This is a genomic window from Kitasatospora sp. GAS1066B (genome assembly GCF_041262605.1).
Taxonomy (GTDB): Bacteria; Actinomycetota; Actinomycetes; order Streptomycetales; family Streptomycetaceae; genus Kitasatospora.
On sequence record NZ_JBGCCO010000050.1, the window covers coordinates 1 to 42,945 of the forward strand.

A 42,945-nucleotide genomic window follows, 5' to 3' on the forward strand; every position below is an offset into this window, starting at 1 on the left:
GGTCGTGACCGTGATGACCGTGGTGGTCGTTCGTTCGGTGGGGACCGTCCGGCGCGTTCGTTCGGTGACCGGGACAACCGTGGCGGCTTCGGCGGTGGCGGTCGTGACCGTGATGACCGTGGTGGTCGTTCGTTCGGTGGGGACCGTCCGGCGCGTTCGTTCGGTGACCGGGACAACCGTGGTGACCGTGGCGGTTTCAGCGGTGGCGGTCGTGACCGTGATGACCGTGGTGGTCGTTCGTTCGGCGGGGAGCGTCCGGCCCGTCCGTTCGGTGACCGCGACAACCGTGGCGCCGGCACCAGCCGTCCGTTCGCCCGTCGTGACGACCACCGCTCGGGCGGCCGTCCGCAGGGTGGCTCCTCCTTCGGTGGCGACCGGGACAACCGCGGTGACCGTGGCGGTTTCAGCGGCGGTGGTCGTGACCGTGACAACCGTGGCGGCAGCAGCTTCAACGGCGGCGACCGCAAGCCGCGTTGGAAGAGCTGACGCAGCCTGATCGCTCGGCGGGCCCGCTCCACTTCGGTGGGGCGGGCCCGCCGCTTTTTCGGTGGCGTGATGGGCCGCTCGTCCCTACCGTGTGCGGGGATGAGCAACAGACTGAGCCAACTGGCCAAGGAGAACGAAGAGATCGCGGAGCGCGGTGCCTACCTGGGGCCGCACGGTGCGATGGTGGCGATCGGGCCGGCGCTGGCGGTGGCCCGGGCCGGCACCGTCTCGTACCCGCCCGAAGGGCCCGGCGAGCCGCCGGCCGGTGCCGGTGCGTTGTCGACAGGCGCTGGTGCGCCGGTGATCGAGGTCACCGCCGAGGGCAGCCTGGAGGCTGCCGCCCGGCTGGCCCGGGAGAGCGGTGCGGAGCCGGCCGGACGGGTCGGCGTGCTCAACTTCGCCTCCGCGCGCAACCCCGGCGGCGGTTACCTGCGCGGGGCCCGGGCGCAGGAGGAGGACCTGTGCCGGACGGCGCTGCTCTACCAGTGCCTGCTGGCGGCGCCCGACTACTACGCGGCGCACCGGGACTCGACCGACCTGCGGTACAGCCACCGGGTGATCTTCTCGCCCGACGTGCCGGTGATCCGCGATGAGCGCGGCCAATTCCTCGCGCACCCCTATCCCGTCTCCTTCCTGACCTCGGCCGCGCCCAACGCCGGCCAGCTCGCGCTGCGCGGCCAGGGCGGCGACCTGCGGGAGCTGCTGGCGCAGCGGGCCGCCCGGGTGCTGGCGGTGGCGGCGCGGCACGGGGTGCGGCAACTGGTGCTGGGCGCCTGGGGGTGCGGGGTGTTCCGCAACGATCCGGCGCAGGTCGCGGACGGCTTCGCGGTGGCGCTGGCCTCGTACGGCGCGGCCTTCGAGCGGGTGGTCTTCGCGGTCTGGGACCGCTCGCGGGTCTCGGCCAACCGGGCGGCCTTCGAGGCCCGCTTCAGCGACCGCTGAGGTTGCTGCCCACCGTCACCAGCACCCCGCTGCAGACGAGGGCCGTGAGCAGGCCGACGCCGAGGATGCTCACCGCCCGCCCCTGGTCGGCGAAGGTCTGCCGCACCGAGGCGTCGAGCCCGAAGACCAGCGGGTTCTCCGGCAGATGACGGATCGGCAGCAGCGCGCCGTCCAGCGGGTACGGCTCGCGGCTGTGGGTGTGCAGGTCGACCCCGGTCACCTGCTCGCCGTCGGCCGCGGTGAAGCTGAGCACCGGATGGCAGCGCAGCGCGCTGTCGCCGCCGCCGTCCACCACCAGGGTGCCGACGATCCGGCCGTGGCCGACAACTCCCTTCGCACGCAGCAGGGTCGACCGCTGGGAGCGGCCGGCCCGCCGGGTCAGCACGGTGGCCGTGGCCAGCGCCAGGGCGGAGGCGGCGAGCACCGCGCTGGTCGCGATCGCGTCCGGATCGGTCCAGCGGGTCAGCACCAGCGCGACCGAGCCCAGCGTCATCACCAGCAGGCTGGTCAGCGCCACGTCGAACACGCAGGTCTGCGGCCCGATCTGGAACCGGTCCGGCGCGTGCGGCAGATACCGCACCGCGATCGGCTGGCCCGGCCAACCGGCCAGCGGCACCCGCCCGCTCGACGGTGACCCGATCACCTCGCGCTCCGAGGCGGGATCGGTGAACCGCACCACCGGCAGCAGCGAGGCCGCCCCGCGCCGCACCTGGACCAGCATCTCGGTGACCGTGCCCTGGACCTCGGTACCGCGCCGGGCGAATCTGGTCAGCCCCAACGCGATCGCCGGCACGCCCAGCACGACCAGCGCCAGGCCGGTCCACCAACAGCCCATCAGAACCTCGTGCCCGCCCCGGCCCATCGCCGCCCCCTGTCCACCGACGCCCAGCCCCGACGCCCGACCCCGGCCACCCGCCCCCTGTCGCGACTACGCGTGACGCCGCGTGGGCCGCGTAGCTCGCTGGGTAGCCACTCTGATCCTGCCCCGTTCCCGCCCCGCTGTCACCAAGGCCTCTCGCCCCGTCATCGCCCGCCGGCCGCACCCCGCTCCGCGACCGCCGACGCCACGGCCACCACCCCGGTCACCGCGAACACCGCCGGCCAGGCCCCGATCCGCTTCGCCAGCGGATGGGATCCGCCGAACGCGCCCACGTACAGCCCCGCCAGGGCCGCCGCGCCCCCCGTCCCCACCGTCCGCCGCCACCGGTACGCCGCCCCCGCCCCGGCCAGCGCGAGCACCGCCCCACCGAGCCGGCGGTTGCCCGTCCAGCGGGCGGTGCCGTAGCCGCCGATGAGGCCGGCGGTGGCGATCAGGGAGGTGGTGGGGTTCGCCATGGTGCTCGTCTCCTGGGGTCGGTTTCAGGCGGTCGGGTTCGGGTGGTCGGGTTCATCCGCTCTCCGTCCGACCCTACGACCCGACCCTACGATCCGGCTCGGAAACCAGGTGCGCCGTTCCGTGGTCCGGCGGGAGACTGCCGGGCAGTGGAGAGAGGGGCGACGTGATGCGGGTGTTGCTGTCCGGAGTGGTGGGGTCGACGGCGTACGGGCTGGCGCGGCCCTGCTCGGACGTGGACCGGCTCGGGGTGTTCGCCGTGGCCACGGCGGAGTTGCACGGGTTGCGGCGGCCGGTGGAGTCGGTGGTGAGTACGGCGCCGGACCAGACCTGGCACGAGGCCGCGAAGTGGTGCCGGCTGGCGCTGGTGTGCAATCCGACGGCGTCCGAACTCGTCTGGCTGCCGGAGGAGTTGTACGAGGAGCGGACGCCGCTGGGGGAGGAGCTGATCGGGCTGCGGCGACGGTTCCTCAGCGCGCGGGCGGTGCGGTCGGCGTATCTCGGGTACGCGGCACAGCAGTTGCGCAAGCTGCGGACCAGGGAGGCGGGACCGCGGGCCGCCAAGCACGCGCGGCACCTGGTGCGGCTGGTGGAGCAGGCGGTGGAACTGCACGAGACCGGCGAGCTGCGGGTCCGGCTCGCCGCCCCGGAGCGGGTGCGCGAGTTGGGCGAGCGGATCGCCGAGCACCCCGAGATCGCCGAGCCGCTGCTGGCCGAGGCCGAGCGCCGCCTCGACCGCCCCGGCGTGCTGCCCGAGGCCCCGGACGAGGCGCCGGTGGAGGACTGGCTGCGCCGGGTCCGGCTGGCGAACCTCGACGCGGCCGGCTGAGCGGGGCGGGACGCGCGGGCTGGTAATGCGCTGGCCGAGCCGTGGGGATCACCCGGTAGGATCGTCACGGCAGGCTTGCAGTCGGCCGCGGGGCGCTAGCTCAATCGGCAGAGCTGCGGACTTTTAATCCGTAGGTTCAGGGTTCGAGCCCCTGGCGCCCCACCAGACAGACAAGTGCCCCACCTGCGGCGATGGTCGCAGGTGGGGCACTTCTGCGTCTCCGGCCGTGCTGTCAAAGGTCGCCGGCTGTGGCGCGCAACGCCGGCGGGCGCCGCTGCGAGGGCGTGTGCTCCCGGTGCGGCGCCCGCCAACTCGCGGCGTGCGGGGGTTACTTCTTCCCGTGGTGGGCCGCCGGGATGAAGACCAGGCCCTTGGGGTTGGCGAGGGTGACGCCGACCGAGAGGTGGGTCACGACGCCCGTGCGCTGGTCGACCACGGCGAGGGCCGGGTCGTTGGGGAGGTCGCCGGACTTGGGGGCGGGCTGGGAGGCGAAGAGGGTGCCGTGCGGCAGGTGGGTCAGCTCGGCCCGGTAGATCGCGCCGGTGCCCTGGTCGGCCACGTAGAGGTCGCCCGAGGTGGAGCCGGGCTGGATGATGTCGTCGAGCTGCGGGGTGGCCGCGCCGCCGCTGGGGGTGACGGCGTTGGTGAGGTTCAGCTGGCGGACCGTCGGCTTCTTGGCGTCCAGGTCGCTGACGTAGACCAGCTTGCTGTCGGCCTGGGCGTCCTGGATCAGCGTGCCGCCGTCCTTGCCGGGGACCCAGCGGTTGGAGTCGGGGTCGGTCAGGCCGAGCGGGGCCGTGGCGGGCGCGCCGGCGGCCGGGTTGATCACGGCGGCGGTGTCGTTGACGCCGAAGACCGGGGTCAGCTTCGCGGTCGAGCCGCTGAGCTTGACGGTGTAGACGGCGGCCGTGTTGTTCGCGCCCGGCTGCGAGACGTCCGGGTTGGAGTGCGCGACGTAGATGGTCCCGTTGGAGCTGATCGAGATGGCGTCGGTGCCGCCGTTGGTGCCGTCCGAGCCGGTCTCGGCCGGGCTCGGGCTGTAGCTGAACTGCTTGACGGCCTCGGCCCCGTCCTCGGACGGGGTGATCGTGTAGAAGCCCGAGTTGAGGTCCTCGTTGACCGTGACGAGCACCCGGTGGTGCCGGCCGTCGGCGGTGAGCCCGTCGACCTTGCCGGGCAGCACGTAGCTGTACTTGATCTTGCCGGTCTCGAGGTCGAAGCCCACGACGTTGCTCTTGACGCCGGCCGGGGAGCCGTCGGACTGGGCGCCGTTCTGGTACGCGACGAAGAGCACGTCACCGAGGCGGGTGATGTCATCGGGGTTCGTGTAGCCGGCCGGTGCGGCCGCGAAGAGCTTCAGGTGCACCGAGGGAAGCGCTGCGGTGCTGGCGGAGGCGGCGGGCACGGCCACGGCCGACAGAGCGGTGGCGGCGGCCACGAGGCCGAGACCGATTCGCGCGATCTTGCGCATGCGCATGGGGAGACTCCTGAGGATGTCCAGGGCACCCCCGTCCGGAGCGCCCGCCGTCACCCTCGGTGAGCACTCCTGCTACGTGCAAGATCGAAGTCCCTTTCGGAGCCACTGTTCACCCTCGCGCCGCCACCACGTCTCCGACCACGAAGCGAACTCCCAGGAACGGCCACTCCGCCACCGGCCACCCCGCCACCGGCGGCCCGCGCCGCTCAGGCCAGCCCGAGTTCCTCGTCCGTCCCGAGCGGCGCGAAGTGCCGCGCCACCTCGGCCGGCGTCACCTCGGCCAGGGTGGCCGGGGACCAGTGCGGGTCGCGGTCCTTGTCGATCACCTGGGCCCGGATGCCCTCGACGAAGTCCGGCGAGCTCAGCCCGGCCAGTGAGACCCGGTACTCCTGGTCGAGCGCGGCCGCCAGCGAGGGCAGTTCGCGGGCCCGGCGGAGCGCGGCCAGGGTCACCGTGAGCGCGGTCGGCGACTTGGCGCCGATCAGCTCGGCGGCCTCCTTGGCCTCGGGCACCGAGACGGCGAGCAGTCGCGCCACGATCTGTTCCACCGAGTCGGCGGCGTAGCACTCGTCGATCCACTCCCGCTGCTCGGCCAGCGGCGCCGGCCCGGCGTCGGTGGCGAACCGCCGTACCGCCTCGGCCGGTTCGAGCACCGCCAGGGCCTCGGTGAACTCCGCGAGCCGTTCGGTGCGCACGAAGTGGTCGGCGAAGCCGCAGTACAGCGCGTCGGCGGCGGTCAGTTGCCCGGCGGTCAGCGCCAGATGGGTGCCCAACTCGCCGGGGGCGCGCGCGAGCAGCCAGCTGCCGCCGACGTCCGGCACGAAGCCGATCGTGGTCTCCGGCATGCCGACGGCCGAGCGCTCGGTGACCACGCGCACCGAGCCGTGCGCCGATATCCCGACCCCGCCGCCCAGCACCAGGCCGTCCATCACGGCCACGTACGGCTTCGGGTAGCGGGCGACGAGGTGGTTGAGCCGGTACTCGGCGCGGAAGAAGGCCCGGGCGGCCGCGCCGCCGAGCTTGGCGTCGTCGTGGAAGAAGCGGATGTCCCCGCCCGCGCACAGGCCGCGCTCGCCGGCGCCGGTGATCACCACGGCGGCCACCGCCGGGTCGTCGGCCCAGCTGGTGAGCTGCTCGTGCAGCGCGCTGACCATGGCGTGGTTGAGCGCGTTGATCGCGCGGGGGCGGTTGAGGGTGAGCCGGCCGATCCGGCCGTCCGTCCGGGCCAGCACCAGCGGCTCGGCGGGTGCGACGGCTTGCGTGGTCATCGGGGGTGAGCTCCTTGCGGGTTCGGGCCGGCTGCTGCCCACCGTACGCGCCGGGCGGGGTGGCCCGGCCACCGGACCTGCGGTGCGGCCGCCGCTGCGCACAGCGGTGCGCCACACGCATTCGGGGGGCTACCTCGAAAGAGGTATCCGGGAGTGCCGCCGCGCGGGAATCGGGCGAACGCGCGGCCGCGTTGATGACGAACGAATGATTCGTCAGCTGCCCTGCGGCCCTTCGTCGGTGACCGAGCGCGGCAGGTCAGGGCGGGCGCTGCCGGAATGGCACGGGTGCCGCCGAGCGATATCCCGGGCGATGTCCCGAGCAGCCGGGAACTGATCGAGAAACTGACCGGGAACTGACCGGGAAACTGATCGAAAAAAGATCGAGAAGGGGGTCGGCATCGTGACCAGCGGTATCGGTGAATCGGCGACGGAATCGCTCTGGCCCGCACCCGCCCGGGCGACTGCGACGGAACTGCAGGCGGTGCCGGACGGCGGCCGCCTCCCGCTGGCCGCGGTGCGCCCCGGGGACTCCCCACGCTTCACACCGCTGGACGAGGCGCACGCCGCCCGCCTCGCGGCGCTGGACGTCGAACTGCCGCCGATCCTGGTGCACCGCCCCACCATGCGGGTGGTCGACGGGGCGCACCGGCTGCACGCCGCCGCCCTGCGCGGCGAGCTGACGATCGCCGTCGAGTACGTCGACGGGCCGGCGGAGGCCGCCTTCATCCGCGCGGTGGCGGCCAACCTGACCGGCGGCCTGCCGCTCTCGGCCGCCGAGCGCAAGGCGGCGGCCGAACGGATCGTCAGGAGCCGGCCCGAGCGCTCGGACCGCTCGATCGCGCAGCACGTCGGGCTCTCCGCGAAGACGGTCGGACAGATCCGCCGCCGCTCCGCCGGGGCGCAGTCCGGCGCCCGGGTCGGCCGGGACGGGCGGCTGCGCCCGGTCAATCCGGACGAGGGGCGGCGCCGGGTGCTCAAGGTGATCAGCGAGCGCCCGGGGGCCTCGCTGCGGGAGATCGCCCAGGCGGCCGGCGTCTCGCTGGGGACGGCACACGGGGTGCGCAGCCGGGTGGACCGGGGCGACCCGGCGCTGCCCGCGCGCGCCGAGGCGCCGGCTGGGCCGCCCGCGCCCGCCCGCACTGCCGCCCCGGCGCGGATGCCGGCCCGGATCCCGGCCCCGGTGCCCGCCGCCGTCCGCCCGCAGCCGCGCCCCGCCACGGCGCCCACGCCCCCGGCGCAGCCGGAGCCGATCCGCCGGCTCGCCCAGCGCCGCCTGCCGGGCGGCTACCCGGTCCCCGCCGTCGCCCCCGCCGGCACAGCCACGGCCTTCGCCCGCCTCGCCGTGCTGCGCCGCGACCCCTCGCTGCGCTTCACCGACCACGGCCGGGCCCTGCTGCTCTGGCTGCAGCGCCGGCTGTTCGCGGTCAGCGCGGCCGAGCGCGAACTCCAGGACATCCCGCCGCACCTGCTCCCGGTGGTGGCCGACCTGGCTCTGGAATGCGCCGAGGGCTGGCGCGAGTTGGCCGACCAGCTGCGCGGCCGAGCCCGCCAGATCGGCTGAACAGCAGCCGGGCGAAGCCCGAGCCGAGCGAGATCCGGACAACCCCGACCCGCCGATTGAACGCTGTACGACGCGCCGCCCGAATTCGACCCGCAGTCGAGCGTTCTGGTCCAGACTGCAACCATGCTGGGGCTACCCGACCACATCCGTGCCTACCTCTTCGACCTCGACGGCGTGCTGACGCAGACCGCCAAAGTGCACGCCGCCGCCTGGAAGGCGATGTTCGACGACTTCCTGCGCGAGGAAGCCCGCCGCACCGGCGACGAGTTCGTGCCGTTCGACCCGGTCGAGGACTACGACCGCTATGTGGACGGCCGACCGCGCCTGGACGGCACCAGGACCTTCCTGGAATCGCGCTCGATCGAGCTGCCGGAAGGCGGCGAAGCCGACCCGCCCGGCACCCGCAGCCTGTACGGTCTCAGCACCACCAAGAACGATCTGGTGCTGCGCCTGATCCGGGAGCAGGGCGTCCAGCCGTACGCGGGCTCGGTGGAGTACCTGCACCGGCTGCGGGTGCTCGGCCTGCCCAGGGCGGTGGTCTCCTCCTCCGCCAACTGCCGTGACGTGCTCAAGGCAGCGGGCATCGACGGCCTCTTCGACGTCGTGATCGACGGCCAGACGGCCAAGCGCGAGGGCCTGCCCGGCAAGCCGGCTCCCGACACCTACCTGGCCGCCGCCACGGCCCTGGGCGTGGAACCCAAGGACGCGGCGGTCTTCGAGGACGCGCTCGCCGGAGTGGCCTCCGGTCGGGCGGGGGGCTTCGGGGCGGTGGTCGGGGTCAACCGGACCGGCCAGCGCGCGGCCCTGCTGGCGAACGGCGCGGATCTCGTGGTGGACGACCTGTCCGAACTGATCGAGGGGGCGGCGCAGTGACCGCACAGGAGGGCTTCGCGGTCGATCCGTGGAGCGTCACCGAACACCGACTTGACCTGGCGGGCCTGGCCCGCACGGAATCCGTCTTCGCGCTCTCCAACGGCCACATCGGCCTGCGCGGCAACCTGGACGAGGGCGAGCCGCACGGCCTGCCCGGCACCTATCTCAACGGTGTCTTCGAGCTGCGCCCGCTGCCCTACCCGGAGGGCGGCTACGGCTATCCGGAGTCCGGACAGAGCGTCATCAACGTCACCAACGGCAAGCTGATCCGGCTGCTGGTCGACGACGAGCCGTTCGACCTGCGGTACGGCGAACTGCGCGGCCACCGCCGCTCGCTGGACTTCCGCGAGGGCGTGCTGCGGCGCGAGGCCGAGTGGACCTCGCCGGCGGGGCGGACCGTCAAGATCCATTCGGCCCGGCTGGTCTCGCTCACCCAGCGGGCGATCGCCGCGGTGCAGTACGAGGTCGAGGCGGTCGACGGTCCGGTCCGGATCGTGGTCCAGTCCGAGCTGGTCGCCAACGAGCAACTGCCGCTGGGCGGTGAGGGCGACCCGCGGGCCGCGGCCGTGCTGGAGGCGCCGCTGGTCACCGAGGCGCACCACGCGCACGGCACCAAGGCCACCTTGGTGCACCGCACCCGGTACAGCGGGCTGCGGATCGCGGCCGGCATGGACCACGTGATCGAGGGGCCCGACGGCATCAGCGTCACCTCGGAGGACCAGCACGACCAGGCCCGGGTCAGCGCCACCACCGTGCTGCAGCCCGGCGAGCGGCTGCGGGTCACCAAGTTCATCGGCTACGGCTGGTCGGCCACCCGCTCGCTGCCGGCCGTGCGCGACCAGGTGGAGGCGGCGATCACCGCCGCCCGCTACTCCGGCTGGGACGGCCTGGTGGCCGAGCAGAAGGAGTTCCTGGGCGACTTCTGGGACTCCAGCGACATCGAGATCGACGGTGACGTCGAACTCCAGCAGGCGGTCCGGTTCGCGCTCTTCCACGTGCTGCAGGCCTCCGCGCGCAGCGAGGAACGGGCCATCCCGGCCAAGGGGTTGACCGGTCCCGGGTACGACGGGCACAGCTTCTGGGACACCGAGACCTTCGTGCTCCCGGTGCTCACCTACAGCGTGCCGGGCGCGGTCGCCCAGGCGCTGCGCTGGCGGCACAGCACGCTGCCGCTGGCCCGCGAGCGGGCCGGCCAACTGGGCCTGGCCGGCGCGGTGTTCCCGTGGCGGACGATCCGCGGCGAGGAGTGCTCGGGCTACTGGCCGGCCGGCACCGCGGCCTTCCACATAGGAGCGGACATCGCGGTCGCCGTGGTCCGTTACGTCCGGGCCACCGGGGACCTCGACTTCGAGCGCGGCTACGGCCTGGAGCTGCTGGTCGAGACCGCTCGGATGTGGCGCTCGCTCGGCCACCACGACGCGCAGGGGCGGTTCCGGATCGAGGGCGTCACCGGACCCGACGAGTACAGCGCGGTCGCCGACAACAACGTCTTCACCAACCTGATGGCGCAGAGCAACCTGAAGGCGGCCGCCGAGGCGGTGGGCCGCCACCAGTTGGAGGCCGCCGCGCTCGGGGTGGACACCGAGGAGACCGCCGCCTGGCGCGACGCGGCCAAGGCGATGTACATCCCGTACGACGAGAAGCTCGGCGTCCACCCGCAGGCGGACGGCTTCACCGACCACCAGGTCTGGGACTTCGAGAACACCCCGCAGGAGAAGTACCCGCTGCTGCTGCACTTCCCGTACTTCGACCTGTACCGCAAGCAGGTGGTCAAGCAGGCCGACCTGGTGCTCGCGATGCAGATAAGGGGCGATGCCTTCACGCCCGAGCAGAAGGCCCGCAACTTCACCTACTACGAGCGCCTGACGGTGCGCGACTCCTCGCTCTCGGCCTGCACCCAGGCCGTGATGGCGGCCGAGGTGGGCCAGCTCGACCTGGCCTACGACTACACCGCCGAGGCCGCCCTGATGGACCTGCACGACCTGGGCGGCAACACCCGCGACGGACTGCACATGGCCTCGCTGGCCGGTGCCTGCATCGCGCTGGTGGCGGGTTTCGGCGGGATGCGCGACCACGGCGAGTCGCTCGCCTTCCGCCCCAGGCTGCCCGCGGGCCTGTCCCGGCTGGGCTTCTCGATGCGGGTGCGCCACCACCTGCTGAAGGTGGAGATCACCCACGAGGAGACCACCTACACCCTGCGCGAGGGCGACAAGCTGCGGGTGGCGCACGACGGCGAGGAGCTCTGGGTGGAGGTCGGCGCTCCGCTGCGGCGCCCGACCCTCAACCCGCCGGCCGGCGAGCGCCCGACCCAGCCGCCCGGGCGCGAGCCGGCCCGCCGGGCACCGCAGGCCGGCCCGATCATCGCCTCGGCGCTGGCGGGGGAGCACCTGGCCGCGGAGTAGCGGGCGCGGTTCAAGTAGCCAGATGGCGCGGCCGGGCTGACACTTGATCAGCCCGGCGGCGCGCGCCGCCCGGGATCACCGGAGAGGGGCAGCGCGTGGTGGCGAGCAGTGTGGCCGAGCAGATGGTCGAGGTGCTCCGGCAGGCCGGGGTGGAGCGGGTCTACGGGGTGGTGGGCGACAGCCTGAATCCGGTGGTGGACGCGATCCGCCGGGCCGAGGGGATCTCCTGGGTGCACGTGCGCAACGAGGAGGCGGGCGCCTTCGCGGCTGCCGCCGAGGCCGAGCTGACCGGGCGGCTCGCGGTCTGCGCCGGCTCCTGCGGCCCCGGCAACACCCACCTGATCCAGGGCCTCTACGACGCCCAGCGCAGCGGGCTGCCGGTGCTCGCGCTCGCCTCGCACATCCCGTCCGCGCAGATCGGCACCGGTTTCTTCCAGGAGACCCACCCCGAGCGGGTCTTCGCGGACTGCAGCGGCTTCTGCGAGATGGTCTCCACCCCGGCCCAACTGCCCCGGCTGATGCGGGTCGCGGTCCAGCACGCGCTGGGTGCGCGGGGTGTCTCGGTGCTGGTCTTCCCCGGCGACGTGGCCGCGCTGCCGGCCGCCCACCCCACCGGGAGCGGCGGCTTCCTCACCGAGCGCGGCGTGCTCACCCCGCCGCCCGGCCAGGTCGCCGAGCTGGCCCGGCTGTTGAACGAGGCCGGGACGGTCGCCGTCTTCGCCGGCGCCGGGGTGCGTGGCGCGCACGCCGAGGTGATGGAGCTGGCCGGCACGCTGCTCGCGCCGGTCGGGCACTCGCTGCGCGGCAAGGAGTGGATCCAGTACGACAATCCGTACGACGTCGGGATGAGCGGCCTGCTCGGCTACGGTGCCTGCCACGAGGCGCTGCACGAGGCGGACCTGGTGCTGCTGCTCGGCACCGACTTCCCCTACGACTCCTTCCTGCCACGGGCCCGCACCGTGCAGATCGACCACGACGCCACCAGGCTCGGCCGCCGCACCCCGCTGGAGCTCGCGGTGCACGGGGACGTGCGGGCCACCCTGCGGGCGCTGCGGCCCGAGCTCAAGCCCAAGACCGACCGGCGCTTCCTGGACGGGCTGCTGGCCAAGCACCTCAAGTCGCTGGAGTCGGTGGTCGGCGCCTACACCAGGGACATCGCCAAGCACCTGCCGATCCACCCCGAGTACGTGGCCGCGGTGCTGGACGAGGTGGCGGCCGAGGACGCCGTCTTCACCGTGGACACCGGCATGAACAACGTCTGGGCGGCCCGCTACCTGACCCCGAACGGGCGGCGCCGGGTGATCGGCTCCTTCCTGCACGGCTCGATGGCCAACGCGCTGCCGCACGCGATCGGCGCCCAACTCGCCGAGCCCGGACGGCAGGTGGTGTCGATGTCCGGCGACGGCGGGCTCGGGATGCTGCTGGGCGAGCTGCTGACGGTGGCCAAGTACCAGCTGCCGGTGAAGACGGTGGTCTTCAACAACGGCGCGCTCGGCATGATCAAGCTGGAGATGCTGGTCAGCGGCTACCCCGAGGCGGAGATCGACAACGGCGAGGTGGACTACGCGGCGATCGCCACGGCGGCCGGCGTGCCCGGGTGGCGGGTCACCGACCCGGGCCGGGTGCGCGAGGTGCTGGCCGAGGCGCTGGCGCACCCGGGGCCCGCGCTGGTGGACGTGGTGACCGACCCCAACGCGCTCTCCATCCCGCCGCACATCACGGCCGCCCAGCTCAAGGGCTTCGCGCTGGCGGCGGGCCGCACGGTGCTGTCGGGCGGGGTCGGGCGGATGATCGACCTGGCCCGTAGCAACCTGCGCAACATCCCGCGGCCGTGACCTCGGCGGGGGCTTTTTGCCTCTGAGGCACATTTCTTGCCTCGCAGGCACGGCGGGTGTGGACTGGTCCCATGACCAGTGAGAGTCGCGAGACCCGCGACACCGGCGAACCTGACGAGGGCGAAGTGCCCGGACTCGGCGCCCGGCTGCGCGAGCACCGGCTGGCCGCTCGCCTGACTCTGGAGGCCGCGGCCGCCCGGGCCGGGCTCTCACCAGCGTACCTGTCGCGCCTGGAGACCGGCCGCCGGCAGCCCTCGCTGCCGGTGCTGCTCTCGCTCGCCCGGCTCTACGGCGCCACGGTGGCCGGCCTGCTCGGTGAGCAGGCCGGCGCGCCCGACCCCGTGGTGCGCGGCGGCGAGATCGTCCCGGGCACCACCGGCGGCTGGGCCTACCGGCGGGCCGGGGTGGCGGGCCTGGCCATGCAGGCGTTGCGGGTGCGGATCCCGCCGGGCCTGCAGGACGCCGTGGTGCGGGTGCACGCCGGCGAGGAGTGGCTGCACGTCACGCGGGGCCGGCTGCGGCTGACCCTGGGACAGACCGGCTACCTGCTGGAGCCCGGCGACAGCGCCCAGTTCGACTCGCTCACCCCGCACCGGTTCGCCGCCGAGGGGGCCGAGGCCGTCGAACTGCTCTTCGTGCACACCCTGTTGCAGAGCCCGGCCGGCGACCTCTGCCTGCCGGTGCCGACCCGTACTCCCTGACCCCCCGAGGAGAAGGAGCTCGACCGATGGCCGTTCAGCACCCCCGACCGCACTACGCCCCCACCACCGACGGCGGCAAGCGCACCGACCACCGGGTGGCGATCCGGGTGGGCATCTACCTGGCCGCCGCCCACGGCTTCGCCGGCTTCCTGTACCTGCTCTTCTGGCTCGGCGCCCACCGCGGGTGACGGGTATCCAGGGCACCACGTTGGGGCGCCCCGCAGCGCCCCGCGGTGCCTAGGCTGGTTCCCATGACGACCACGACCGAACAGCCGACCGTGCCGGCCCCCGAGCAGCGCCTGTCCCTCGCCGCAGTGGCCGAGGACGTCTACCAGGCCATGATCCGCACCACCCGGGCCGCCGAGGCGGGCTTCGACCCGGTGCTGGCCGAACTGCTGAAGATCCGCGCCTCGATGATCAACGGCTGTGCCTTCTGCATCGACATGCACGTGACCGATGCTCGCAAGGCGGGCGAGGCCGAGCACCGGATCCACGCGCTGTCGGCCTGGCGCGAGACCCCCTACTACACCGCTCGCGAACGGGCCGCGCTGGCGCTGGCCGAGTCGATCACCCTGCTGACCGAGGGCCACGTGCCGGACCCGGTCTACCAGGAGGCGGCCGCCAAGTTCGACGAGAACGAGCTGGCCCGGCTGATCTCCATCGTCGCCACCATCAACGCCTGGAACCGGCTGGCGGTCGCCACCCGGATGAGCCCGGCCCCGAAGTAGCCCGGCCCGAAGTACCTTTCCTGGCCTGGCCGTTGTGGCTACTCGTCCGCGTCGCCCGGGGCGATCAGGCCGGTCTCGTAGGCGAGCACCACGGCCTGGGCCCGGTCGCGCAGCGCCAGCTTGGCGAAGATCCGGGCCACGTGGGTCTTCACGGTGGCTTCGCTGAGCGTGAGTTCGCGGGCGAGCTCGGCGTTGGAGCGGCCCCGGCCGAGCAGCGTGAGCACCTCCAGCTCACGGGGCGTCAGTGGGGTGAGGTCGCGGTGCACCGAGGGTGCCGCCCCGGGTGCCGTGCCCGGGGGCGGCTCGGCCCGGCTCGCGGCGGTGGCGAAGCGCTCGACCAGGCGCCGGGTGATCGAGGGAGCCAGCAGCGCGTCGCCGGTGCTGACCAGTTTGACGGCCGCCACCAGGTGGTCCGAGGTGACGTCCTTGAGCAGGAAGCCGCTGGCCCCGAGCGACAGCGCGGCGTACACGTACTGGTCCAGGTCGAAGGTGGTCAGCATGATCACCCGGCAGCGCGGATCCTCGGCCAGCACCTGCCGGGCGGCCGTCAGCCCGTCCATGGTGGGCATCCGGATGTCCATCAGGACCACGTCGGGCCGCAGCTGGCGGGCCGCCGCCACCGCCTCGACGCCGTCGGCGGCCTCGCCGACCACCTCGATCCCGCGCGCGGCCAGGATCAGCCGGAAGCCGGTGCGGACCAGGGACTGGTCGTCGGCGATCAGCACCCGCGGCACCGGCTCGTCCGGCCCCACGTCCGTCCTCGCGGCCACGCTCGCTCCCTCTCCCACGACGCCCTCTCCCGCGCTCACGAAAGCTCCTCCGGCCGGTCCAGCGGGATCCGCGCCCGGACCCGGTAGCCGCCGCCCAGCCGCCGCCGGGCGTCCAGGTCCCCGCCGTACACGGCCACCCGCTCGCGCAGCCCGAGCAGGCCGCGCCCGGCGCCGTCCCCGCCGCGGGCCCGGCGCACCGTGCCGGCGGTCCCGGAGAGCACGCTCGGCCCGCTGTTCAGCACCTCCACCCGCAGCGAGTGGTCGGCGTACCGCACCGTCACCTCGGCCCGCTCCGCGTCGCCGTGCTTGAGCGCGTTGGTCAGCGCCTCCTGCACGATCCGATACGCCGTCACATCGACGCCGGCGGGCAGCGTCCGGGGTTCCCCGGAGATCCGCACCTCGACCGGCAGCCCGGCGAAGGCGATCCGGTCGACCAGCGCGCCCAGCCGGCTCAGGCCCGGCTGCGGGGCGAGGCCGGCCGGTCCGGGGCCAGGATCGTCGCTGCCGTCCGCCGCCGGGGCCAGCAGGCCCAGCAGGTGCCGCAGTTCGGTCATCGCGTCGCGCCCGGCGCCTTCGACGGCGCGCAGCGCGGTCGCCGCCTCCTCGGGCAGCACGGTCAGCACCTCGCGGGCCGCGCCGGCCTGGACCACCATCACGCTCACGTTGTGGCTGACGATGTCGTGCAGCTCGCCGGCGATCCTGGACCGCTCGGCGTCCACGGCGCTGCGGGCCGCGCTCTCCCGCTCCCGTTCGAGCAGCCAGCCCCGCTCCCCGATGGCCGCCCGATGCCGTCGCCGGGCCCGCAGCAGCGCCACCCCGAGCACCGCGGCGACCGTGCCGGCCAGCGCGGCGACGGTGGCGAGGCCGATGGTCAGCCAGCCGTTCCCCGTAGTCCCCACGGGAGTACCTTCGCAGGTCGGCGGCGCGCCGCGCATCATCCGCCGGAGGCAGCGGCTACATCCCGGGGATGACGGCCGTCACTGGCCGTCCGACTCCCCGTACCCGGGCTGCGGGCGGGCCGGCACGGTGGCCATCGAGCGCAGGCCGCGGATGATCGCCAGGCTCCGGCGCACGGCGGGCCAGCCGGTCAGCTCCTCGGGACCGGCGGCGCGGTGCCCGGTGCCGGGCGGGGTGTCGGTGGCGCGCTGGGCCGGGATCGTGGCGGGAGCGGCCTGGCAGGCCGCGTGCTGCGCGCTGGTCGACTGCGTCATGGGCCCTCGTCCTTCGCCGGTCGGTTCGCGGGTGCGCTCGGGGTGCGGCGTGGTGCGCCGTCCGCTGTTGCTACCCGGACGGGGGCCAGTCTGACCCTGGTTCGGCGACGAATCGGTCTCGATCGTCACCCGAATCCGTACCGGATGGGACCTTAGTCCCTTTTTCTGAGTCTTAGCTGATCGGCTGCCTGTCTGACCGGTCTGCCTGATCGGTCTGCCTGATCGGCTCGTCCGACCGGCTCGTCCGATCGGCCGGCCGGTCAGACCGGCCTGGGCCACTCCCGCAGGCCGCTGGTCAGCAGCGCGATCAGTCGCTCCTGAGTCACCGTCAGGTCCTCGCTCAGCTGGAAGGCCCCGCCGATCACCAGCGAGGCGAAGCCGTGCAGGACCGCCCGGACGGTGCGGGCCGCGTGCACCGCCTCGCTGTCCGCGATCCCGTAGCCCTGGAGCACCTTGAAGACCGCGCCGATCAGCGCACCGGAGGCGCCGGTCTGCTGCTCGTCACTCGTGGCCGGGCTCTGCGGCAGGGCGGCATAGCGGTTCGGGTACTCGGTCGCGTAGCCGTGGTAGGCGCGCAGCAGGGCGGCGATCGCGGCGTCCCCGGTCAGGCCGGTGATGGCGGCGTCCAGGGTGGCCGCCAGATCGGTGGTGACCCGGATCCCGACCAGCCGGCGCAGCCCGCCCAGGCCACCGGGCACGTGCTTGTAGAGCGAGGGGGCGGCCACCTTGGCGCGCAGCGCGACCGCGGCGAGGGTCAGCGCCTCGGGTCCGTCGGTGTCGATCAGCGCGAGCGCGTGGTCGACCACGAGGTCGGGGGTCAGTCCGGCGCGGGGCATCAGGCCACCTCGGCCAGGAAGGGGAGCAGGGCGTCGGCGGTGGCCTGCGGGGAGTCCGACATCGGGTAGTGCCCGGCGCCGTCGATGATCACCTTGCGGGCGTTCAGCGCGGTGGCCTGACGGTCCGCCACCCGCAGCGGGTTCAGGAAGTCGGGATCCTTGCTGCCCATCACCACCAGCGCGGGGGAGTGGAAGCCCACGGTCCAGCCGGTCGGCGCGGAGTCGCCCAGGGCGTAGCCACGGGTGGCCTGCCGGCGGCCGGGAGTGCGCAGGTCGGCGACCAGAGCGGCGACGTGCTCCGCGTGGTCGGCGGGCTTCCTGGTGGGCATCGCCACCTTGTTCAGGTAGTAGCCCCAGAACCTGGGGAAGGCGATCAGCGCCGCGCCGAACACGCGGACCAGGCCGCGCATCAGCACGTTCGCGGGCGGCTGCTCGATGAAGGCGTCCAGCAGGACGATACCGGCCACCTTCTCGGGGACCAGGGTGGCCACCTTCACCACGCTGGCGCCGGTGTAGGAGTGGCCGACCACGACGGCCTTCGCGATGCCCAGGTGGTCGAGCAGCGCGACCGCGTCCTCGGCGATGGCGGCGGGGGTGTAGTCGTCCCAGGCGATCGAGGACTCGCCGAAGCCCCGCAGGTCCATGGTGATCACCCGGTGCCCGGCCGCGGCGAGCAGCGGGTGCAGGTGCCGGTACTCGCGACGGCTGTCGAGCATGCCGGGCAGCAGCAGCACCGGGGTGCCGTCGCCGGCGGTGTCGTCGAAGGCGATGGTGCCGCCGGGGAGCTGCAGGTACTGGGTCCGCGGGGTGCTGGTGGCGTTCACGGCGAGCCTCCTGGCCTTCCGAGAGGTGGTGCCGGCTGCCTGCCGACACCTACAAAGCTATGGCTAATAGCCTTAGCCGTCAAGGCCCTCTCAGTCGTTCAGCCGTTCAGCCGTTCTCGCGGCGGGTTCGTCAGGCCCCCTCGACCCGGAACGGGTCGTGTTCGGCGAGCAGCTTCTCCAGCCGTGCCTGGTCGACCCGGGTGACGATCTCGCCGGCCTCCTGCCGGTCGCGGACCACTTTGGCGAGGGTGAAGGCGGAGGTGGTCGTGTAGAGCAGGCCGAGTGCGAGGAAGGCCCGTACCCAGGGGCTCACCGGCAGATAGGCGATGCCGATCGCGAGCCCGCCGAGAGCGAGCGCGAAGGAGATGATCGCCTGGAGGTAATAAGCGGACGTGGTTCGTGGCTGCACCGAGGAAGTCATGCCTGAAGGATGGCCAACTCCCGTGCCCGGCACCTGAGTACGACTACTCAGTTCGCGGCCCGAGTGCGGGGTCGGGGGTGTACGTCATGACGCGACCATGACGTTAAATGAGTCTGACAATCGACTCTGAACGGGCTTGGAATCGCGGGCTCCTGGGATTAACGTTTGATAACGCAGCGCGGTCGGCAACGCCGTACCCGAAACGGCACCGTGCGCCGTCGCCTAATCCACGACCTGGCCCCCGGGCCGGGCCGGGAGCCGGGGAACCATGTTCCTTGGGGTGAATCGGCTCGACCCAGGCTGGACCAGCCCAGGCCGAACCGTAGGAGACCTTCCTGCTCCGAACCCGTCAGCTAACCCGGTAGGCGAGAGGGAAGGAAAGGAGCGCGCCCCCGTGGCGTTGACGCACTCTCCGGAGGGTCGCACCGAGGCGAGCGGCACCGGACTGCTCGACCACCCCGGCGTCACGGCGGACCCCGCCCGGCACCGGGTGCCCCGCCAGGCGCGGGCCGGCGCTCCGGTCCTCGGCGTCACCGCGATGGCCGCCGCCCTCGGCGCCACCACCGGCCTGACCGCCACCGCCGCTGCCGCGGCCACCCCGACCGCCGCGCCCACCCCCGCGATCACCGCGCCGGACGGGACCGCGGCCACCGAGCAGGACGGCACCGCCGACCCGGGCCTGGCCCTGGCCGCGCGGATCCAGCAGCAGGCCGACACCCGGCGCACCGCCGCCGAGGAGGCGGCACGCCTGGAGGCGGCCCACGAGGCGGCGGCCAAGCGCGCGGCGCAGCAGGCCCTCGCGGCGGCGGCCGACGCGGCCGCCCAGGCGCCGACCGCGGCCGCTCAGGCTCCGGTCGTCGAAGCCCCGGCCGAGACCCCGGCTGACGAGACGCCGGTCGGCGAGACCCCGGCCGCCCAGGCCGTGACCGTCCGGCCGCCGCTCGCCGGCTACACGCTCGGCACGGGCCACGGCGGCTCGCCCTGGGCGCAGTTGAACACCGGCCTCGACTTCGCCGCCCCGGCCGGCACCCCGGTCACCGCGATCACCGCGGGGACCGTCAGCGCGGCCGGCTGGTCCGGGGCCCACGGCTACCGGGTGATCCAGACCCTGCCGGACGGCACCGAGCTCTGGTACTGCCACCTCGCCTCGATCACCGTTCCCGCCGGCCCGGTCGCCCCCGGCACCGTGCTCGGCCGGATCGGCGTCACCGGCAACTCCCCGAGCCTGCGGACGGGCGGCGCGCCCGCCGGCCCGCAGCTGCACCTGGAGGTCCGCCCGGCCGGCGCCGCCCCGGTCGACCCCGCCGGCTGGCTGCGCGCGCACGGCGTGCAGCTGTAACGGCGGGGCCCCGCAGGCGCTTCAGCCCGGCTCGCCCGGCCAGTCCCCGATGTCCGGGAGTTCGGCCAGGCCGCGCTTCACGATGTAGCCGTCCACCTCGGCGGCGCCGGGTTCCGGGGCGAGGTCCTGGTACTCCGTCAGCAGCAGTGCGGGCAGCCCGGGGACGGTCCACTCGCCCAGCAGCCGCAGCGCCTCCTGCTGCACGGTGGCCTCGAAGTTGGGGAAGTCACCGGCGAGTTCGGCCGGCATCGGCAGGCCCAGGGCGTTGCGGCCGGCCAGGTTGCGGTAGCTGCGCTGCATCAGGCGGTTCTCGATCAGCAGCCGGGCGCCGTCGGTGGCCATCCCGATCGAGAGCAGCACGCCCTCGGTCCAGCCGGCCAGGCCCTCCGGCTGGTCCAGCGCGGCCAGCTCGGTGAAGGCGGCCAGCCGGTCCGGCTCGGCCAGCTCCCGGAAGGCGTCGAGCCACTCGCGCACCGCCGCCGGCGCGTCGGTGTCCACCCCGGCCTCGCGCAGCAGCAGGGTGTAGAGCCGGGGCCAGGTCAGCAGGTGCGGGTGGCGCAGCAGCCCGGCCAGCAGCTCGCCCTGCCAGTCGGCCTCCTCGTGCAGGCGCTGCTGCCGCTTGGCGTTCAGCCGCCTCGCTGCTCGCTGATGGTCGATCAGCAGCCGCACGGCCGCCCCGTAGGCGAGCGGCGACTGCTCCTCGGGCGGCTGCACGTACAGGTGGATCCGCTCGTAGAGCAGCTCCTGGAGCAGCGCCGAGGTCAGTTCGGGAAAGCCGTCGCGCAGTTGCGCGTCACCCAGTTCGAGCAGCGTCAGCACCGTGTTCACCGCCGCCTCCGGCACCGGCGCGAGCCCCTGCTCCTCGGCCCATCGCAGCAGCTCAGCGGTGTGCGGTCGGGGTGCGAGCCGCAGGTCGTCCTGGTCCATGGCAGGTACGGTAACCGCTCGCGGGCCCACTACCGTACCTGCCATGCACCCCGTCCTGCTCACCGGTCCGAGGCTGACCGTCCGCGAGTTCCACCACGTGCCGCGCGATATCGACGCCCTGCACGCGATCTTCGGCGATCCGGAGACCGCCCGTTTCCTGCCCTTCGAGCCGCGCGACCGGGAGGACTGCGCCGACCAGGTCGCGCTCTACCTGGAGGAGGCCGAGAACGACCCGCGCACCGTCTACCGGCTGGCCGTCACGCTGACCGAGGAGGGCGAGGACGCCGTGCCGCTCGGCAACGCGGTGCTCGGCGTGGAAGGCGTGGCGAGCCAGCGGGCCGCGTTCATCGGCTACGCGCTGCGCCGCGACGTCTGGGGCCACGGCTACGCCACCGAGATCGCCCGGCTGCTCTGCGACTTCGGGTTCGGCACCCTGGGCCTGCACCGGCTGGCCGCCCGGCTGGACCCGCAGAACCTGGCCTCCGCCCGGGTGTTGCGCAAGCTCGGCTTCCAGCTGGAGGGACGGCTGCGGCACGATCTCCACCTGCGCGGCGCCTGGCACGACGCGCTGCAGTACTCGCTGCTCGAGGACGAGTGGCCGACCGGGGGTTAACCCCACCCCGACTCCGCAGGTCAGCCGCATTCCGCCACCGCCCTTGCCCCGGCAGGCTGGTACGCATGACGACGACGATCTCGCTGCAGCGCACCCCGTTCCTCCGGGCGACCCACCGGGAGGTCGGTTACATCTTCGCCTCCCTCTTCACCGCGGTCGTCGGCTTCGTCTGGACCGTCACGGTCCTGGCGCTCGGCATCGGCACCCTGGTGACCGCGCTCGGCCTGCCGGTGCTCGCGCTGCTGCTGGCCGGCGCCCGGGGGCTCGGCGCGGTCGAGCGCGGCCGGGTGGCCCGGCTGCTCGGCCGGCGGCTGCCCGGGCCCGCCCCGGTGCGCGCCGCCCGTCCCGGGGCCTGGGCCCGGATCACCGCGCAGCTGGCCGACCTGGCGGGTTGGCGGGCGGTGGCGTACCACCTGCTGATGTTCCCCTGGCACGTGTTCAGCTTCGTGCTGACCGTCACGCTCTGGACCACGGGCTTCGCGATGGCGCTGCTGCCCGCCTACAACTGGGTCTTCCCGACCTACGTGGGCTGGCCCGGCTACCGCGTCTTCGACTACCACAAGGACGGGGCGCACCACGTCTACTACCTCACGCACTTCTGGCAGGTGGCCGGCGTCTCGCTGGCCGGCGTGCTGCTGCTCCTCCTGGCGGCCGGGCTGACCCACGCGCTGACCGCCGTCTCCCGGCGCGCGGCCGCCGCCCTGCTGGCCGCCTGACGCTCGCTCAGGGATGCGCGGTGGGGGCGGCCGTGTTCGGCTGAGTCCATGCTGATCACCTCCCGGATGCTGATCACCTCCCGGCCGCTGGACGAGTACTGCGGCTTCTTCGGCCTGACCCGCGCCGAGCTGCGCGCGCTGCCGGGCCCGGTGCTCGACTGCCCGGGCGGCGCCGCGGGGCTGGTCGCCGAGGCCCGGGCGCTGGGCTGCCGGGTGCTGGCCGCGGACCCCGCCTACGCCCGGCCGCACCGCGAACTGCTGGCGCGCGCCGAGGCCGCCCGGCACACCATGGCCCGTGCGATGCCCGCCGAGCCGCAGCGCCACCTGGCGCCCCGCCACCGCCCGTACGAGAAGTACCTGCGCAGCTGGGACCGGGCCCGCGCGCTGTTCGCCGCCGACCGGGCCGCCCACCCCGGCGACTACGTGGCCGCCGCGCTGCCCGCGCTCCCGTTCGCGGACGCCAGCTTCGCCCTCACCCTCAGCTCCTACCTGCTCTTCGCCTACCCCGAGCGCTTCGCCCCGGTGGACCAGCTGGCCGCGCTGCGCGAGCTGGTCCGGGTCACCGCCCCGGGCGGCGAGGTGCTGGTCCACCCGCTGCACGACGGCGAGAGCCGCCGCTGCCCGCACCTGGCCGAGCTGCGCGCCGCGCTCGGCGCCCAGGGCATCAGCAGCGAACTGCGCACCGTGCGGGCCCCGGGCGACGGACGACGCCGATTCCTGCTCGCTCTGACCCGGCATCACCGCTACCGTCCCATCCCATGGACGAACACCTGACCGGATCCCGGCTGCTCGCGATACCCGGCCTGCGCAACCTGCGTGACCTCGGCGGACTCGGCGCGGTGCGCCCCGGCCTGCTCTACCGCTCCGCCGGGCTGGCCACGCTGACCGCTGAAGGGGCCCGGCAGCTGGCCAAGTTCGGCCTGCGCACCGTGCTCGACCTGCGCGATCCGCTCGAACTGGTGCAACACCCGGACCGCGTCCATGACCTGGACGTCGATCTGGCCAACTTTCCGCTCCTGCCGCAGGACGGGCCCGAGGACATGTACGGGTTCCCGCTCGACCGGATCTACCCGCTGATCGTCGACACCGCCGGCCCCACCCTGGTCGCGGCGCTGCGCGGGCTGCTGGCCCCCGAGGCCCTGCCCGCGCTGCTGCACTGCGCGGTCGGCCGGGACCGCACCGGCATCACGGTCGCGCTGCTGCTCGATCTGCTGGAGGTGCCCGAGGAGCAGATCGTCGCCGACTTCCTGCTCTCGAACGAGGGCCTGGGCCTGCTGAACGGCCCCGAGGAGTGGGTGGACGTGCACGGGGTGACCCGGCTCTCCCACCCGGTCGAGGCGGCGCTGATCACCGGCGTGCTGGCCCAGGTGCGTGAACAACACGGCGGCACCGAGGGATATCTGACGGCCCATGGCCTGAAAGCGGCGGAGATCCTTGACCTGCGCGCTACCCTGCGTGAGTGATCATCACCGTACGCAAGTCCAGCCGTCTGCTCGTCGCCCTGACCGCGGGCGCCGCGCTCTTCACCGCCGCCCCGGCCGCGCACGCCGACACCACCCCCAGCGACCAGTGCTCGGCCGCCTTCCACAACGGCGACGCGCGGCTGGGCCCGGCCGACCTGCCCACCACCGGACCGGTCGGCCGGCAGCTGCGCGGCTACCGGCGCACCGGCGGCGCCGGCGAGGCCGCCTTCCTCGCCCAGTACTACGACGCCACCGCCGGCAGCTGGAAGTACCCGCCGGCCAACGGCTACCTGCTCGGCTTCAACAACCAGCCGATCGAGTTCGACCAGCCGCTCATCCCGGGCCAGGACATCGACCGCTACGGCAGCGAGTACGGCTCGTTCCTGGCCCCCGAGGGCACCGCGTACGCGAGGCGGGCGATCCCGCCGCAGAGCCTGGACAGCACTCCGGCGGCCGGCTGCAACTACCACGACTACAAGGTGCTCAAGGAGTTCGAGGTGCACGGCGGCCCGATCGCCCCCTGGTTCAACCAGCCGGGCCTGGGCTGGCAGTACCAGCTGGACGGCACCCTGGTCCCGGGCGCACCCGCGAAGATCAACGTCGGCTGGCTGATCACCAACGGTTACCTGCAGCGGCTGATCTGAGCCGCAGAGCTCTGGCAGGAGAAGCAGACGGCCCGTGGGCGTTCTCCACGGCGGACGAACCGCCGTGGCGCCGGGGATGTGCCGGCGAGCCCACGGGCCGGGTGACTGCTGGGGATTCGCCTGTCGCCGCTTGGCCTACAGGCAGCGGCGCTCTAGCGAGCAGCCACCTCACGCATCCTGGCGGTACTCAACTCAGGATCACCTCCTTTCAGTGTGCCGCCACGATAGGCAGACACTCCGGCCGGAGGCAACGGATTTAGCCCGGAATTCCGGGCGGGCGGATCAGGCGGTCTGCAGGGCCTTGAGCTTGGAGATGTCGACCACCTGGTCGGCCGGCGGTGCCTGCACGGTGACCGGCTGGTTGAAGTTGCTGAAGGCCATCTGCCCGCTCGTGCTGTTCGCCTTCAGCGGGTACGGCGTGCCCTGGGCGGCGATCCACATGTCGCCGCTGGTCCCGTCCGAGGACTTGACGTGCAGGACGACCGTGGGCTGACCGTTGACGGTGGCCGTGCCGGTCTTGGCGGCCTGGTCGCCGTCCTGGTTCATCTGCCCGGTGAACTGCGTCAGGTTGCAGGAGTCGGAGAGGCTCTTGAGGTCGGCGTCGTCCTTCGAGCCGGTCATCCAGCGGCCCTTGAACAGCTCGGCCGCCTGGGAGCCGTGGGCGCCGCCCATGGTGGTCCAGAACTTGGTGTCGGGCTGGATCCAGGTCTGCTGCGGGGTGCTCAGGATCTGGAAGCTGCCCTTGGAACCCATCGCGATGCTGCCGGCGCAGTCGCCCTTGGTGTCCAGGGACAGGTGCATCTCGAGGGTGTCGCCGCTGTCGGTGCCCTTCGCGTCGAGCTTGAGCGAGGTGGCCGCGCTCAGCGCGTCCGAGGCGGCCTTCTCGATCTGGTTGCCGTTCATCGCGCTCAGGTCGGGTCCGGTCGCCGAGGGCGCGGCGGCGGGCGTCGACGGAGCGGTCGCGGTGGTGCTGGGCGCCGTGGTGGCCGAGGCGGTGACCGGGCCGGCCGAGCCTTCCGTGCCGGCACCGGCGCTGGTGGTCTTCGAGGAACTGCCGCAGGCGGTGGCGGTGAGCGCGAGGGCGGCGCAGGTCAGGGTGATGCCGAGGTGGCGGTGGAGGCGCACGGTTCTTCTTTCGACCAGTCGGCCGCGGAATGCGGCGGAAAACGGCCAGAAACTACACCACGGCGTGATCGGGTCAGGGCACCGGGGTTGCCGTTTATGAGAAAAGCGGAAGGCCCGGCAGAGAGTCTCTGCCGGGCCTTCCGTGCTACTGAGTAGCGGGGACAGGATTTGAACCTGCGACCTCTGGGTTATGAGCCCAGCGAGCTACCGAGCTGCTCCACCCCGCGTCGGTGAACCAAACACTACGGGACGCTGACCGATAAGGGAAATCGCTTATCGGAGCCGGCGGCCCGGGCGGGCGGCGGCCCAGAGCGCGAGCCCGGTCAGGGCGGCGAAGCAGGGGACCATCAGGGCCGCGTAGACCAGCAGGAAGCCGTGCGTGCCCAGGCCCGCCGCCGCGTTCCAGCCGCCGTGCAGCGCGACCGCCGCCAGCAGGCCCAGCGGGCCGGCGGTCCGGGCCAGCCAGCGCCGGTGGCTGGTCAGCGCGACGGCCAGGCCCACGCCGGTCAGTGCGGTGAAGAGCGGGTGGGCGAAAGGCGCCAGCAGGGCGCGCAGCACGAAGGTGTGCACGGTGTCGTCGTAGTCGCGCAGGCTCGGGCTGAGGCCGAGGCCGATCGCGTCCAGCCGCTGGCGCTGGTCGTCGGTGAAGGCCCGGCCCAGGTAGAGGACGTTCTCGGTGAAGGCGAAGCCGCAGGCGCTGAACCCGCCGAGGACCAGGCCGGTGGCCACCGCGCGGTGCCGCAGCCGGGCGCGGGCGGCGGCGGTCGGACCGGTGCCCGCCGGCCTGCCCGCCGGGCTGGTCCGACGGCGCGGTCGCAGGGGCGGCGCCATGGTGAGCAGCAGCACCGCGCCCTTGGCGCTCTCCTCGATCAGCGGGCTGGCGAACTCGGCGCCCAGCGTCTCGCCCCGGCTGCTGCCTTGCAGGGCGGTCAGGGTGTCGCTGGCCCAGCCGTTGGCCAGCATGGCGACCGTGGTGGCGGCGCAGGAGCCCCAGACCAGGCAGAGCACCAGCCGGCGGTTCGGCACCCGGGCGCTCTGGTTGAGCCAGGTCAGCGCGGTCAGCACGAAGGGCAGCGGCAGCACCGCGAGGCCCAGGCCCACCAGCAGCCCGGTGGTGCCGGTCTGGGCCTGCACCAGGTGGACCAGCAGCACCGCGCTCGCGGTCAGCGCCAGCACGGTGGCGGTGGGACCGGCCGAGCGCAGGCGCGACGGGCTGCTCACCGGAAAAGCGTAGACCGTGGCAGGGGTCAGATCTTGCGGAACAGCAGATCGTGCACCACGTGGCCCTTGGCCAGGCCGGCCCGCTCGAACTTGGTCACCGGACGCCAGTCGGGGCGCGGCGCGTAGCCGGGGACGGTGCCGTCGGCCCGGCGCTCCTCGTCCGTCCAGGCGCTGCCGTCGCCCTCAGGGTGCAGGTTGACCAGCTCCGGGCGGGCGCCGAGCACGTCCAGCATCTGCTCGGCGTACGGCTCCCAGTCGGTGGCGCAGTGCACCAGCGCGCCGGGGGCCAGCCGGGGCAGCACCAGGTCCAGGAAGTGCGGCTGGACCAGCCGGCGCTTGTGGTGCTTGGGCTTGGGCCACGGGTCGGCGAAGAAGACCCGCAGGCCCGCCAGGCTCGCGTCGCCCAGCATGTCGCGCAGCAGGATCACCGCGTCGCCGGCCGCCAGCCGCACGTTCCGGGCGCCGCTCTGCTCCAGCATGCCCAGCAGGTTGCCGTGCCCCGGGGTGTGCACGTCGGCGGCCAGGATGCCCATCGACGGGTCGGCGGCAGCCATCGCGGCCGTCGTCTCACCCATCCCGAAGCCGATCTCCAGGGTGACCGGCAGCCCGCCGAAGAGCGTGCCCAGGTCGAGCGGGGTGCCGTCGATCGCCAGACCCCACTGCTCCCAGTGCCGGTCCAGCGCACCGGCCTGGGCCGGGGTCATCCGGCCGCGGCGCGGCTGGAAGCTGCGGATCCGGTGCTCGCGGTGCTGTTCCTCGGTGGCCCGGTGCGGATACATCGGGGCGGGGTAGCCCGCGGGCGCGGCCGACAGGCGCACTGACGGCGACTGGGGCGACTGGGCGGGGAGCTGGGGAGAGGGGGCAGTCGAAGTCACAATGCCGTCGAGTTTACGGGGCGCCCGGTTTTGCGGGGGACCTGCCGGCTACTCCTCGGCCGCCAGCGCGGCCAGGGCTCGCCGGGCCACCTCGCGGCCGATCGGCAGCGAGGCGGTGGCGGCGGGGGACGGGGCGTTGAGCACGTGCACCAGGCGGCGCGGCGAGCCCGGGCGGTCGGGGTCGAAGCCGGCGAAGGCGAAGTCGTCCAGCAGCGTGCCGTCCCTGGCCACCGCCTGGGCCCGCACCCCGGCCGGCGCTGGTACCAGGTCGGCGGCCGTGACGGCGGGCAGCAGGCGTCGCACGGCCGTGGTGAAGGCCGGCTTGGAGAGCGAGCGGTGCAGCTCGCCCAGGCCGTAGCGCCAGTGCCGGCGGGCCAGCTGCCAGGCGCCGGGGAACCCCAGCGTGGCGGCCAGCTCGGCCGGGCGCACGGTGCGCCAGTCGTAGCCCTCGCGGGCCAGTGCCGGGACGGCGTTCGGGCCCACGTGCACGTCCCCGTGGATCCCCCGGGTCAGGTGCACGCCGAGGAACGGGAAGGCCGGGTCGGGGACGGGGTACACCAGGCCGCGCACCAGGTCCCGCCGGTGCGCGGCGAGTTCGTAGTACTCGCCGCGGAACGGGATGATCCGCAGCCCCGGGTCGTCGCCGGCCAGCCGGGCCAGCCGGTCGCTGTGCAGGCCCGCGCAGTTGACCAGCACCGCGCAGCGCAGCTCGGTGCCGTCGGCGGTGCGCACCGTGACGCCGTCCGGGCGGCGGTCGATGGCCCGGACCTCGGCGCCGGTGCGCAGCTCGGCCCCGCGCTCGGCGGCCAGCGTGGCGTAGCGGCCGGCCACGGCGACGTAGTCGCAGACGCCGGTGGTGGCCACGTGCAGCCCGGCCAGGCCGGCCACCTCCGGCTCGTACTCGCTGATCTGACGCTGCGTCAATTCACGGACCGGGATGCCGTTCTGCCGTCCCCGCTCGGCGAGCGCCGCGAGCCGGGGCAGCTCGGCCGCCTCGGTGGCGACGATCAGCTTGCCGGTCACCTCGCACGGCAGGCCCTGCTCCTGGCAGAACCGCACCATCGCGGCCGCGCCCTCGGTGGCGTACCGCGCCTTGAGCGAACCGGGGCGGTAATACACCCCGCTGTGGATCACCCCGCTGTTGCGCCCGGTCTGGTGGCCGGCCGGTGCGCTCTCCTTCTCCAGCACGGCGACCCGCAGCCCGGGCCGCGCCCGGGTCAGCGCGTACGCGGTGGCGAGCCCGACGATGCCGCCGCCCACCACCAGGACGTCGTGGTCGTCCGCCATCCGCCACCCTCCTCACCCCGACGTGCCCCGTGGCCGATGGTGCCACGGGGGCACGCCGCGCGTCAGCCGGTCCGGGCCACTCGACCCGGCAGCGGGCTGGGGCCTCTCCTACGGATCTTGCCCGGCGGCGTCAGCCGCTGGTGTCACAGCCGACAAGATCCGTAAGAGAGGCCCTAGGCGATCGCCTCCCACGGCCAGCCGACGTCGGCGTCGCCGTGCTCCAGCAGCGGGATCAGCCGGAAGGCGGCGTCGCTGAGCCCACCGAAGGTGTGCCGGTGGGCCCCGCCGGACGGGCCGTGCCCGGTGCGGTAGCCGGCCAGGTTCCAGGTGTAGACCGGCACCCGGGCCGGCACGGCGCCGAGCGGGTCGCGCCCGAAGCTGAAGCCGGCCTGCTCGTCGGTGATGATCACCACCCGGTCATGGCTCCGGTAGTGCCGGTGGACGGCCTCGGCGGTGTCGGTGCCGCCCAGGTTCTGGAAGTCCTTCAGCACCGTCAGCACCGAGGCGCCCCGGGGCACCTCGATCACCCTGCTGGTGCTGCCGAACTCGACCAGGTCGGCGTCGGCGGCGCGGACCTTCAGCGCGGTGCCGAAGATCGCCGCCGAGTCGGCCCGGTTGAGGCCGCTGCGCTCGCTCGGCCGGTCGAACATCGAACCGGACCGGTCCACCAGGATCAGCGTGCGCCCCGGCAGCGCAGGGACGTTGCGCAGCGAGTGGCCGAGCGCCTGCTCCAGCGGGTAGGCCCAGCGCAGCGACGGGGCGTGCCGGTAGGCGGCCAGGTAGCGGAACGGGAACTGCCGGGAGCGGCGCACCTCGTCGGGGGCGCTCAGCTTGGCGGCCACCCGCTCGGCGACCTCGTCGCTCACCCCGGCCTGGTCGAAGTTGCGCAGATTCCGGATGAGCGCCATCGACCCCATGGAGGGGATCACCGCCTCCCAGGCCGCCGCGTCCAACGGGCCCTGCAGCCAGCCCGCCAACGCCTCCCAGGTCATCCCGGCCGCCGCCAGCCGCTCGGCGGCGTCCGGCCCGGTGACCACCGCACGCCGCTGCTCGACCGGCAGTGCGAGGAGCTCGTGGTGGGCGGTGAGCAGCGCGTCGGCGGCCGGCGGGACGGCCTCGGCCGGGTGGTGGCGGCGGTCCAGCGCGTACTTGAACAGCTCGCCCTGGCCGGCCCGCTGCGGGTCCGGGCTCGGGTGGGTCAGTTCCAGCACGTCGCCGAAGCGGAAACCGCGGCTCGCCGTGTCGTACTTGAGCAGCGCCTGGCCGGTGTAGAGGCGGCGCACCGCGTCCGCGACGCCGCGCTTGAGCGGCTGCGGCAGGCGGCGGCCGTAGCGGGAGGTCCAGTAGGCCAGCAGCTCGCCGGGCTCGTCGGGGCGGCGCAGCACGGTCTCCACGGCCTGCCGGGAGAAGCCCGGGGCCTGCGCGTCCAGCCGGGCCCGGGTGAACTCGGCCGCGCCGACCACGGCGGCGGTGCGGATGTTCGCCTCGCCGCGCAGCCAGCGCAGCAGGCCGAGCGTCCACTGCGGGTCGCCGACGGCCAACTCGCGTACCAGCGTGGTGAAGCGGTCGTCGCGGGCGCCGCCGGACTCGTAAGAGGTGTGCTGGCCGACCAGGTTGGCGACCGCCAGCAGGAAGAGTTCCGACTTCGGTTCGCGCAGGTGACCCGGGCCGCCCTGGTGGTTGGTGGTCCGCTCACCGGTGGTGCGGACGGGCGAGCGCGGCGCGAAGCGGTTCTTGACGTTGAAGCGGGCCATGACGGAAGTCCCCCTGCGGACCTGGGCTGAAGTGAAGAAAGGCGATCGGGGGAGGGCACGGCGAGGTGAGGGGCGCCCGAGATCGGGGTCGGCTCTGGCGAGCCGACATCGGTGGAGGTGACAGTTCGGTGCTCTGTCCAATTGAGCTACCGGCGCACACACGTGCCGCCGGCCGGGATTCGAACCCGGAACCGCCGAAGCCGGAAGTAACCCCCGCCTGCGCACCGGGCGCCCCGGCGCGATGCCTCCCGAGATCTGGAGTTCGGGGCGCGGTGGTTTCTTTGGAGGAAGGAACCGAGCCCCGACGCACCGGGAGGTGCAGCGTATTCACGATATGGAATGTCCAGAGAACAGAAAGCGGTTGAGGTGACAAGAACTGCTCTACCGACTGAGCTACCGTCGGACTGATCCGACGACCGGGACTCGAACCCGGGACCCGTCCATTAAGGGAAGTAACCCCGACCTGCGCACCTGGACAGGAGTGACTCTAGCGGCGTGCCGAGCCCGTGTGCATCCGAAATAGCGGCGGTGGTGTCACGCGGGCGCCGCCAGCACCACCCTCGCGCGTTCCGTCAACTCCCGTACCCGGCGCTCGCCCTGGAACGGCTCCAGGTGGCGCAGCATCTCCAGCACGTACTCCCGGCTGCGCTGTGAGGAGATCCGGCCGGCCACCTCCACCGCGCGCTCGCCGGCCTCGACGGCGGCGTCCAGGTTGCCCGCCTCCGCCTCCGCCATCGCGGAGACCACCAGGCGCAGGCCGTGCGAGCGGACGAAGCCCTCGGTGGGGCGGGCCAGCGCCTCGCGGGTGAACTGGCGGACCTTGGCGGGCACGCCGAGGTCGCGGAAGCACTCGGCGGCGTCGGCGGCCAGCCGGTCATAGGCGTAGAAGTCGATCCAGGCGGGGTCGGGGTCACCGGCGCGCGAGCGTTCCAGGGCGTTCTCGGCCGCGGCGAGCGCCGTCGAGGAGGCCGCCGCGTTGCCGGCCCGCGCCTGGGCGCGGGCCTCCACCAGGTGGAAGAAGCTCATCGTGCGGGTGGTGGCCAGCCCGCGGTTGCGCTCCAGCGCCGCCTGGGCCAGGTCGACCGCCTCCTCGGCGAAGCCGCGGTAGCAGGCCTGCAGGCTCATCGAGGCCAGCACGTAACCGCCGAGCGGCACGTCGGCGGCCGCCCGGGCCAGGCGCAGCGCCTGGATGTAGTAGCGCTGGGCGGCCTCGTGCTGGCCGGTGTCGAAGGCCATCCAGCCGGCCAGCCTGGTCAGTTCGGCGGTCGCGCCGAACAGCGCCCGGCCGACCGCGTCGCTGTAGGAGGCGAGCAGCAGCGGGGCGGCCTCGACCCGCAGGCACTCCGGCACCATGGACGAACGCCAGTCGCCGCCGCCGTACTTGGAGTCCCAGCGGCGGGCCTCCTGGGCGGCCTCGCGCAGCTTGGCGGCGTCGGACTGGCCGACCCGGTAGCCGCCGGTGCGGGACGCGGCGCTCGGGGCGCCCGGCGGCTCGTCCGCACCTCGGGCCACCGAGCTGTCCACCGGGTTGATCAGCCAGCGGGCGACCGGCGTCGAGTACGCCGCGACCGAGAAGGTCCCGGCCAGCGCGTCGCTCCACCGTCCGCCGCCGGGGCCGCGACGCAGCTCCAGGTCGACCCGCCACAGGTCGGTGGCGGAGCGCACGGCTTCGGACACCTCGCGCGGAAAGGCCAGGCCCAGCTCGGGCGTCGGGTCGGTGTCGCCGAGCCCGATCTCCTCCAACGGCACCGGGCGGCCCAGCTTGCCGCCGATCGCGGTGGCGATCAGGTGCGGCACCGGGCCCTGCGGCACCATGCCCTTGCTCACCCAGCGGGCCACCGAGGTCTTGTCGTAGCGCAGCGTCAGTCCGCGCTGGGCGCCCAGGTCGTTGACCCGGCGGGCCAGGCCGGCGTTGCTGATCTGAGCCTGGGTCAGCAGGATGCCGAGGCGTTCGTTCGGTCCCCGTGGACTGATGCTCATGCGACGGCACCCCCTTGTTCGGTGTTTGCCGTTCGGTGTCGTGCGGTGGTGCTGTCGTGCGGTGGTGCCGTGCTGCCGCGCTGTGGTGCTGTGCGGTCGGCGGTACCTAGCGTAGTCGGCCGGGTTCCCAGGGTTAAGGGGATGCATTCCGGATGGCGGGATCGCATAGGGGCATCGGGGCGCGATTCGTGGCCGCCGGGGCGGCTGCGGGGTGGCGCGCGGCAAGGCCGGGCGCCGCTCGGGCGGTTCGCCGGGGCCGGTGGGTGTCCGGGGGGTCATGGGGAGGGGCGTGCTCCGGTCCCGTGTTGACGTGCGCCCACCTGTGCCCCCTGGCCCGGACGCCCGCCCGGCAGTTCGCTAGGGGCTGTGGGTCGGCCCGCCGTCGAGGACCCGGCGGGCCGGGGGATGCCGCTGCCTCTGTTCCCCGCGGGTGGTGGCCGAAGTCCGGGAGGGCATGCGGATGCCCTCCCGGGCTTGCGATGCTTTTCGGCCATGTGGGCATGGCCATGTCGTACCGAAATGTCCGGCGGGAGACGGGCCAGGCGGTGCCGGTGAGCAGAGCGGGCGGGGTGAGCGGGCCGGGAGCGGTGGGGCGGGCGAGCGGTGCGGTGCGGGGGGCGGTCGGTGGGGATGAACCGGCCGCTGCCGTGGACCGTCCGTGCACTCGGGGCCGGGTGCACGGCCTGGCCGCCACCAGGCCCGCTCGCCCGGGTGCGGGCGCCGCGAATCGGACGCGCGGCGCCCGCGCCGGGCCGGTGGACTGACGGACCGTCAGGGTCCGTCCGGTCGGTCGGACGCCGTCCCGTCCGGCGGCCGGTCGGGCACCAGAAGCAGGGCAGCACCTCATAGACCCGGACGGCCGGCGCCGGGTGGATCCCGGCCGGATGCCGTCCGCGCCGCGCGGTCCGGGCCAAGGAGGGGGAGGCCCGGCCCGCGCGGCACCCCACTTCGGATGTCCCTGATGTCCGAATTCACCCACCCCTGCCCAGAATCACCCGACCTTCGCCGGCACCACCGCCAGCCTCAGCGGTGGCAGCATGTCCCTTGGCTCGCCCGCGGCCGGGCGCCGACCGCCCGCCGCACGCGAGCGCAGGGACGTCCACACCCGGTGGAGGCGCGATGCGGTGGCTGGCGGGCTGGAGCGGCGCCGTGTCCAACACCCGGATCCCGGGCGGCCGCCGCCCAGCTGACGGCGGGTCGGGCCCGGCGCCCACGCTGCAGGACGCGCTCGCCGCGCTCGCCGCCGTGCGCCCCCTCGCCGCCACCGCGCTGTGGACCGGCCCCGACCCGCTCTGGGCGGTGGGCGACTGGCGGCCCGAGGAGATCCGCCAGGCCGTCCTGCACCCGAGCACCCGCCTCCCCACGGTCAGCACCGGCCCGCTGGCCGCCGACCTGACCCAGGACACCCAGGCCGTCGCCCGCCTGCTGGTGCTCGGCCACTGCGGCGCCGCCGACCACGAGCTGGCCGACGGGCTGTCGGCCGCCCGGGGCGGTGCGGTGCGCCACCTGACCGCCTGGCCCGGCAGCTACGCCGTGGTGCTGCGGATCGGCACCCGCAGCACCCTGCTGCTCACCGACCTGGCCGGCCTGCAACCCGTCTTCCACACCCCCTGGTGCGGCGGCACCGCCTACGCCACCGCCGCTCTGCCGCTCGCCGACCTGATCGGCGCGCCCGTCGACACCGGCCACCTGGCCGCCACCCTCGCCTGTCCCGAGTCCCCCGAGGTGCTCGGCACGGGCACCCCGTACGCGGGGGTGCACCGGGTCCCGCCGGGCCACACGCTCGCCATCCGGGGCGGCCGACCGCAGCTGACCGAGTACGACGACGAGGGTGCCCCCGGCAGCATCCCGAGCCAGGGCGGTGGCGAGGCGCCGGCGGTCCGGGAGTTGACCCGCACGCTGCTGGAGGCCGTCCGCTCCCGGGTCCGCAACGCGCCGGCCGGCGCGGGCCCCGGGCCGCAGCGTCCCCGGATCGGCGCCGACCTCTCGTACGGCACCGCCTCCACCGCGCTGGCGCTGCTCGCCGCCGCCGTCCCGATCGGGCCGGGGCCGGGTTCCGCGCCTGTGCCGGTGTCTGACGAGCCGTCGGACGTCGCTCCGCGGACCGGCGCCACCAAGGGCTCCTGGACCCGCCCCGATCCGGCGCCCGAGTCGCCCGAGCCCGAACTCCTCGCCGCCGTCACGGTGTGCGAGTCACCGCGCGCCGCCCCCGAGGCTCCGCTCGACTCCGGCCGTCCCCGGCTGCGGCACACCGTCCTGGCCGCCACCCCGGCGAGCCTGCCCTACGCCGAGCTCATCGCCGGACCGGCCGGCGGACCGCTCGGTGGGCCGCTCGGTGGTCCGCTCACCGACGAGCCGGGGCGGGCCCTGATCACCGCCCCCGGCACCGTCGTCCGGCTCAGCGCGGGCGGCGCCGACCACCTGACCGGGCACGGCGCCCGCCAGGTGCTGGACGGCCATCCGGCCCGGCTCGCCGACCTGATCCGCGAGGGCCGCCCGCGCGAACTGCTCCCGCCGGTCGCCGCGCTGGCCGGCGTGGACCGTGCGCTCGCCGGCACCCTGACCGGCACCGTGCGCACCCCGGTCACCGTGCTGCGCGCGGCCCGCCGCCTGGCCCGGGGCGGGTACGCCGAGGCGCTGGACGATGTCGCCGTGCAGTTGACGGCCCGTCGGGGCCCGGTGCGCCCGAGCGCACACCCCGGCGTGCGGTTCACCGCCGGGGCGTACTCGGCGGCCGACCTGGCCTGGTGCGTGCCCGGCCCGGCCGCGCGCTTCCTCTCCGACGACGCGCTCTCCGCGGTCGCCCTGCGCCTGCGGCTCGCGGCCCGTGGCCCCGCGCCCGAGCTGCACCCCGGCGTCCGCCGAGCCCGCCTGGCGCTGCACCACCACGCCGGCGCGTTCCGCACCCTGGTGCACGCCGCCGAACAGCACGGCCAGCGCGTCCATGCCCCCTTCTTCGACAACCGGGTGATCCGCGCCGCCCGCCTCCTCCCCGCCGACCTGCGCCTGCAGCCCGGCGCCCGGCACGCCCTGCTGCGCGCCGTGCTGGCCGGCGCGGGCCGCTCGGACCTCCCCGCCGACTGGGGCCGCGCCCCCCGCCCGGACCGCGCCGAAGCCGCCCGCGCCGGCCTGCGCGCCGCCGCCGACCAGTTGGCCGAGCTGTTCCGCGCACCGCTGCTGGCCGAAGCCGGCCTGATCGACCTGCCCACCGTCCGCCGCGCCCTGCGCACCGCCGCCGACTCGTACGCCGACCTGCCACCGGGAGCCCTGGACGGCCTTGCCGACCTGGTCGCCGTGGAACTGTGGCTGCGCCGCTTCGAGGCCCGCCGCCACGGCTCCTGCTGGACCGGCCTGCCGCTGCCGCAACGGCGCGCGGTGGCGGGAGCGCGGTTCGGCTGAGCCTGCGCGGGTTCGCGTGCCATCCGTCGGATCATGGCCTGGCCGACACCCGACCGACCGGAGGCCCCGCAGGTGACGCCCGCCCACCCCGTCTCCATCACCCCACCCGGCCCACCGCTGCCCCCCGGCATCCTGGCCGCCTGCGACGGCTCCGACGGCTCCCTCTGGGCCCTGCACCGCGCGATGTCGGAAGCCGAGCGCTACGCCCTGCCCCTCTACGTCCTGGGCGTGGTCAACCCCTCCCCGAGCGGCGGCTACCCGCCGGGCATGGCCGAGCTGGTCCAGGAGAGCACCGAGCGCCTGAGCGGCAGCATGGCCGACGGCCTACGGCGAGCGGTCACAGCGGTCGAGCGGGCCCGGCGCGCTCCGTTCGGCGGGGAGCGGCTCTCGCTGCACGTGGCGCTGGGGCAGGTGGTCGAGGTACTGCTGGCGGCGACGGTGGGTCAGCACACGCTGGTGATCGGGACGCGGGGGAACGGGGGGTTCTCGCGGCTGCTGCTGGGGTCGGTGAGCACGGCAGCGGTGCACCATGCGGCGTGCCCGGTGCTGGTGGTGCCGGCGCCTCCGGCGGAGGGGTGACGGGGGCGGGGGGTGGCGAGACGGAACTGAGCATTGCTCTACGTTCGGTCATCGACTCATTCGTGAGCGTTCACAAAAGCGGAACCGTCAGCTGTTGCTGAAATCCAGCAGCACCCTCCTTGGGGCTCCCAATTCAATGCCGCACAGCAGGCCGTGACTCGATCCAGCACGGCTTGGAGCTCGCCGCGCCAGGGTTCAAAGCCGCTCTCACCGATGTCGCCGACCATAGCCAGCCCTCGTGTCATGAGGAACGCCAAAGACTCGATGGCAACCCTTCTGAAGTCTTCGCCGCCGCTTACCGCACGCGCATGCCAGAGAAGGGCATCAATCGGCACCCAGTCGTCCGCCCCCTCGCGCAGAACCTCCAAAGCGACATTCTCGCCGATCATCGGGTTTGACCCCTATGGTCTCGGGGTCGAAGTCGGACCCCATCCTGAGGAGATGTCGAATCCTCTCTCAGGTGAAGGACTTCGCTAGCTGCCATTATGGCTCTTCTGCACTGTTTTCACTGCAGTGCTCGTCGTATGGCCATTGTCCCGTTCGCCATAGATCTTAACGGTCAGGGCGGATGAAGTCCAGCCTTTCGAATTCAAAACTGAAGCATTCTGGGTCGAGCTGTCTGAATATAGCGTGAAGCTAAAGCGACTGGAGCCCCTTGAGGGAATCCATGTAACTGTCACGATTCTCAGGATAGAGCTCAATGAATTTCTCGAAGAACTCCCGCCCTGCCTTTTTGAGCTCGACGTAGAAGAGGGACTCTGATGCCATCGCCGAGCGGCTTGCGCCGTCGGATTCAAGGGTGACCCTGATGTTCCCCCCCGGTTCCTTCTGAAACGTGAGCTTCAGAGGCTGGTCCGGAAAGTATGAGCTGGCCGACTGGTCGCAGCGGAGCCGTGTGGCCATATCAACGATATAGGACCATAGCTGGTCGACATAGTCCCAGGCTTCTTTTCCGATGATCCCGGTGTTGTCTATTGATAGCTCGATCGCTCCTTCGATGTACGCGGAGTTGGCGGCTGCGGTCTGTGTGAGCGAGATCGGCTCGAAGGTATTGGCATCTCGCCGAATGTAAGAGTTGATGCTGATCATGTCTTGGCTCGTCCTACTTGGAGAGGGATCCGGGATAGAACTGTCCGATGTGCCTCCGGTTCAGGCCGACGACGTATTTTACCCCGTTGGCAGTCCCCTCGAGCTGGTACATCTCGCGCGTGCCCTTTGCGATCAACTTGTCGCGATTCTGCTTCAATACTTGCGATATGGCATCCTGGACATCTGGAATTGACATCTTCTGGTCGAAGAAGCTTTGGCTTGCCTTGACGGATCCGTCCCAGTACTTCGGGTGATGGCGCGTCAGAATATGCTCGATATTGTCGCGCGAAAGCATGAAGTTCTCGTTGCCGAACTGATACTGCTGGTTCTTCCAGTTTTTCAGATCCCTCTTCAGGCACGGTGCGAGGCCGAGCGGATCGCTCCACCGGTGCGGGTTGTCCACATATGCCACCGGGTTCGGCGCCGGTGCCAGCCCCAGCGGGTCCGGTGTCAGGTATCGCGCCGTCTGTGGGTCGTAGTGCCGGTGCACGTTGTAGTGCAGCCGCGTTTCCGCGTCGTAGTACTGGCCCGGGAAGCGGAGCGGCGTGGAGGTGGTGGCGTTGTTCGCCTGGCTGGTGGTGCCCCAGAGGGTGGTGTGGGCTTGCCAGGCGGTGGTGCCGTCGGGGCCGGTGATGATGGCGAAGAAGCGGCGGTCGACTTCTTGCTGGTCGGGGGAGGTGGCGAGGTGTTCGGTCTGGGTGAGGGGGTGCAGGCCGTGGTGGTCCCAGGTGAGGGTGTGGGGGCCGGGGCCCACGCCGCAGTCTCGCTACACTCACCGCCCCCAGACCGCGGACCAGAGAAGACGGAGAACTCTCACTGGAGTACTAATGCCGAATAACATTGAATTCCACGACGGGCCCATCCTCGGATTCCAGCGTCGCCACATTGAAACTGACATCAGGAAATTGCTCTGATAGACGAAGTTTCCAGCACTGCGCGACCGATTCCGCCACAGTGCTGGCAGCCGCCGTATCCTCAGCGGACTCGCTGTACTCAATGAGCTGCCAGATCCTCAAGCGGTTCAACACGGTTTCGACCCGGGTTCGGTCGCCAGAAAGCTCTGTCATCCACGTGTCGAAGTTCTGACGCTCAAACGACCGATCCCAGAGGATACAGCCATCCACCTCGATAAAGCTTGGCCGAAAGATCTCCGAGATCGAAATCCAGTCAGCGAGACTGAAGCGCCCGGAGATAAAGTCGAACGAGTCGAGAGTCCCACCGAATCCCTCAATCCAAGAGGCCACCTCAGAATACTCATTAGCCTTCATCAGCTGCTCCAATAAATTTCCTCGTCAGGCCTGAGCGGGCGGGGCATTTTGTCCCACACCGGAAACTCTTGGCCGGTCTTCGGATTGACATTAATATGCATTTCCAGCGCATGTGGCGCGGGTATGCCAGCATGCGGTGCGGAATTCGGGTCCACATCGACACGCTTGACCAGGCGCCCCAGATCATCGTAGACCGCGTACGCCGTTACCGTACCATCGGTTTTTTGGCGGTAGACGATCTCATCGGGATTCCCCCTGTTATCGAACCTCCCGCTAACCCGCCGCGCTTTCGAAAGGTCTACTCCCTTGGGGTCGTACGGTGCGAGCCCGAGCGGATCGCTCCAGGTATGTGGGTTGTGGACGTAAGTGGCGGGGTTCGGCGCTGGGGTGAGTCCGAGGGGGTCGGCGCTCAGGTATCGCGCCGTCTGTGGGTCGTAGTGCCGGTGCACGTTGTAGTGCAGCCCGGTCTCCGGGTCGTAGTACTGGCCCGGGAAGCGGAGCGGGGTCGAGGTGGTGGCGTTGTTCGCCTGGCTGGTGGTGCCCCAGAGGGTGGTGTGGGCTTGCCAGGCGGTGGTGCCGTCGGGGTTGAGGAGGTGGGTGGGGGTGCCGATGAGGTCGGTGATGATGGCGAAGAAGCGGCGGTCGACTTCTTGCTGGTCGGGGGAGGTGGTGAGGTGTTCGGTCTGGGTGAGGGGGTGTAGGCCGTGGTGGTCCCAGGTGAGGGTGTGGGGGCCGGGGAGGGTGGGGCTGTGGGCGGTCTGTTCGGCGAGGGTGGGGCCGTCCCAGGTGAAGAGGGTCCATTCGGCGGTTGCGGGGCATTGTTTGGCGATGCGGCGGCCGAAGGGGTCGTAGTGGTAGAGCCACTGGGTGCCGTCGGGGGTGGTGACGGCGGTGAGCAAGCGGCCTAGGGCGTCGGAGGTGTACCTGGTGACGCTGCAGGCGGCGTCGTCCGAAGTCGCATTGCAAGATCCCCGACAGTGTCAGGCACTGAGCTGCGGTCAGCCCCAGCCGTCCTCGACCATGGTGCAGCCGTCCGCGGTGATGTGGTGGGTCTGGCCGGAGCCGCCGGCTACCCGGCTGGCGCTGGCGACCTCCAGGCGCACGGGGGCCGTGTCGTCGGCGGGCAGGAGCTCGATGTTGAAGCTGCCGTGCATTCCGGGAACAGGCAGCCAGAGCTTCGGCACGGCCAGCTCGGTGAGGACCGCGACCTGCGGCGGCAGCACGTCCTGATGGCCGGCCAACTGCTGGGCCCGGGCCAGGATGAGCGTGTGCAGCCGTGGCTCCATGGCCTGCAGTACCGCCTCGGGCACTGGGTGCACGGGGACGGGGCGCAGCAGCGGGAGCAAGTGGTCGTGGCCCAGCCGGGTGGCGATGTCGAGCGGACGCTCGCCGTCGGCGCTGCGCAGGGTGCGCCACGCGCCGGCGCGGACCAGTTCTTCGACGACCTCGGGCGGGGCCGGGTGCCAGGCAGTCTGGTGCAGCGCGGTCCAGTCGCTCGCGCCGCCCAGACGGCGGGCGTTGGCCAAACTGCCGTCCTTCGCGAGCGCTTCCAGGACGGTGGGCCAGTCACCCTGGTCGACGGCGTCGGCGAAGCGGTCGCGCTTGGCCAGGAAGTCGTCGCGGTATGCGTCGCGCCTGGTGGCTCCTTCCCAGGTCGCGGACTGGGAGGTCATCGGTCTGCTCCTGTGGGGGTGGTCATCGGGCGGCTAGCAGGTCGTCCAGGGGGAGGGTGACGCTCACACCGCTGCCGGGGTTGAGGCGCAGCAGGTTTCCGGGCGCCGCCTGGGCGAGTTCGCGACCCGAGAGGGCAAGCCAGCCGGGCCAGCTGGAGGGTACGTGGCGGGCGGAGGTGCACGCGGTGATGGTGCCGCGCCCGTCCGTGCCGGGTTCGATGTAGAGGCCGGGGTGCTCGGGATGGGCGAAGATCAGCAGCGGTCCTTCCCGGAGGGCATCGAGCAGTTCGCGCTCGCCGCCGTGGCCGGTGGCGGCGCGCTGGAGGGCGGCTTCGGCGGGGCTGTCGGGCTCGGCGATCCCCTGGGCCCGGGCCGAGGGGCGGTAGTCGTCGTTGTGCCAGTAGTGGACGGGGGCGCCCTGATGGTCGATCTGCCAAGCGCCGATGATGCCCTGAAGCGGGACCTCACCGGCCGGATCGTAGGCGGGGTCGATCTGGTACATCCAGGTACCAGGACGCTGGCGGGCGGCGGCGCGGAGTTCCTCGGTGATGGGTGGATCCGGGCGCTTCGCGGCGGGCGGTGGTGCGGACAAGAAGGGCTCCTGGAGTTAGCGGGTCCATCCGGGCGGAAGGCCGTTGGCCGGTGGGGATGGCAGGGGCGGTTTGTAGTAGGGATTGGGCTGGTGGTTGCCCCATTTCTGGTCGAGCGGGTTCCAGCGCTGCCAGCCCTGGATGTGCTCCAGCTTGATGCCGCCGGGGAAGGCGATCTCGTGTTCGTCGTGGAACACGTTGTCGGGGATGCTGGCGTTGACGTCGATCCCGCCCGGGGCATCGATCGTGTACTTCCACTGGCGGACGATCTGGTAGCCAGGGTCGTTGGTCGTACCGGTGAAGGCACTCCTGTACCGCTCGTCCCTGACGTACTGCGCCAGGTCATTGTTCTCGGGCTTCCACGGCGTCATCCCCCCGTCCGCGACGATCTTCTGGGGATCGCGGTCGGTGAAACGCCACACGGCCTCCCGGCTGTCACGCCAGACGATGTTGTCGCCCATGCTCGTGATGTCGACGCTGCGGTCGACGGCGGCCGCCAGCCGATCCGGCTCGGGGTCAGGTGCCGGCGCGGGATGGTCCACTGCCGACGCCCCGCCGCGATCGGCGCCGCTCTCGGCGGCGTCCTTCGCCGCATTCTCGGCGGTGTCCTTCGCGGCGGCCAAGGACGCGTCGGCCTCCGTCCCCGCACCGTCGGTCGCGGCGCCGAACACCAGGTTGGTCAGCAACTTGCCGCCGGCCTCGGCCGGGTCCGAGCCCCAGTCCGAGCCCACCAGGGACTTGACCACGTCGGTGGGATGCATCTCCGCGTGCACCAGGCCGACCGCGACCTGGTTGACGTGGTCGAGGTACGTGGCGGGGTGGGTGGCGTTGTACGGGTCCATCGGGTTCAGGCCGCGCCCGAAGTTGACGATGTCGGCCGCGCCCTTGGCGATCCCGCCGTAGACGTGGGTCACCCCGATCATGCCGCCCTCGGCCGCGTCGATGGAGTCCAGCTTCATCCGCTGGGTGAAGCTCGGCTCCGTCGGTGCGGTGGCGGTGGCGGCCTGGAGTGCCTTGGCGGCGCTGTCGGCGGCCGTGTCGCGCTGGGTACGGGCGTCGCGCAGCAGGTCCTGGGCGTGGGCGAGTTGGGCGTTGCCCGCGTCGTCGTGGAAGTCGCCGGGGTCGGTGGGCTTGGGGCCGGGGTTGGGGTTGGACTTGGCGGCGTCGTTCCACGCCTTGGCGGCCTTGTTGTAGCTGTCGACGCTCGCGTTGTAGGCGTTGCGGGCCTGTTCGTGGGTCTTCTTCGCCGCGTTGTAGGCGTCGATGGCCCGTTTGGCCTGTCCCTGCGCCCAGGTGACGGTGTGTGAGAAGCCGTCCAGCGCCTGGGCAGCGGCCGCGCACGCGTCGGCGGCGGTCAGCCACTGCCCCGGGTGCGGGGCGAAGCGGGTGCGGAACGCATCGGCGGCCTGGCCCTGCCAGTGCGAGGAGTCCATCGCCCGCAGGCCGCTACCGGTCTCCTCGAACGCGTCGTGGAACGTGCGCAGATGATCGGCCGCATCGCTCAGCGCCTTGGCGTCACCGTGGACCAGGTCCTTGGGGTCGTCGGAGTCGCCGAGCTGCAGTTCGCCGACCTGCGCACCCAGGTTGTCGGCAACGCTGTCGCCCCAGTTGTCCACCGCGTGCGCCGCGTCGTGCAGCCCGACGGTGTCGAGCGCGCCGCCGACCAGGTGCGAACCCGCGTCGACCGTCGCACCCAGGCCCTTCTTCCCGTCGTCGTACAGGCCCTCCAGGCCGTCACCGACGTCGTCCAGGAACCCCATCAGCCGTTACCCGTCTCCCGCTTGGCCGCGTCGACCACCTGCTGCGCACCAGGCAACGGGACGCTCTTCACCACGTCCTTGCCCTCCGCCGCCCACGCCGCACGCGAGTCGGCCGCCGCCTTGTCGAGCGACGCCTTCGAGTAGTC

41 protein-coding genes, 2 tRNA genes, 2 pseudogenes and 1 riboswitch are annotated in these 42,945 nt (G+C 72.8%); of the genes and pseudogenes, 18 read left to right on the forward strand and 27 right to left on the reverse strand.

The features are described 5' to 3' along the window. The coding region (locus ABH937_RS35260) for a hypothetical protein (protein WP_280693998.1) at positions 1–330 on the reverse strand (330 nt) is incomplete at its 3' end. A gap of 255 nt (positions 331–585) precedes the next feature. Between ABH937_RS35260 and ABH937_RS35265 the strand changes: the two genes are divergently transcribed. Further along, positions 586–1,428 (forward strand): TIGR02452 family protein, encoded by an 843-nt coding sequence (locus ABH937_RS35265; protein ID WP_280693999.1) that lies wholly within the window; start codon positions 586–588, stop codon positions 1,426–1,428. Here ABH937_RS35265 and ABH937_RS35270 read toward each other — a convergent pair. Next, on the reverse strand, positions 1,415–2,263 hold the full coding sequence (locus ABH937_RS35270) for a DUF3592 domain-containing protein (RefSeq protein WP_280694000.1): 849 nt from the start codon (positions 2,261–2,263) through the stop codon (positions 1,415–1,417). The genes ABH937_RS35265 and ABH937_RS35270 overlap by 14 nt on opposite strands. A 188-nt stretch (positions 2,264–2,451) precedes the next feature. After that, positions 2,452–2,763, reverse strand: a complete 312-nt coding sequence (locus ABH937_RS35275; protein ID WP_280694001.1) for a hypothetical protein — start codon at positions 2,761–2,763, stop codon at positions 2,452–2,454. Between the two features lie 167 nt (positions 2,764–2,930). Between ABH937_RS35275 and ABH937_RS35280 the strand changes: the two genes are divergently transcribed. Together ABH937_RS35280 and ABH937_RS35285 are read left to right on the forward strand one after the other, a co-directional pair. Continuing rightward, the gene (locus ABH937_RS35280; protein WP_280694002.1) at positions 2,931–3,590 is read left to right on the forward strand and encodes a DNA polymerase beta superfamily protein; all 660 of its coding nucleotides are present in this window, start codon (positions 2,931–2,933) and stop codon (positions 3,588–3,590) included. Positions 3,591–3,679: 89 nt separating this feature from the next. Then, a tRNA-Lys gene (locus ABH937_RS35285) sits at positions 3,680–3,755 on the forward strand. A gap of 163 nt (positions 3,756–3,918) precedes the next feature. Here ABH937_RS35285 and ABH937_RS35290 read toward each other — a convergent pair. Both ABH937_RS35290 and ABH937_RS35295 read right to left on the reverse strand, forming a co-directional pair. Continuing rightward, on the reverse strand, positions 3,919–5,067 hold the full coding sequence (locus tag ABH937_RS35290; protein WP_280694052.1) for a hypothetical protein: 1,149 nt from the start codon (positions 5,065–5,067) through the stop codon (positions 3,919–3,921). A 206-nt stretch (positions 5,068–5,273) separates the two neighbouring features. Further along, a complete protein-coding gene (locus ABH937_RS35295; RefSeq protein ID WP_280694053.1) occupies positions 5,274–6,335 on the reverse strand; it encodes an enoyl-CoA hydratase/isomerase family protein in 1,062 nt (353 codons plus the stop codon). Positions 6,336–6,735: 400 nt separating this feature from the next. On the opposite strand from ABH937_RS35295, the gene ABH937_RS35300 reads away from it, so the two are divergent. The 7 genes from ABH937_RS35300 (at position 6,736) to ABH937_RS35330 (ending at position 14,435) form a co-directional block, all read left to right on the forward strand. Then, positions 6,736–7,896 carry a hypothetical protein gene (locus ABH937_RS35300; protein WP_280694054.1) on the forward strand — a complete coding sequence of 387 codons (1,161 nt, stop codon included), beginning with the start codon at positions 6,736–6,738 and terminating at the stop codon, positions 7,894–7,896. A 123-nt stretch (positions 7,897–8,019) separates the two neighbouring features. Beyond that, entirely contained in the window at positions 8,020–8,769 is a 750-nt protein-coding gene (locus ABH937_RS35305; RefSeq protein ID WP_280694055.1) for a beta-phosphoglucomutase family hydrolase, read from the forward strand. Beyond that, positions 8,766–11,171 carry a glycoside hydrolase family 65 protein gene (locus ABH937_RS35310; protein WP_280694056.1) on the forward strand — a complete coding sequence of 802 codons (2,406 nt, stop codon included), beginning with the start codon at positions 8,766–8,768 and terminating at the stop codon, positions 11,169–11,171. The genes ABH937_RS35305 and ABH937_RS35310 overlap by 4 nt, the downstream gene beginning before the upstream one ends. A gap of 95 nt (positions 11,172–11,266) precedes the next feature. After that, positions 11,267–13,006 carry a pyruvate dehydrogenase gene (locus tag ABH937_RS35315; RefSeq protein WP_280694057.1) on the forward strand — a complete coding sequence of 580 codons (1,740 nt, stop codon included), beginning with the start codon at positions 11,267–11,269 and terminating at the stop codon, positions 13,004–13,006. 71 nt (positions 13,007–13,077) lie between these two features. Continuing rightward, positions 13,078–13,707, forward strand: a complete 630-nt coding sequence (locus ABH937_RS35320) for an XRE family transcriptional regulator (RefSeq protein ID WP_280694058.1) — start codon at positions 13,078–13,080, stop codon at positions 13,705–13,707. A 26-nt stretch (positions 13,708–13,733) separates the two neighbouring features. Beyond that, positions 13,734–13,895 (forward strand): DUF6126 family protein, encoded by a 162-nt coding sequence (locus ABH937_RS35325; protein ID WP_184943636.1) that lies wholly within the window; start codon positions 13,734–13,736, stop codon positions 13,893–13,895. A gap of 63 nt (positions 13,896–13,958) precedes the next feature. Continuing rightward, complete coding sequence (locus ABH937_RS35330) at positions 13,959–14,435, forward strand: carboxymuconolactone decarboxylase family protein (RefSeq protein WP_280694059.1); 477 nt, start codon at positions 13,959–13,961, stop codon at positions 14,433–14,435. A 38-nt stretch (positions 14,436–14,473) separates the two neighbouring features. Here ABH937_RS35330 and ABH937_RS35335 read toward each other — a convergent pair whose 3' ends face one another. The 6 genes from ABH937_RS35335 to ABH937_RS35360 all read right to left on the reverse strand — a co-directional run bounded on the left by ABH937_RS35335 (position 14,474) and on the right by ABH937_RS35360 (position 18,497). Beyond that, positions 14,474–15,187, reverse strand: a complete 714-nt coding sequence (locus ABH937_RS35335; protein WP_370220635.1) for a response regulator — start codon at positions 15,185–15,187, stop codon at positions 14,474–14,476. Between the two features lie 53 nt (positions 15,188–15,240). Continuing rightward, positions 15,241–16,104, reverse strand: a complete 864-nt coding sequence (locus ABH937_RS35340; protein WP_280694060.1) for a sensor histidine kinase — start codon at positions 16,102–16,104, stop codon at positions 15,241–15,243. Between the two features lie 78 nt (positions 16,105–16,182). Next, on the reverse strand, positions 16,183–16,416 hold the full coding sequence (locus ABH937_RS35345; protein WP_280694061.1) for a hypothetical protein: 234 nt from the start codon (positions 16,414–16,416) through the stop codon (positions 16,183–16,185). A 260-nt stretch (positions 16,417–16,676) separates the two neighbouring features. Continuing rightward, on the reverse strand, positions 16,677–17,252 hold the full coding sequence (locus ABH937_RS35350) for a TetR-like C-terminal domain-containing protein (protein ID WP_280694062.1): 576 nt from the start codon (positions 17,250–17,252) through the stop codon (positions 16,677–16,679). Beyond that, a complete protein-coding gene (locus ABH937_RS35355; protein ID WP_370220627.1) occupies positions 17,252–18,076 on the reverse strand; it encodes an alpha/beta fold hydrolase in 825 nt (274 codons plus the stop codon). The genes ABH937_RS35350 and ABH937_RS35355 overlap by 1 nt, the downstream gene beginning before the upstream one ends. Before the next feature lie 130 nt (positions 18,077–18,206). Continuing rightward, the gene (locus ABH937_RS35360) at positions 18,207–18,497 is read right to left on the reverse strand and encodes a YiaA/YiaB family inner membrane protein (protein WP_280694064.1); all 291 of its coding nucleotides are present in this window, start codon (positions 18,495–18,497) and stop codon (positions 18,207–18,209) included. A gap of 209 nt (positions 18,498–18,706) precedes the next feature. Next, positions 18,707–18,880, forward strand: a riboswitch (cyclic di-AMP (ydaO/yuaA leader). Positions 18,881–18,891: 11 nt separating this feature from the next. Between ABH937_RS35360 and ABH937_RS35365 the strand changes: the two genes are divergently transcribed. Then, complete coding sequence (locus tag ABH937_RS35365) at positions 18,892–19,836, forward strand: M23 family metallopeptidase (protein WP_280694065.1); 945 nt, start codon at positions 18,892–18,894, stop codon at positions 19,834–19,836. 21 nt (positions 19,837–19,857) lie between these two features. Here the strand turns inward: ABH937_RS35365 and ABH937_RS35370 are convergent, their stop codons facing one another. Beyond that, on the reverse strand, positions 19,858–20,763 hold the full coding sequence (locus ABH937_RS35370; RefSeq protein WP_280694066.1) for a hypothetical protein: 906 nt from the start codon (positions 20,761–20,763) through the stop codon (positions 19,858–19,860). Positions 20,764–20,806: 43 nt separating this feature from the next. Between ABH937_RS35370 and ABH937_RS35375 the strand changes: the two genes are divergently transcribed. The 5 genes from ABH937_RS35375 (at position 20,807) to ABH937_RS35395 (ending at position 24,199) form a co-directional block, all read left to right on the forward strand. Further along, a complete protein-coding gene (locus ABH937_RS35375; protein ID WP_280694067.1) occupies positions 20,807–21,376 on the forward strand; it encodes a GNAT family protein in 570 nt (189 codons plus the stop codon). Positions 21,377–21,441: 65 nt separating this feature from the next. Then, on the forward strand, positions 21,442–22,092 hold the full coding sequence (locus ABH937_RS35380; RefSeq protein WP_280694068.1) for a sensor domain-containing protein: 651 nt from the start codon (positions 21,442–21,444) through the stop codon (positions 22,090–22,092). A gap of 48 nt (positions 22,093–22,140) precedes the next feature. Continuing rightward, positions 22,141–22,866, forward strand: a complete 726-nt coding sequence (locus ABH937_RS35385; protein ID WP_280694069.1) for a methyltransferase domain-containing protein — start codon at positions 22,141–22,143, stop codon at positions 22,864–22,866. Continuing rightward, complete coding sequence (locus ABH937_RS35390) at positions 22,851–23,555, forward strand: tyrosine-protein phosphatase (protein ID WP_280694070.1); 705 nt, start codon at positions 22,851–22,853, stop codon at positions 23,553–23,555. The genes ABH937_RS35385 and ABH937_RS35390 overlap by 16 nt, the downstream gene beginning before the upstream one ends. Next, positions 23,552–24,199, forward strand: coding sequence for a TNT domain-containing protein (locus ABH937_RS35395; protein ID WP_280694071.1), 648 nt, complete (start codon positions 23,552–23,554; stop codon positions 24,197–24,199). Before ABH937_RS35390 ends, ABH937_RS35395 begins: the two co-directional genes overlap by 4 nt. 282 nt (positions 24,200–24,481) lie before the next feature. On the opposite strand, the gene ABH937_RS35400 is transcribed toward ABH937_RS35395, so the two are convergent. The 7 genes from ABH937_RS35400 to ABH937_RS35430 all read right to left on the reverse strand — a co-directional run bounded on the left by ABH937_RS35400 (position 24,482) and on the right by ABH937_RS35430 (position 32,441). Then, positions 24,482–25,324, reverse strand: a complete 843-nt coding sequence (locus ABH937_RS35400; protein ID WP_280694072.1) for a hypothetical protein — start codon at positions 25,322–25,324, stop codon at positions 24,482–24,484. 153 nt (positions 25,325–25,477) lie between these two features. Next, a tRNA-Met gene (locus ABH937_RS35405) sits at positions 25,478–25,551 on the reverse strand. Positions 25,552–25,597: 46 nt separating this feature from the next. Further along, positions 25,598–26,545: a PrsW family intramembrane metalloprotease gene (locus tag ABH937_RS35410; protein WP_280694073.1), complete on the reverse strand. Its 948-nt coding sequence runs from the start codon at positions 26,543–26,545 to the stop codon at positions 25,598–25,600. Between the two features lie 26 nt (positions 26,546–26,571). Then, positions 26,572–27,420, reverse strand: a complete 849-nt coding sequence (gene trmB, locus ABH937_RS35415; protein WP_370146788.1) for a tRNA (guanosine(46)-N7)-methyltransferase TrmB — start codon at positions 27,418–27,420, stop codon at positions 26,572–26,574. Between the two features lie 48 nt (positions 27,421–27,468). Then, positions 27,469–28,707 carry an L-2-hydroxyglutarate oxidase gene (gene lhgO / locus ABH937_RS35420; RefSeq protein WP_370220628.1) on the reverse strand — a complete coding sequence of 413 codons (1,239 nt, stop codon included), beginning with the start codon at positions 28,705–28,707 and terminating at the stop codon, positions 27,469–27,471. Between the two features lie 173 nt (positions 28,708–28,880). After that, positions 28,881–30,461: a TROVE domain-containing protein gene (locus ABH937_RS35425; protein WP_370220629.1), complete on the reverse strand. Its 1,581-nt coding sequence runs from the start codon at positions 30,459–30,461 to the stop codon at positions 28,881–28,883. Positions 30,462–30,995: 534 nt separating this feature from the next. Then, positions 30,996–32,441, reverse strand: a complete 1,446-nt coding sequence (locus ABH937_RS35430; protein ID WP_370220630.1) for an MFS transporter — start codon at positions 32,439–32,441, stop codon at positions 30,996–30,998. A 1,149-nt stretch (positions 32,442–33,590) separates the two neighbouring features. Between ABH937_RS35430 and ABH937_RS35435 the strand changes: the two genes are divergently transcribed. After that, positions 33,591–35,840 carry an asparagine synthase-related protein gene (locus ABH937_RS35435; RefSeq protein WP_370220631.1) on the forward strand — a complete coding sequence of 750 codons (2,250 nt, stop codon included), beginning with the start codon at positions 33,591–33,593 and terminating at the stop codon, positions 35,838–35,840. Positions 35,841–35,873: 33 nt separating this feature from the next. Further along, the gene (locus tag ABH937_RS35440) at positions 35,874–36,419 is read left to right on the forward strand and encodes a universal stress protein (RefSeq protein WP_370220632.1); all 546 of its coding nucleotides are present in this window, start codon (positions 35,874–35,876) and stop codon (positions 36,417–36,419) included. A 56-nt stretch (positions 36,420–36,475) separates the two neighbouring features. On the opposite strand, the gene ABH937_RS35445 is transcribed toward ABH937_RS35440, so the two are convergent. The 8 genes and pseudogenes from ABH937_RS35445 to ABH937_RS35480 form a co-directional block, all read right to left on the reverse strand. Beyond that, complete coding sequence (locus ABH937_RS35445) at positions 36,476–36,808, reverse strand: hypothetical protein (RefSeq protein WP_370220633.1); 333 nt, start codon at positions 36,806–36,808, stop codon at positions 36,476–36,478. A 247-nt stretch (positions 36,809–37,055) separates the two neighbouring features. Continuing rightward, complete coding sequence (locus ABH937_RS35450; protein ID WP_370220634.1) at positions 37,056–37,508, reverse strand: hypothetical protein; 453 nt, start codon at positions 37,506–37,508, stop codon at positions 37,056–37,058. Between the two features lie 355 nt (positions 37,509–37,863). Further along, a pseudogene (locus tag ABH937_RS35455) lies at positions 37,864–38,256 on the reverse strand (RHS repeat-associated core domain-containing protein); the annotation flags it as partial. 76 nt (positions 38,257–38,332) lie between these two features. Beyond that, positions 38,333–38,788 (reverse strand): hypothetical protein, encoded by a 456-nt coding sequence (locus ABH937_RS35460; RefSeq protein WP_280694082.1) that lies wholly within the window; start codon positions 38,786–38,788, stop codon positions 38,333–38,335. Beyond that, positions 38,776–39,702: pseudogene (locus ABH937_RS35465) on the reverse strand (RHS repeat-associated core domain-containing protein); the annotation flags it as partial. The pseudogene ABH937_RS35465 and the gene ABH937_RS35460, both read right to left, overlap by 13 nt. A 72-nt stretch (positions 39,703–39,774) precedes the next feature. Further along, positions 39,775–40,449 (reverse strand): hypothetical protein, encoded by a 675-nt coding sequence (locus ABH937_RS35470; RefSeq protein ID WP_280694083.1) that lies wholly within the window; start codon positions 40,447–40,449, stop codon positions 39,775–39,777. A 22-nt stretch (positions 40,450–40,471) separates the two neighbouring features. Continuing rightward, the gene (locus ABH937_RS35475; protein ID WP_280694084.1) at positions 40,472–41,041 is read right to left on the reverse strand and encodes a type VII secretion system-associated protein; all 570 of its coding nucleotides are present in this window, start codon (positions 41,039–41,041) and stop codon (positions 40,472–40,474) included. Positions 41,042–41,056: 15 nt separating this feature from the next. Next, positions 41,057–42,799 (reverse strand): putative T7SS-secreted protein, encoded by a 1,743-nt coding sequence (locus ABH937_RS35480; RefSeq protein WP_280694085.1) that lies wholly within the window; start codon positions 42,797–42,799, stop codon positions 41,057–41,059. Between the last annotated feature and the right edge of the window lie 146 nt (positions 42,800–42,945).

Coding starts and splice junctions, on each gene's coding strand:
- ABH937_RS35265 (WP_280693999.1), top strand. CDS start 586: ATGAGCAACAGACTGAGCCAACTGGCCAAGGAGAACGAAGAGATCGCG.
- ABH937_RS35270 (WP_280694000.1), bottom strand. CDS start 2,263: ATGGGCTGTTGGTGGACCGGCCTGGCGCTGGTCGTGCTGGGCGTGCCG.
- ABH937_RS35275 (WP_280694001.1), bottom strand. CDS start 2,763: ATGGCGAACCCCACCACCTCCCTGATCGCCACCGCCGGCCTCATCGGC.
- ABH937_RS35280 (WP_280694002.1), top strand. CDS start 2,931: ATGCGGGTGTTGCTGTCCGGAGTGGTGGGGTCGACGGCGTACGGGCTG.
- ABH937_RS35290 (WP_280694052.1), bottom strand. CDS start 5,067: ATGCGCATGCGCAAGATCGCGCGAATCGGTCTCGGCCTCGTGGCCGCC.
- ABH937_RS35295 (WP_280694053.1), bottom strand. CDS start 6,335: ATGACCACGCAAGCCGTCGCACCCGCCGAGCCGCTGGTGCTGGCCCGG.
- ABH937_RS35305 (WP_280694055.1), top strand. CDS start 8,020: ATGCTGGGGCTACCCGACCACATCCGTGCCTACCTCTTCGACCTCGAC.
- ABH937_RS35320 (WP_280694058.1), top strand. CDS start 13,078: ATGACCAGTGAGAGTCGCGAGACCCGCGACACCGGCGAACCTGACGAG.
- ABH937_RS35325 (WP_184943636.1), top strand. CDS start 13,734: ATGGCCGTTCAGCACCCCCGACCGCACTACGCCCCCACCACCGACGGC.
- ABH937_RS35330 (WP_280694059.1), top strand. CDS start 13,959: ATGACGACCACGACCGAACAGCCGACCGTGCCGGCCCCCGAGCAGCGC.
- ABH937_RS35345 (WP_280694061.1), bottom strand. CDS start 16,416: ATGACGCAGTCGACCAGCGCGCAGCACGCGGCCTGCCAGGCCGCTCCC.
- ABH937_RS35350 (WP_280694062.1), bottom strand. CDS start 17,252: ATGCCCCGCGCCGGACTGACCCCCGACCTCGTGGTCGACCACGCGCTC.
- ABH937_RS35360 (WP_280694064.1), bottom strand. CDS start 18,497: ATGACTTCCTCGGTGCAGCCACGAACCACGTCCGCTTATTACCTCCAG.
- ABH937_RS35370 (WP_280694066.1), bottom strand. CDS start 20,763: ATGGACCAGGACGACCTGCGGCTCGCACCCCGACCGCACACCGCTGAG.
- ABH937_RS35375 (WP_280694067.1), top strand. CDS start 20,807: ATGCACCCCGTCCTGCTCACCGGTCCGAGGCTGACCGTCCGCGAGTTC.
- ABH937_RS35380 (WP_280694068.1), top strand. CDS start 21,442: ATGACGACGACGATCTCGCTGCAGCGCACCCCGTTCCTCCGGGCGACC.
- ABH937_RS35385 (WP_280694069.1), top strand. CDS start 22,141: ATGCTGATCACCTCCCGGATGCTGATCACCTCCCGGCCGCTGGACGAG.
- ABH937_RS35390 (WP_280694070.1), top strand. CDS start 22,851: ATGGACGAACACCTGACCGGATCCCGGCTGCTCGCGATACCCGGCCTG.
- lhgO (WP_370220628.1), bottom strand. CDS start 28,707: ATGGCGGACGACCACGACGTCCTGGTGGTGGGCGGCGGCATCGTCGGG.
- ABH937_RS35425 (WP_370220629.1), bottom strand. CDS start 30,461: ATGGCCCGCTTCAACGTCAAGAACCGCTTCGCGCCGCGCTCGCCCGTC.
- ABH937_RS35430 (WP_370220630.1), bottom strand. CDS start 32,441: ATGAGCATCAGTCCACGGGGACCGAACGAACGCCTCGGCATCCTGCTG.
- ABH937_RS35440 (WP_370220632.1), top strand. CDS start 35,874: ATGGCCTGGCCGACACCCGACCGACCGGAGGCCCCGCAGGTGACGCCC.
- ABH937_RS35445 (WP_370220633.1), bottom strand. CDS start 36,808: ATGATCGGCGAGAATGTCGCTTTGGAGGTTCTGCGCGAGGGGGCGGAC.
- ABH937_RS35450 (WP_370220634.1), bottom strand. CDS start 37,508: ATGATCAGCATCAACTCTTACATTCGGCGAGATGCCAATACCTTCGAG.
- ABH937_RS35470 (WP_280694083.1), bottom strand. CDS start 40,449: ATGACCTCCCAGTCCGCGACCTGGGAAGGAGCCACCAGGCGCGACGCA.
- ABH937_RS35480 (WP_280694085.1), bottom strand. CDS start 42,799: ATGGGGTTCCTGGACGACGTCGGTGACGGCCTGGAGGGCCTGTACGAC.